This is a genomic window from Micromonospora sp. NPDC048843, from assembly GCF_040649965.1.
GTDB lineage: Bacteria > Actinomycetota > Actinomycetes > Mycobacteriales > Micromonosporaceae > Micromonospora > Micromonospora hortensis.
This window is the reverse complement of the sequence record NZ_JBEZGJ010000022.1, coordinates 1-56,856: the sequence shown is the minus strand read 5'-3', so window position 1 is coordinate 56,856 and position 56,856 is coordinate 1. Positions and strand designations below refer to the sequence as shown.

The 56,856-nt window shown below is 71.2% G+C and carries 51 protein-coding genes and 1 pseudogene (1 of these 52 only partly in view); 20 read left to right on the top strand and 32 right to left on the bottom strand.

What is annotated here, in order from left to right; all coding sequences use genetic code 11:
• Positions 1-120, bottom strand: partial view of an ATP-dependent DNA helicase UvrD2 gene (locus AB0C20_RS08285; protein ID WP_357187989.1) — the 5' end (the start) only. Its footprint begins 2,046 nt before the window's first position; 120 of the gene's 2,166 nt are visible here — the first part of the coding sequence; it begins with the start codon at positions 118-120; its stop codon lies beyond the left edge, outside the window.
• 92 nt (positions 121-212) lie between these two features.
• On the opposite strand from AB0C20_RS08285, the gene AB0C20_RS08280 reads away from it, so the two are divergent.
• Positions 213-455 (top strand): mycoredoxin, encoded by a 243-nt coding sequence (locus tag AB0C20_RS08280; protein WP_030337579.1) that lies wholly within the window; start codon positions 213-215, stop codon positions 453-455.
• Here the strand turns inward: AB0C20_RS08280 and AB0C20_RS08275 are convergent.
• Entirely contained in the window at positions 445-1,812 is a 1,368-nt protein-coding gene (locus tag AB0C20_RS08275) for an MFS transporter (protein WP_357187991.1), read from the bottom strand. The two genes, AB0C20_RS08280 and AB0C20_RS08275, sit on opposite strands and share 11 nt — an antisense overlap.
• 214 nt (positions 1,813-2,026) lie before the next feature.
• Here AB0C20_RS08275 and AB0C20_RS08270 point away from each other — a divergent pair, with 214 nt between their 5' ends.
• The 3 genes from AB0C20_RS08270 to AB0C20_RS08260 all read left to right on the top strand — a co-directional run bounded on the left by AB0C20_RS08270 (position 2,027) and on the right by AB0C20_RS08260 (position 3,810).
• Complete coding sequence (locus tag AB0C20_RS08270) at positions 2,027-3,007, top strand: helix-turn-helix transcriptional regulator (protein WP_357187993.1); 981 nt, start codon at positions 2,027-2,029, stop codon at positions 3,005-3,007.
• A 74-nt stretch (positions 3,008-3,081) separates the two neighbouring features.
• Positions 3,082-3,321 carry a DUF397 domain-containing protein gene (locus AB0C20_RS08265; protein WP_112583698.1) on the top strand — a complete coding sequence of 80 codons (240 nt, stop codon included), beginning with the start codon at positions 3,082-3,084 and terminating at the stop codon, positions 3,319-3,321.
• A gap of 213 nt (positions 3,322-3,534) precedes the next feature.
• Entirely contained in the window at positions 3,535-3,810 is a 276-nt protein-coding gene (locus AB0C20_RS08260) for a hypothetical protein (RefSeq protein ID WP_091406149.1), read from the top strand.
• Between the two features lie 127 nt (positions 3,811-3,937).
• Here AB0C20_RS08260 and nudC read toward each other — a convergent pair whose 3' ends face one another.
• The 4 genes from nudC to AB0C20_RS08240 all read right to left on the bottom strand — a co-directional run bounded on the left by nudC (position 3,938) and on the right by AB0C20_RS08240 (position 8,800).
• On the bottom strand, positions 3,938-4,897 hold the full coding sequence (nudC, locus tag AB0C20_RS08255) for an NAD(+) diphosphatase (RefSeq protein WP_357187996.1): 960 nt from the start codon (positions 4,895-4,897) through the stop codon (positions 3,938-3,940).
• Positions 4,898-4,964: 67 nt separating this feature from the next.
• A complete protein-coding gene (locus AB0C20_RS08250) occupies positions 4,965-6,308 on the bottom strand; it encodes a pitrilysin family protein (protein ID WP_357187998.1) in 1,344 nt (447 codons plus the stop codon).
• Between the two features lie 55 nt (positions 6,309-6,363).
• A complete protein-coding gene (locus tag AB0C20_RS08245; RefSeq protein ID WP_112600950.1) occupies positions 6,364-7,674 on the bottom strand; it encodes a pitrilysin family protein in 1,311 nt (436 codons plus the stop codon).
• 10 nt (positions 7,675-7,684) lie between these two features.
• Positions 7,685-8,800 carry an LLM class flavin-dependent oxidoreductase gene (locus AB0C20_RS08240; protein WP_357188001.1) on the bottom strand — a complete coding sequence of 372 codons (1,116 nt, stop codon included), beginning with the start codon at positions 8,798-8,800 and terminating at the stop codon, positions 7,685-7,687.
• Positions 8,801-8,973: 173 nt separating this feature from the next.
• On the opposite strand from AB0C20_RS08240, the gene AB0C20_RS08235 reads away from it, so the two are divergent.
• From AB0C20_RS08235 to AB0C20_RS08220, 4 genes are read left to right on the top strand one after another with little or no spacing between them, the layout of a single operon-like run.
• Positions 8,974-10,038 carry an ABC transporter substrate-binding protein gene (locus tag AB0C20_RS08235; RefSeq protein ID WP_357188003.1) on the top strand — a complete coding sequence of 355 codons (1,065 nt, stop codon included), beginning with the start codon at positions 8,974-8,976 and terminating at the stop codon, positions 10,036-10,038.
• Positions 10,035-10,814, top strand: coding sequence for an ABC transporter ATP-binding protein (locus tag AB0C20_RS08230; protein WP_112698544.1), 780 nt, complete (start codon positions 10,035-10,037; stop codon positions 10,812-10,814). Before AB0C20_RS08235 ends, AB0C20_RS08230 begins: the two co-directional genes overlap by 4 nt.
• Positions 10,804-11,688: an ABC transporter permease gene (locus AB0C20_RS08225; protein WP_145789226.1), complete on the top strand. Its 885-nt coding sequence runs from the start codon at positions 10,804-10,806 to the stop codon at positions 11,686-11,688. The genes AB0C20_RS08230 and AB0C20_RS08225 overlap by 11 nt, the downstream gene beginning before the upstream one ends.
• Before the next feature lies 1 nt (position 11,689).
• Positions 11,690-12,127 carry an Rrf2 family transcriptional regulator gene (locus AB0C20_RS08220; RefSeq protein ID WP_357188005.1) on the top strand — a complete coding sequence of 146 codons (438 nt, stop codon included), beginning with the start codon at positions 11,690-11,692 and terminating at the stop codon, positions 12,125-12,127.
• Positions 12,128-12,234: 107 nt separating this feature from the next.
• Here AB0C20_RS08220 and AB0C20_RS08215 read toward each other — a convergent pair whose 3' ends face one another.
• The 7 genes from AB0C20_RS08215 to AB0C20_RS08185 form a co-directional block, all read right to left on the bottom strand.
• The gene (locus AB0C20_RS08215) at positions 12,235-12,435 is read right to left on the bottom strand and encodes a hypothetical protein (protein WP_238687469.1); all 201 of its coding nucleotides are present in this window, start codon (positions 12,433-12,435) and stop codon (positions 12,235-12,237) included.
• A gap of 245 nt (positions 12,436-12,680) precedes the next feature.
• Complete coding sequence (locus AB0C20_RS08210; protein WP_357188009.1) at positions 12,681-13,994, bottom strand: DEAD/DEAH box helicase; 1,314 nt, start codon at positions 13,992-13,994, stop codon at positions 12,681-12,683.
• 223 nt (positions 13,995-14,217) lie between these two features.
• Positions 14,218-14,421 carry a cold-shock protein gene (locus AB0C20_RS08205; RefSeq protein ID WP_007464836.1) on the bottom strand — a complete coding sequence of 68 codons (204 nt, stop codon included), beginning with the start codon at positions 14,419-14,421 and terminating at the stop codon, positions 14,218-14,220.
• Positions 14,422-14,647: 226 nt separating this feature from the next.
• Positions 14,648-18,121, bottom strand: a complete 3,474-nt coding sequence (locus AB0C20_RS08200; protein WP_357567637.1) for a UvrD-helicase domain-containing protein — start codon at positions 18,119-18,121, stop codon at positions 14,648-14,650.
• Between the two features lie 81 nt (positions 18,122-18,202).
• Entirely contained in the window at positions 18,203-21,751 is a 3,549-nt protein-coding gene (locus AB0C20_RS08195; RefSeq protein ID WP_357567636.1) for an ATP-dependent DNA helicase, read from the bottom strand.
• A 206-nt stretch (positions 21,752-21,957) separates the two neighbouring features.
• Complete coding sequence (locus tag AB0C20_RS08190) at positions 21,958-22,503, bottom strand: TIGR00730 family Rossman fold protein (RefSeq protein ID WP_357188015.1); 546 nt, start codon at positions 22,501-22,503, stop codon at positions 21,958-21,960.
• Complete coding sequence (locus AB0C20_RS08185; RefSeq protein WP_357188017.1) at positions 22,503-23,357, bottom strand: TIGR00730 family Rossman fold protein; 855 nt, start codon at positions 23,355-23,357, stop codon at positions 22,503-22,505. The genes AB0C20_RS08190 and AB0C20_RS08185 overlap by 1 nt, the downstream gene beginning before the upstream one ends.
• Positions 23,358-23,511: 154 nt before the next feature.
• Between AB0C20_RS08185 and AB0C20_RS08180 the strand changes: the two genes are divergently transcribed.
• Positions 23,512-23,670 carry a hypothetical protein gene (locus tag AB0C20_RS08180; RefSeq protein ID WP_357188019.1) on the top strand — a complete coding sequence of 53 codons (159 nt, stop codon included), beginning with the start codon at positions 23,512-23,514 and terminating at the stop codon, positions 23,668-23,670.
• Between the two features lie 50 nt (positions 23,671-23,720).
• Here AB0C20_RS08180 and dapE read toward each other — a convergent pair whose 3' ends face one another.
• Positions 23,721-24,794, bottom strand: a complete 1,074-nt coding sequence (gene dapE, locus AB0C20_RS08175; RefSeq protein WP_357188021.1) for a succinyl-diaminopimelate desuccinylase — start codon at positions 24,792-24,794, stop codon at positions 23,721-23,723.
• Positions 24,795-24,872: 78 nt separating this feature from the next.
• Between dapE and dapD the strand changes: the two genes are divergently transcribed.
• Positions 24,873-25,832 (top strand): 2,3,4,5-tetrahydropyridine-2,6-dicarboxylate N-succinyltransferase, encoded by a 960-nt coding sequence (gene dapD / locus AB0C20_RS08170; protein ID WP_357188023.1) that lies wholly within the window; start codon positions 24,873-24,875, stop codon positions 25,830-25,832.
• A gap of 51 nt (positions 25,833-25,883) precedes the next feature.
• Here the strand turns inward: dapD and AB0C20_RS08165 are convergent, their stop codons facing one another.
• On the bottom strand, positions 25,884-29,303 hold the full coding sequence (locus AB0C20_RS08165; protein ID WP_357567635.1) for a S8 family serine peptidase: 3,420 nt from the start codon (positions 29,301-29,303) through the stop codon (positions 25,884-25,886).
• A gap of 76 nt (positions 29,304-29,379) precedes the next feature.
• On the opposite strand from AB0C20_RS08165, the gene AB0C20_RS08160 reads away from it, so the two are divergent.
• Entirely contained in the window at positions 29,380-29,937 is a 558-nt protein-coding gene (locus tag AB0C20_RS08160; RefSeq protein ID WP_354943066.1) for a sugar O-acetyltransferase, read from the top strand.
• Here AB0C20_RS08160 and AB0C20_RS08155 read toward each other — a convergent pair.
• The 5 genes from AB0C20_RS08155 to fdxA are packed head-to-tail and all read right to left on the bottom strand — an operon-like array spanning position 29,934 to position 33,710.
• On the bottom strand, positions 29,934-30,581 hold the full coding sequence (locus tag AB0C20_RS08155; protein WP_357567634.1) for a nucleoside/nucleotide kinase family protein: 648 nt from the start codon (positions 30,579-30,581) through the stop codon (positions 29,934-29,936). The genes AB0C20_RS08160 and AB0C20_RS08155 overlap by 4 nt on opposite strands.
• Entirely contained in the window at positions 30,581-31,231 is a 651-nt protein-coding gene (locus AB0C20_RS08150; RefSeq protein WP_357567633.1) for an SIMPL domain-containing protein, read from the bottom strand. The genes AB0C20_RS08155 and AB0C20_RS08150 overlap by 1 nt, the downstream gene beginning before the upstream one ends.
• A gap of 10 nt (positions 31,232-31,241) precedes the next feature.
• Complete coding sequence (locus AB0C20_RS08145; protein WP_357188032.1) at positions 31,242-32,261, bottom strand: prephenate dehydrogenase/arogenate dehydrogenase family protein; 1,020 nt, start codon at positions 32,259-32,261, stop codon at positions 31,242-31,244.
• Positions 32,262-32,283: 22 nt separating this feature from the next.
• Positions 32,284-33,387, bottom strand: a complete 1,104-nt coding sequence (dapC, locus tag AB0C20_RS08140) for a succinyldiaminopimelate transaminase (RefSeq protein ID WP_357188073.1) — start codon at positions 33,385-33,387, stop codon at positions 32,284-32,286.
• Positions 33,384-33,710: a ferredoxin gene (fdxA, locus tag AB0C20_RS08135; RefSeq protein ID WP_030490464.1), complete on the bottom strand. Its 327-nt coding sequence runs from the start codon at positions 33,708-33,710 to the stop codon at positions 33,384-33,386. Before fdxA ends, dapC begins: the two co-directional genes overlap by 4 nt.
• Positions 33,711-33,789: 79 nt before the next feature.
• On the opposite strand from fdxA, the gene AB0C20_RS08130 reads away from it, so the two are divergent.
• Positions 33,790-34,761: a GNAT family N-acetyltransferase gene (locus AB0C20_RS08130; protein ID WP_357567632.1), complete on the top strand. Its 972-nt coding sequence runs from the start codon at positions 33,790-33,792 to the stop codon at positions 34,759-34,761.
• Positions 34,762-34,805: 44 nt separating this feature from the next.
• On the opposite strand, the gene AB0C20_RS08125 is transcribed toward AB0C20_RS08130, so the two are convergent.
• The 3 genes from AB0C20_RS08125 to mshB all read right to left on the bottom strand — a co-directional run bounded on the left by AB0C20_RS08125 (position 34,806) and on the right by mshB (position 36,767).
• Complete coding sequence (locus tag AB0C20_RS08125) at positions 34,806-35,270, bottom strand: hypothetical protein (RefSeq protein ID WP_357188036.1); 465 nt, start codon at positions 35,268-35,270, stop codon at positions 34,806-34,808.
• Positions 35,271-35,385: 115 nt separating this feature from the next.
• Positions 35,386-35,823 (bottom strand): hypothetical protein, encoded by a 438-nt coding sequence (locus AB0C20_RS08120; RefSeq protein WP_357567631.1) that lies wholly within the window; start codon positions 35,821-35,823, stop codon positions 35,386-35,388.
• A gap of 17 nt (positions 35,824-35,840) precedes the next feature.
• Positions 35,841-36,767, bottom strand: coding sequence for an N-acetyl-1-D-myo-inositol-2-amino-2-deoxy-alpha-D-glucopyranoside deacetylase (gene mshB, locus AB0C20_RS08115; protein ID WP_357567630.1), 927 nt, complete (start codon positions 36,765-36,767; stop codon positions 35,841-35,843).
• A gap of 87 nt (positions 36,768-36,854) precedes the next feature.
• Between mshB and AB0C20_RS08110 the strand changes: the two genes are divergently transcribed.
• The 3 genes and pseudogenes from AB0C20_RS08110 to AB0C20_RS08100 all read left to right on the top strand — a co-directional run.
• A complete protein-coding gene (locus AB0C20_RS08110) occupies positions 36,855-38,999 on the top strand; it encodes a prolyl oligopeptidase family serine peptidase (protein WP_357567629.1) in 2,145 nt (714 codons plus the stop codon).
• Between the two features lie 127 nt (positions 39,000-39,126).
• Positions 39,127-40,047 (top strand): alpha/beta hydrolase, encoded by a 921-nt coding sequence (locus tag AB0C20_RS08105; protein WP_357188044.1) that lies wholly within the window; start codon positions 39,127-39,129, stop codon positions 40,045-40,047.
• A 28-nt stretch (positions 40,048-40,075) separates the two neighbouring features.
• Positions 40,076-40,234, top strand: a pseudogene (locus AB0C20_RS08100) (DUF1737 domain-containing protein); the annotation flags it as partial.
• A gap of 88 nt (positions 40,235-40,322) precedes the next feature.
• Here AB0C20_RS08100 and AB0C20_RS08095 read toward each other — a convergent pair.
• The 9 genes from AB0C20_RS08095 to AB0C20_RS08055 all read right to left on the bottom strand — a co-directional run bounded on the left by AB0C20_RS08095 (position 40,323) and on the right by AB0C20_RS08055 (position 49,282).
• On the bottom strand, positions 40,323-40,736 hold the full coding sequence (locus tag AB0C20_RS08095) for a nuclear transport factor 2 family protein (protein WP_357567628.1): 414 nt from the start codon (positions 40,734-40,736) through the stop codon (positions 40,323-40,325).
• An 857-nt stretch (positions 40,737-41,593) separates the two neighbouring features.
• Complete coding sequence (locus AB0C20_RS08090; protein ID WP_357188048.1) at positions 41,594-41,791, bottom strand: hypothetical protein; 198 nt, start codon at positions 41,789-41,791, stop codon at positions 41,594-41,596.
• 76 nt (positions 41,792-41,867) lie between these two features.
• Complete coding sequence (locus tag AB0C20_RS08085) at positions 41,868-42,098, bottom strand: hypothetical protein (protein WP_357188051.1); 231 nt, start codon at positions 42,096-42,098, stop codon at positions 41,868-41,870.
• A gap of 73 nt (positions 42,099-42,171) precedes the next feature.
• Positions 42,172-43,125, bottom strand: a complete 954-nt coding sequence (gene pip / locus AB0C20_RS08080; RefSeq protein WP_357188053.1) for a prolyl aminopeptidase — start codon at positions 43,123-43,125, stop codon at positions 42,172-42,174.
• A gap of 63 nt (positions 43,126-43,188) precedes the next feature.
• Positions 43,189-44,931, bottom strand: a complete 1,743-nt coding sequence (locus AB0C20_RS08075; protein WP_357188055.1) for an ABC transporter substrate-binding protein — start codon at positions 44,929-44,931, stop codon at positions 43,189-43,191.
• A 155-nt stretch (positions 44,932-45,086) separates the two neighbouring features.
• Positions 45,087-46,073 (bottom strand): ABC transporter permease, encoded by a 987-nt coding sequence (locus AB0C20_RS08070; protein WP_328652225.1) that lies wholly within the window; start codon positions 46,071-46,073, stop codon positions 45,087-45,089.
• A gap of 11 nt (positions 46,074-46,084) precedes the next feature.
• Positions 46,085-47,092, bottom strand: coding sequence for an ABC transporter permease (locus tag AB0C20_RS08065; protein ID WP_357567627.1), 1,008 nt, complete (start codon positions 47,090-47,092; stop codon positions 46,085-46,087).
• Entirely contained in the window at positions 47,089-48,171 is a 1,083-nt protein-coding gene (locus AB0C20_RS08060) for a dipeptide ABC transporter ATP-binding protein (RefSeq protein ID WP_357188060.1), read from the bottom strand. The genes AB0C20_RS08065 and AB0C20_RS08060 overlap by 4 nt, the downstream gene beginning before the upstream one ends.
• A gap of 55 nt (positions 48,172-48,226) precedes the next feature.
• Entirely contained in the window at positions 48,227-49,282 is a 1,056-nt protein-coding gene (locus AB0C20_RS08055; protein ID WP_357567638.1) for an ABC transporter ATP-binding protein, read from the bottom strand.
• A gap of 542 nt (positions 49,283-49,824) precedes the next feature.
• Between AB0C20_RS08055 and AB0C20_RS08050 the strand changes: the two genes are divergently transcribed.
• The 5 genes from AB0C20_RS08050 to AB0C20_RS08030 all read left to right on the top strand — a co-directional run.
• Positions 49,825-51,261, top strand: a complete 1,437-nt coding sequence (locus tag AB0C20_RS08050) for a TldD/PmbA family protein (RefSeq protein ID WP_357188062.1) — start codon at positions 49,825-49,827, stop codon at positions 51,259-51,261.
• Between the two features lie 58 nt (positions 51,262-51,319).
• Positions 51,320-52,726 (top strand): metallopeptidase TldD-related protein, encoded by a 1,407-nt coding sequence (locus AB0C20_RS08045; RefSeq protein ID WP_357567626.1) that lies wholly within the window; start codon positions 51,320-51,322, stop codon positions 52,724-52,726.
• A gap of 245 nt (positions 52,727-52,971) precedes the next feature.
• The gene (locus tag AB0C20_RS08040; protein ID WP_112583731.1) at positions 52,972-53,778 is read left to right on the top strand and encodes a hypothetical protein; all 807 of its coding nucleotides are present in this window, start codon (positions 52,972-52,974) and stop codon (positions 53,776-53,778) included.
• Between the two features lie 12 nt (positions 53,779-53,790).
• Positions 53,791-55,719, top strand: coding sequence for a fumarate reductase/succinate dehydrogenase flavoprotein subunit (locus AB0C20_RS08035; protein ID WP_357567625.1), 1,929 nt, complete (start codon positions 53,791-53,793; stop codon positions 55,717-55,719).
• On the top strand, positions 55,716-56,856 hold a 1,141-nt coding region (locus AB0C20_RS08030; protein WP_357567624.1), incomplete at its 3' end, for a succinate dehydrogenase/fumarate reductase iron-sulfur subunit. The genes AB0C20_RS08035 and AB0C20_RS08030, both read left to right, overlap by 4 nt.

Here is a 56,856-nt window from a genome sequence, read left to right as displayed (position 1 = left end):
GGTCTTGCCGGTGCCGGCGCCGGCAAGGATGCAGACCGGGCCGGCAGGTGCGGTCACGGCGGAGCGCTGCTCCGGGTCCAGCCCGGCGAGCACCTGTTCCGACCCTGAGTGAACCACCACAACCAGGAATCATCTCAGCTCCTCCCAGCGTTGCAGCGAACAGCCTCGGCTTGATCCGCAAGCCGCGGCCGGAGGAGTTGGAGGATCCGAGGATGCTGACGATGTATTCCACCCCCTGGTGCGGCTACTGCCACCGGCTGAAGTCGCAGCTCGACCGGGAGGGCATCGGGTACGAGGTGGTCGACATCGAGCAGGACCCGAAGGCCGCGGAGTTCGTGATGAGCGTCAACGGCGGCAACCAGACGGTGCCGACGCTGCGCTTCGCGGACGGCAGTGCCCTGACGAATCCCTCGATCACCCAGGTGAAGCAGCACCTGGAGACGCTCAACGCCTGATCTTCCGGTTCATTCTCGGTGTGCGGCCGCCCCACCCGGGGCGGCCGCTCGTCGTGTTCGGGAACGAATGGCCACGGTCGGTGGGTGTCGGAAGCCCGGGTCGGTCGGCGTCCTCGGCCGGACGGCGAGGTGCCGGGAGCGTCGGGCGGCGGGTGGGCGTCGGCGGGCGGGCCCCGGCCGGCGCGCTCAGGTGCCGGCCCCGCCACAGGTAGCTGCCGGCGGCCAGGGTGGCCACCCCGACCAGCGCAAACAGCAGCCGGTAGTCCAGAAACCCGACCAGCAGGGCACCCGCCCCGATGGAGACCGCCTGCGGCCCGCTGACCACCGCCTGGGTGGCTGCGGCGACCCGGCCGACCAGCGAAGGCGGCGTGCGGCGCTGGATCAGCGTGTGCAGACCCACCATCGTCAGTGGGAGCGAGACCCCGGCCAGCAGCACCGCCGCGACGCCGAGCCGCAGATCGGGGAACGCGAGCGCGAGCGCGGCCGGAGAGAAGAAGGCGACCCCGGCGGCCAGCGTACCGACCTCTCCGAGCCGGCGGACCAGCGTCGGTGAGCAGAGTCCACCGAGCAACCCACCGACGCCCTGCACTGTGACCAGCACCCCCACGAACGTGGCATCCCGGTTCAACCCCTGGTCGACGTAGGCGAAGATGAGCGACTCGCTGAAGCCCATCACCAGTGACCCGAGCCCGTAGCCGAGCAGGGCCCGTCGCAGGGCCGGTTCGCCGGCCAGGTGCCGCAGACCGGCGCCCAGTTCGGCCGGCCACCGCAGCCGTACGGCGGGTGGCAGCTGTTGCGGAGTGGGCAGCGCGGTGACCACCGCCGCCGCGGTCAGAAATCCGACCATGCCGATGCCGGCCAGCGCCCACCCCCCGAGCGCCGCGTAGAGCGCCGCGCCCACCAGCGGGCCGACCAGGCGGATCCCCTGACGTACGGTCTGCAGCACGCCGTTCGCGTCGGCCAGCAGCTCGACCGGCACCATCTCGCGGATGAGCCCACTGAGCGCCGCGCCGAGCGTGATGGACGAGAGTCCATACAGGGCGGCCACCAGATAGACGACCCAGACGTCGCCCGCGTCGCGGACGGTGAACAACGGGGCGAGCAGGGCCGCGGTCAGCACGTTCGCGGCCACGAAGAACGGTCGGCGCGGGTAGCGGTCGACGACCCAGCCGACCAGCGGCGCCAGCGTCATCGGCGCGATGACAGCGAAGATCGTGGCACCGGCCAACCCGTTCGAGCCAGTCAGATCCTTGACCCAGATGGCGAGTGCGAGCAGCAGGATCGACTCGGCGGTCATGCTGGCCAGCAGGCCGCCGAAGAGCAGGCGGAAGTCGGGTCGGCGCAGGATCGTGCGCATGGGTCCCTCCGGCGGGATGGCGTGCCCGGGTGGGCGAGGTCGACGGGGCGCCACCGCGGGTCCGTCGTCATCCGGCATTCCCGTGGTGCGATTTTCGCAAGACACGCCCTCGCCGGAACCTCCGACACCGGTCGCGCCGTCCATACTGACCGTGGGGGGCGAATTTCATACAGTTACCGTCGCGTCTGCGGCGGTCGACGGGAAAGAGGACACTGTGCCTCCTGCCGCACCCAGCCCGATCCTGCGTCGTCGCCGGTTGGGCGTCGAGCTGCGCCGCCTACGTGAGGCCGCGGGCCTCACCGGCGATCAGGTCATCGAGCGTATCGGTTGGGCCTCCGCGTCCAAACTGTCCCGCTTGGAGAACGGCCGCAGCCGACCGGACCCGCAGGACGTCGGCGACCTGCTCGACCTCTACGGCGCCGACCAGGCGCTGCACGACGAGTTGCTGGGCATCACCAACGAGGCCGGCGACATGCGCGGCTGGTTGAAGAACTTCCCCGTGATGACGCAGCAACAGCGCGGCTGGGCCGAGTTGGAGGCGGGCTGCGCGGAGATCTCCGAGTACAACCCGGTCCTGGTGCCGGGCCTGTTGCAGACCCCCGGGTACGCCCAACTCCGCATCATGTCGGCCCGTCAGGTTAACGCGGGCGCGGGCGAGCCGGAGCCTGGCGACGAGCCGGAGACCGAGGTGCAGGCGCGGCTGGCCCGCCAGTCGCTGCTGACCCGCGAGCCGCACGCTCCCCGCTACACAGCAGTGTTGGAGGAGGCGGCTCTCGGCCGCCGGGCCGGGCCACCGGAGGTGCTGCACGAGCAGCTGCTCCAGCTCTGCGAGTTGGCGCTGCTACCCAACGTGGCCCTGCACGTGCTCCCCCGGGATACCCAGATCGGCAATTGGTACCTTCCGCCGACCGCCTTCTCGGTCTATCGGTTCGCCGATCCCCTCGATCCGGAGACATTGGCCATCGAAGGTGGCTTCACCGACGTCATGTCGACCGAGTCAATCACCCTAAATAGCTATAAAGTGGTGTTCGAGTGGCTATGCACGGCGGCACTTAACGCCTCGGACACCCTCTCCTGGCTGATCGAGGCGACGGGACGGCTGACCGAGGCGACGCCCCCATCCACAGTGGCGTTCGGGCCGGCAACGGCGCCGACCCAACGCCGCCGGGATTCGGGGCGACTGACGGACCGGTGATCCACGGGGGACCCTCCGTCGGTACGTGCGGCACCACTCGTCCCATCGGATCGCTGCACATCAGGAGCAGAGCCATGAACGAAATCCGCAACACGCCGTCCGTCTCCGCCCACTCGTTGGCGGACGCCCCGTGGCGTACCAGCACACGCAGCCAGACCTCCAACTGCGTGGAGGTCGCCCCACTGGCCACCGGCCCGTCGGCGGTCGCCCTGCGCGACAGCAAGGACCGGGGCGGCCCGGTCCTGCTGTTCAACCGCGCGGGATGGCTCGGTTTCATCACCGGGGCGAAGAAGGGCCAGTTCGATCTGAACTGATCCGGTGACTGGTACGGGGCCGTCGGCGCACTGCCGGCGGCCCCGTCGCTTTGCGACCCGGCGACCCCGCTGAGCAGCCATCCGCCGATCGGACGAGGCTCGAAACCGATAGGCGCGTTTCAGTTGCTGGGACGAACACGGGGCGTAACATGGCCCTCGAGTACGTGGAACTTCCACACTGGCTCATCCGTCGCGGTTCATCCGGAGACCCTCATGCGGTTCCTGATCGTTCGCACCGACATCCGCGCCGTCGCTGACGGGGACATCGCCGCCGCCTGGGCGGACGGCCACCGACTTCGCGACGAGACGACCACGCCCGAGCCGCGCCGGCAGATCGTGCACGCCGAGGACCGGGACGCCGCGCTGCTGCTGGCCCGGGCCCTGGCCACCGTCGGCGCGGTCCGCGCCGGCAAGCAACGGGTCAAGGTCCTCCCGCTGATCGAGTCGCGGCCCGCCTTCCGACACAGACCGGGCCGCACCGGCACCTGATTTCACAGGTCGTCCGTCGTGGTCGGACCGGCTCCCCCGCCGCGTAACTCGCACCCGCCGACCACGACGGCCCGTGTTCCCGGCCCGTGACCGCCGCGGCAACGGCGGCCACGGGTCGGGACCGTGCTCAGCGGTCGGCGTCCACCCAGCCGTCCAGCCAGCGGTGGATGAGGAACAGCGCTATCGACGACGGAGGCGGCAGGATCAGCCGGGCCCCGTCGCCCACGTCCACCGTCTGCCCGGCCAACGCCGCCCCGATCTCCCGGCGGGAGAACCACCTGGCGTACGCGATCTCGGACGGGTCGACCCGCACCGGCTCGGTCGGGTTCGCCGTGGCCAGGAAGCCCAGCATCAGCGAGCCGGGGAACGGCCAGGCCTGGCTGCCCACGTACCCGATGCGCTCGACCCCGATGCCCACCTCCTCGCGGACCTCGCGCAGCACGGCCGCCTCCGCCGACTCCCCTGGCTCCACGTAGCCGGCCAGGCAGGAGTAGCGGCGACCACCCGGGGTGCCCTGCCAGCCGGCATTGTTGCCGAGTAGGCAGCGGCCGTCCGGGCCGTCCACGCCGTCATGGACGAGCACGATCATCGCCGGGTCGGTACGCGGCCAGATCCGCCCACCGTTGCGGTCCACCCGGGACCAACCCGCCTCGTCCATAGCGGTCGGCGCGCCGGTGCTCGTCGAGTAACCGTGCCGGGTGTGCCAGTTGACCAGCGCCAACGCGGTGGTGAAGATGCCGGCCTCGCGGTCGGCGAGCAGGTGACCCACCTCCCGGAGGTGGACCGCCCGGGTCCCCGGGATCGCCGGCAGAGGCGCGTCGACAGCGAAGACCGGCACCCCGTCCGGCTCGACACCCAGGAACATCGCCATCGACTCCGACCCGGCGGGCACGTCAGCCGACCCGAACAGCACCAATGTCGGAGGCGACGTCTCGGTGCGGGCCAGCGTCCGACCCTCGTCGGTCGAGTCGAGCAGCAGCACCCGGGCGCGCAACCACGCCTCGGTCAACCACTGCGAGTCACCCCGCCGGTGCGCGGCCCGATCCAGCGTGGACCGCGCCAGAGGCGGCGCCGCCTCCCCGCTCACGCCGCCGCTCCGCTACTGAGCCCCATGGTTCGCCCACCCCGCTCGCTCACGCCAGCGCTCCGCCCACTCACGCCTTCTGCTCGGTGTGAACAGTGGTCAGCGTGGCCAGCCCCGGAGTGATCCGCTCCGCGTCGCCGAGCACCACTATCGCCGCCCGAGCCGGGGCCAGATAGCGGGCCGCCGCCTGCGCGACGTCGTCGATGCTCGCCTTCGCCAACCTCGCCGCGTACTCGGCGAGAAAGTCCAGGCGCAGACCGTTGCCGGCGTACGCGCTGGTCAACGCCGCCAACCCGGCCTGGGTGGACATGCCGAGCTGGAGGGTGCCCAGGGCGTACTGCCGGGCCTGCTCCAACTCCTCTGGCTTCGGCGGCAGCGACGCCAACCGACCCAGCTCGTACGTCGTCTCCAGCAGCGCCGGGCCGGTGACCTCGGTGGCCACGTCGGCGCCGGCGACCAGCACCGACCCGGCGACGGAGTGCTCGATCACCGAGTGCGGGCCGTACGTGTAGCCCTTGTCCTCGCGGATGTTCTCCACCCACCGGGAGGAGAAGTAGCCGCCGAAGATCAGGTTGGCCAGTTGCAGCGGGGCGTGGTCCGGGTCGGTGCGCGACACCGCCGGCAGCGCGATCCGCAGCGAGGACTGCACCGAGCCCGGCCGGTCGACCAGCAGCAGCGGCCCCGGCTCCAACGGCGGGGTCGCCGGCAACTCGGCCACCCGCCCGGCACCCGACCAGCCGCCGAGCGCCCGCTCGGCCGCGTCCAGTGCCTTCTCCGGCTGTACGTCACCGACCAGCACCAACTGCGCGCCGGTCGGGTGGACCCGCTCCGAGTGCAGGGTGCGCAGCGCCGCCGGTCGGACGGCACGGATCTGGCCGGGCTCCGGCGTCTGCGTCGCGTACGGGTGCCGGCCGTAGATCCGCTTGAGCAGCGCCTCCCGGGCCAGGTGCGAAGGCTGGCTCTGCGCCACCTGGATCCGGTCGACCAGTCGGTCCCGTTCGGTGGCCACCTCGTCACCGGGGTAGCTGGCGCCGGTCAGCACCTCGGCCAGCAGCTCCAGCATCCGGTCCAGACCGGTGACCAGGCCGGCGCCGGAGAGCATCAGCCGGTCCGGGTCGACGCCCGCGGACAGCCCGCCGCCCACCTTCTGCAACTCGGCGGCGATCTGCACGCTGGTCATCGACTCGGTGCCGGAGAGCATCGTCTGCGAGAGCATCGCGCCGCGGGCCAGGTGGACCCGGCCGAACGGCACCCAGAGCCGCAGTTCGACGAGGGGTACGGCGGGCCGGCGTACGGCGATCACTGTGAGCCCGTTGCGCAGCGTGCGCTCGGCCTGCTTGGGCACCTTGAGCTTGCGGGTCGGCCCGAGCGGCGGCAGCGTACGCGGGCCGGCAGGAGAAGTAGCGATACTCACTGTGTCACCTTCGTTCGCGACTGTGGGGCTCGCAAAACCGGCTCGCTCCTCGCGCTCACCGAACGCCTCCGGCGATGACCTCGATGGCAGCCCGGCGCTCCGGGCGCACTGTGGCCGCGGCGGCCCGGACCTGCTCCTCGGTGACCTCGCCGACCAGCCGGGGCAGTTCGTTGAGCAGACCCGGTTCACCGCGTTGCTGCTCCAGCACTGCCATCCGCAGCGCCCGACCGAGCACCGCGTCGGTGTCCCGCAGCAGGTGGGTCGCCATCCGGGCCTGGGTGCGGGCCAGTTCACCGTCGGTCAGCCCGTCGGTGGCCAGCCGGTCCAGTTCCTCGTCGATGGTGCGCAGCACCTTGTCCACATCACCACCGGGCGGCAGGTGCGCCTGCAACAGCAGCGCTGTGGGGTCGCGGACGTCGAACGGGTCGCCCATGAAACCGAGGTATCCGCCGAGGCTGGTCACCGTACGGTCCCGCTGCACCAGTCGCTCGACCAGCCGCGACGCGTCGCCGTCGGTGAGCACCTCGGCCAGCACCACGTACGGCAGGTAGCCGGCGAAGTCGGTGACCGGGTCGGGCACGCGCCAGGCGCCGGCCACCGCCGGCAGCGGCGCCAGGGCATCGGTGTACGAGGTGCGCCGCTCGGCGCTCAGGTCGGGCTCGGTGAAGTCGGGCCGTTGCGGTGCCGGTCGGGCCGGCACGTCGCCGAAGTGCCGGGTGACCAGCTCGGTCGCCTCGGCCACGTCGATGTCGCCGCTGACGGCCAGCACGGCGTTGCCGCTGGCGTAGTAGCGGCGGAAGAAGTCCGCGGCGTCGGCGACGGTCGCCGACTCCAGGTCGTCGAAGGAGCCGTAGCCGTCGTGGGCGTTCGGGAAGGTGTCGAACATGACCGGCGGCAGAGTGAGCCAGGGGAAGCCGCCGTACGGACGGTTGAGGACGTTGACCCGGATCTCCTCCTTGACCACGTCGACCTGGTTGCGCAGGTTCTCCTCGGTCAGCCGGGGCCCACGCATCCGGTCCGCCTCCAGGAACAGCGCGCGCTCCAGCGCGTTGCTCGGCAGCGTCTCGAAGTAGTCGGTGTAGTCCAGGTGGGTGGAACCGTTGAAGGTGCCACCCGCGCCCTGCACGTGCCGGAAGTGGGCCAGCTTCTCCAGGTTCTCCGAGCCCTGGAACATCAGGTGCTCGAAGAGGTGGGCGAAGCCGGTACGCCCCTCCGGTTCCGAGCGGATGCCGACGTCGTAGACCACCGCCACCCCGATCACCGGGGCACTGCGATCGGGGGTGAGCACCACCCGCAGGCCGTTGTCGAGGGTGAACCGCTCGACCGGATACTTCGTCGCTGGAATTCTGGATCTCCGCGCCGCCACGGAGTCGACCCTAGCGCGTCGACACCTCCGCCACCCGCGACCTTCCCGGAGCCGCCGCGACCGGGGCTGTCACCAGGGGCAGCACCTCGGCGCCGACCCGCTCGGCCTCCTCGCGGTGCGGCCAGCCGGAGAGGATGAACTCGTCGACGCCGAGCGCGGCGTACTCGTCGATTCGAGCCGCGACCTCGGCGTAGCTGCCGACCAGCGCGGTGCCGGCGCCCTCGCGGACCAGGCCGACGCCGGCCCAGAGGTTCGGTGCGACGGTGAGCCCGTCGGTGCGGCCGGCGTTCAGCGCGGCCATCCGGGCCTGACCCACCGAGTCCATCCGGCGGAACCGGGCCTGGGCGGCGGTGATCCGCTCCGGGCTCATCCCGGCCAGCAGCCGGTCCGCCTCGGCCCACGCCTGCGCGCTGGTCGGACGGGCGATGACGTGCAGCCGGAGGCCAGTGCGCACTGTGCGGCAGTGCTCGGCGGCGAGCGCCCGGACCCGGGCGACCCGGGCCGCTATCGACGTCGGTGGTTCACCCCACATCAGGTACACGTCGGCCTGGCGGGCGGCCACCGTCTCGGCAGCCGGGGACGCGCCGCCGAAGTAGACCGGCGGCGGCGCGGCCAGCGGGGTGGCCAGGCCGCCGCCGTCGACCCGGTAGTGCTTCCCGGCGTAGTCGAACGGCCCGCCGGCCCAGGCACGGCGAAGCACCTCGACGAACTCGCCGGTGCGCGCGTAGCGGTCGTCGTGCCCGAGGAAGTCGCCGTACGCCCGCTGCTCGGCCGGGTCGCCCCCGGTCACGATGTTGAGCGAGAGCCGGCCACCCGAGACGGCCTGGAACGCCTCGGCCTGCTGGGCGATCAGGGTGGGCAGCGCGAAACCGGCCCGGACCGCGACCAGCATGCCGAGCCGCTCGGTGTGCTGGGCGACCGCCGCGCAGACGATCCACGGGTCGGGGCAGCCGGCGCCCACCGGGGTGAGAACGGCGGTGAACCCGTTGGTCTCGGCGGCCCGGCCAACCTCGGCCAGGTAGGCCACCGTCGCGGCCCGGTCGTGCCTCGCCGCGCCCGCGGTGACTGTGGCGGCACCGACCTGGTCGCCGTCGCCGGAGGTGGGCAGGAACCAGTGGAAGGTCATCGCGAAGTCGCCTCTCTGCCGGTGACCGAATGCCGATTACCCTAGCAAGCTGGTAGGAAATACCGACATAACTGAGACGCGCCATCCCGTCATGTGGATGGGTCTTGACGCTGACCGCAGCCTGGCCCACTCTTCCTACCAACTAAGTAGGAATACTGCGGATTGGATGGACGATGAGACGGCTCCCCCTGCGTCGGTTGGTCACCCTGGCCACCCTCACCGTGGTCGGCGCGGCGACCCTGGGCAGCACCGCCGCGTGCGGCGACGACAGCGAGGGCGCGGGCGGCAGCTCCGGCCCGGTGACGCTGCGCCTCGGCTACTTCCCCAACATCACCCACGCGCCGGCGGTCGTCGGCGTGGAGAAGGGCATCTTCGCGGAGAAGCTCGGCACCAACGTCAAGCTGGACCCGAAGACCTTCAACGCCGGCCCGGCCGCCATCGAGGCGGTCTTCTCCGGCGCGCTGGACGCCACCTACATCGGTCCGAACCCGACAGTGAACGCCTTCTCCAAGTCCAAGGGTGAGGCAGTCCGGGTCATCTCCGGCGCGGCGTCCGGCGGCGTGGCACTCGTGGTCAAGCCCGGCATCACCGGGGCGCAGGACCTGAAGGGCAAGAAGATCGCCACCCCGCAGCTGGGCAACACCCAGGACGTGGCGATCCGGTACTGGCTCAAGCAGCAGGGCCTCACCACCACCAAGGAGGGTGGAGGCGACGTCAAGATCGTTCCGCAGGAGAATTCCCAGACCATCGAGACGTTCAACAGCGGCGCGATCGACGGCGCCTGGGTGCCCGAGCCGTTCGTCTCCCGCCTGATCAACGCCGGCGGCAAGGTGCTCGTCGACGAGCGTGACCTGTGGCCGGACAAGAAGTTCGTCATCACCAACCTGCTGGTGAGCACCAAGTTCCTCAAGGCGCACCCGGACGTGGTGCAGAGGCTGGTCGACGGTCAGGTGGCCGCCAACGAGTTCGTCAACACCAAGCCGGACGAGGCGCAGCAGGCCATCTCCGACGCGATCGGCAAGATCACCGGTAAGCCACTGGACCTGAAGCTGATCAAGCAGGCGTGGCCGACGTTGGAGTTCACGAACGACCCGATCTCGTCCTCCCTGAAGGCCGGCCTCGACCACGCCGTCGACGTGGACCTGACCGAGCCGGTCGACCTCAAGGGCCTGTACGAGCTCAAGTACCTCAACAACGCGCTCAAGGCGCAGGGCAAGCCCGAGGTCGTCCAGCCATGACGTCGACAACGACGACGCCGCAGAGCGCGACCACAGCGGTCGCGCTCTCCGGCGTGACCAAGGTGTACGGGCGCGGGGCGAACGCCGTCCTGGCCCTGGACGGTGTCTCGCTGAACGTCGCACCGGGCGAGTTCGTCTGCCTGGTCGGCGCGTCCGGCTGCGGCAAGAGCACCCTGCTCAACCTGGTGGCCGGGCTGGACCGGGTCAGTGGTGGACAGATCACCCTGGCCGGCGACGCCAACCCGGGCCTGATGTTCCAGGAGCCTGCGCTCTTTCCGTGGCTGACCGTCGACGCCAACGTGGAAGTGCCCCTCAAGCTGCGTCGGCTCCCCCGGGCCCAACGCCGGGAGCGGGTCGCCGAGCTGCTGCGGACGGTGCACCTTGCCGACTTCGGTCGCAAGCGCCCGCACGAGCTCTCCGGCGGAATGCGGCAGCGGGTCGCGCTCGCCCGCACGTTGGCCCTGGACACTCCGGTGCTGCTGATGGACGAGCCGTTCGGCGCGCTGGACGCGATGACCCGGGACATCCTGCACGACGAGCTGGAACGGATCTGGTCCGAGCGCAAACTCTCGGTGCTCTTCGTGACGCACAACGTCCGCGAGGCGGCCCGGCTGGCCGACCGGATCATCCTGCTCTCCAGCCGACCCGGCCGGATCATCTACTCCACCGAGGTGAACATCCCGCGCCCTCGCCGGATCGACTCCCCCGAGGTCGCCGCCATCGCCGCAGAGGTCACCGAGCGGCTCCGTACGGAGGTGGGCCGCCATGGCCAGTGACACCCTCACCAGTTCGGCACGTACCGACGCCGAGATCACCGGCCTCGACGCGCTGGAGATCGCCGGCCGGGACAAAGAGGTCTCCCGGGGCGCCCGGATCTGGGCGGCCACCTGGCCAAAGCTGGCAGCGCTGGCCATCGCCATCGGGATCTGGCAGGCAGTGGTGTGGACCGGCTGGAAGGACCCGTGGGCCCTGCCTGGCCCGGGGCCGGTCTTCGCCGACCTCGCCGACTACTTCCTGAGTTCGGCGCTCTGGGACGGGCTGGCGACCACGGCACGGCGTGCGGTGATCGGCTTTGCCGCCGCAGTGGCCGTCGGGCTGCTGCTCGGCCTCGGCGTCTCTCGGTCGAAGGTGCTCCGGGCCGCCATCGGGTCCATGATCACGGCGCTGCAGACGATGCCGTCGATTGCCTGGTTCCCCCTGGCGATCCTGCTGTTCGAACTCAGCGAACAGGCGATCTTCTTCGTGGTGGTGCTCGGCGCAGCGCCGTCCATCGCCAACGGTGTCATCCATGGCGTGGACTACGTCCCGCCGCTGCTGCAGCGTGCCGGTCGCAACCTGGGTGCCCGGGGTCTGAACCTGTACCGGTACGTGATCGCGCCAGCCGCCCTGCCCGCGATCGTCGCCGGCCTCAAGCAGGGCTGGGCCTTCGCGTGGCGCAGTCTGATGGCCGGTGAATTGCTCGTGGTCATCGCCGCGCGAACGTCGATCGGCGCTCAGCTCACCTACGCCAGGGATTTCTCGGACGCGGAACGGCTGATGGCCATCATGATCGTCATCCTGGTCGTCGGGCTTCTCGTAGACACCGCGTTCGGTGCCGCGGACAAGGCGATCCGGCGCCGCTGGGGCGTACTGGACCAGGCTGGTCAGTAACGTGTTCGTCTCCGCGCGCAGCGACTACGCGCTCCGGGCGATGCTCGCCGTCGCCGCCGCCAGTGGTGGCGGCGACGGCGACCGGGTCGGCGAGTTGGTGAAGGCGGCCAGCCTGGCCGAGGTGCAGGACATTCCGCTCAGTTTCCTCCAGGGCATCCTGCTCGACCTGCGCCGGGCCGGTCTGCTGCACAGCCATCGCGGCGCCGACGGTGGGTACGCGCTGACCCGCCCAGCCGACGAGATCACCGTCGGAGACGTGCTGCGTGCGGTCGGCGGCTCGCTCACCACGGTGCGCGGTCTGCCGGCCGAGCGGGCCGGCTATCACGGAGTGGCCGCCGGGCTCACCGACGTCTGGCTGGCGGTGCACGGGGCGATCGCCACTGTGGTCGACAGCACCACCCTGGCCGACCTGCTCACCCACGCCCCCACCACATCTTGAGCGGCGACGGTGATGTGGCCGGGCCGGTGCCCCGCCGACCCGACCACATCTCGCACCGATCCTGACCGGGCCTGCCCCTCCGCCGGCACCGATAGGACGGTCGCTGCTCAGCCCACGTGTGCGGTCGCCGGGGCGAGGCCCGGGTCGCCAGGGCTGTGCAACTCCACCAGACCGGCGGGAGCGTTACCCGCCGGGGTGGCATGCCAGGGCGCGAAGGCCGCGACCATGGCGAGCAACAACCCGGCGAGCGCGACCGCGACCACCAGGATCAGTTCACGCAGTGCGCCCGAGCCGGCTTCGCCCGCCATGGTCACCCCTCCCCTGCCGGGCCCCCCGCCCGACATCCCCCGTCGGTCAGCCTCGACCACGACCGGCCGGGGCGCAGTCGGCCAGCCGACCCAGCGGAGGCTGATTACCGACTCAGCAGAGCGGGCCACCCGGCGCGGCCGGCTGACCGGTCGGGCCGCACGGACAGCCGACCGGCCCGGAACTCCGCGCAGACAAAACCGACCCGACCCGCCGAAGCGGGACGGGTCGGTCGACGCGCAGAAGGTCAGACGGTACGGGGACGACGCGGCCGACGGGACCGGCCCGACGCGCGGTGCGCCGGACGGGCGCCACCATCGGCGGCCGAGCCAGCGGAGGTACGGGCCCGAGAGACGGGCGCCGGCGGAGCGACGATGGTCACCGGCACACCGGACGGCTCGCGGGCGCCGGTCACCCGGGCCAGCGCTCCGTCACCCGCGCGCACCTGGACCGACTCGGGCCGGATACCGGCGGTGGCCATCAGCCGGGACACGTCCCGGCGCTGCTCCGGCAGGACAAGGGTGACCACGGAACCGGACTCGCCGGCCCGGGCGGTACGGCCGCCCCGGTGCAGGTAGTCCTTCGCCTCGGTCGGCGGGTCCACGTTGACCACCATGTCCAGACCGTCCACGTGGATGCCACGGGCCGCCACGTCGGTGGCGACCAGGGCGGTCACCTGACCGTTGCGGAACTGCTCCAGGATCCGGGTGCGCTGCGGCTGGGACTTGCCGCCGTGCAGCGCTGCCGCGCGTACGCCCTTGGAGAGCAGTTGGCGGGCCAGCCGGTCGGCGCGGTGCTTGGTGCCCATGAACAGGATGGTGCGGCCCTCACGGGCGGCGATCCGGGTCAACGCGTCGGGCTTGTCCGCAGCGTCGACGTGCAGCACGTGGTGGGTCATCGCGGTGACAGTCGCGGTGCCCGGGTCGACCGAGTGGGTGACCGGGTTGCTCAGGAAGCGACGGACCAGCCGGTCCACGCCGCCGTCCAGGGTCGCGGAGAAGAGCATCCGCTGCCCCTGCGGCGCGACCTGCTCCAGCAGCTTGGTGACCTGCGGCAGGAAGCCCATGTCGGCCATCTGGTCGGCCTCGTCGAGCACCGTGATCTCGACCTGGTCGAGCCGGGCGTCGCCACGGTTGATCAGGTCGTGCAGCCGACCGGGGGTGGCGACGACAACCTCGGTGCCGGCGCGCAGGGCGTCCGCCTGCCGCTGCAACGACAGGCCGCCGACCACCGTGGCGCAGCGCAGCCCGACGGCGCGGGCGTACGGGGCCAGCGCGGTGGTGACCTGCTGAGCCAGCTCGCGGGTCGGCACCAGCACCAGGGCCAGCGGGCGGCCCGGGCGCGCCTTACGGCCGGCGGTGCGGGACAGCAGCGGAAGCCCGAAGGCGAGGGTCTTGCCGGAGCCGGTACGACCCCGGCCCAGCACGTCCCGGCCGGCGAGCGAGTCGGGCAGCGTCGCCGACTGGATCGGGAACGGCTCGGTGATGCCCTGCGCGGTCAGCGCGGTGAGCAGCGCCGGCGCCAGACCGGTATGAGCGAAAGAGGGAATAACTGTGGTCATGCGGAAGCCTTCCTCGACGCGGCACGTGTCGAGGGAGGGCGCCGAAGTCGGCGCTGTCACCAGCGGAAAAAGGCCGCCAGGACTCACAAGCACGAACCGAAAGGGAGTACAGGCCGGCCCGCCGCCGGGCCGCCGCCTGCGTAGGCAGGTGGCAGCGGGGCGGGCCGGTCCCGTCACCGTCACACCCGGAGGGCGCGACAGGTAATGCTGACCGATCCGAAGATCAGAGCGGGCGGATGTTCTCCGCCTGCGGGCCCTTCTGGCCCTGGGTCACCTCGAACTCGACCCGCTGGTTCTCGTCCAGGCTCCGGTAGCCGGAGGACTGGATCGCCGAGAAGTGGGCGAAAACGTCGGCGCCGCCGCCGTCGGGGGTGATGAAGCCGAAGCCCTTGTCAGCGTTGAACCACTTCACGGTGCCAATAGCCATGTGTTTCGTCTCCTTGACGGAACGTCGGACACGCACGTGTTGCGTGCCCGAAGAGGAGCGCTCCGCGCGGGGATGCGCGAATCGCCTGTCGCTTCTGGTCGCCCCGCCCGGAGAACTCCGGACACAACAAAGAGCGCCTGGGGCCACAATCCCGCCAGGCGCACACAGAGTCTCTGGTAACCAAAACTGCAACCCGGTCAACCTACCACGGTTTTCCCCGCCATGGTCAATGTTGGGCAGAATCCTCGGGCAACTGGGCGATCATGGCGGTGAGGCCCGTCACATCCAGCAGGTCGGCAGGCCGGACAGTCACCCCATGGCGGACGTAGTGGAACGCCGCGCCCACCCGGTCGACCGGCACGCCGGCCAACTCGGCCCAGGCCAGGCGGTACACCGCCAGCTGCACGGCGGCGACGTCGGCCGCCGGCCCGGAGGGCTGCGCGCCGGTCTTCCAGTCGACCACGTCGAACCGGCCACCCGGCCGGGCGAAGACCGCGTCCATCCGGCCCCGCACCACCACTCCGGCGATCACAGTGGCGAAGGGCACCTCCACCTCCACCGGTGACCGGTCGGCCCACTCGCTGGCCAGGAACCGCTCCTGAAGCTCGACCAGAGCCTCGTCGGGTGCGGCATCGGCGTCGGCCGCGCCGGGCAGCTCGTCCAGGTCCAACAGGCGGTCGGCGCCGAAGCGCTGCTCCAACCAGGCGTGGAAGGCGGTGCCTCGACGGGCGTACGGGTTGGGTTCGGCCGGCACCGGGCGACGCAGCGTACGGGCCAGTGCCGCCGGATCGCGCCGCAGCGCGACCAGCTGAGTGACGCTCAGCGCCCCGGGCAGCGCCACCTCGACCGCACCGGAGAGCCGGGTCAGCTCGGCGCGCTCCGCCAACAGCAGGTCCGCCTCGCGCTGCCAGCGCGCCACCTCCGGATCCACCTCCGGCTCGACCGACTCGGCCTCGATCGACGGCACCGGCCCGGCAAGCACCGGCCCGACCTCCGACCCGACCGGCGACACGGGCCCGACCGGCCCGGCGAGCACCGGCCCGACCGGCCCGGGGAGCACCGCCGCCGGTCCGTCGGCCATCAGGCGACGCACCAGCCCGGCCGCCTCGGCCAACGCCGGCCGGCGACCGCCCAGCGGGTCGGCCGGCCACTCCGCGCGGAGCACCACCTCGGCCGTGGGGTTCGTCGCGTCGGGAGTCGGCTCCGGCGCCCACGCGTCGATCAGGTGCCCCGGCCCGCCGTCGAGGCAGGCGTCGTACACCTCACGCAGGAAGACCGACGGACCTCGCGGTCGCTTCGTGCCCTCTCCCCACCAGTAACCGGAGCAGAGCAGCAGCCGGCGCGGCCGGGTCACCGCCACGTACGTCAGCCGGCGTTCCTCCCGCTCGTCGTGGGCCCGCCACGCGTCGGTGAAGTCGGTCACCGCCCGCGCCACGGCCCGCTGGTCCCCCGCCTCGTCGAGTGCCAACTCGGGCAGCCCGTCGGCGTCACCGCGCAGCGGAAACGGCAGCACGCCCAGCCCACCCAGCCAGTGGTCGGAGTTGCGGACCGGCCCCGGCCACAGCCCACGACTGAGCCCGGCCACCGCGACGACGTCCCACTCCAGGCCCTTGGCGGCGTGCGCGGTGACCACCTGCACCGCGCCTTCCACCACCTCGACCTCGCCCGGCGCCAGACCGCGCTCCTCGTCCTCGGCGGCGGCCAGGTAGGAAAGGAACCCGGACAGGGTCGCGCCGGGCGTCTCCCCGCTGAACCGGGCCGCCACGTCGCCGAGCGCGTCCAGATGCCCTCGGGCCAGGCCCGCGTCGCCGGCGCCGTCCCGGCCGGCCCGCACCGCGACCTCCACGTCCAGGCCGATGGTCCGCTCGATGTCCGCGATCAGGTCCGGCAGCGCCTGGTCCAGCCGGTAGCGCAGCAGCGCCAGTTCCCGGCCGTACGCGCGCAGCCGCGCGAACCCCTCCGCCGAGTACGCCTGCGCCGGCCCGAGGTCGGCCAACGCCTCCACCAGGGTCGCCTCGTCCAACAGGTCGGGGCTGATCTCCGAGGCCTCGTCGGCGGCCACCTGTCGCCGGGCGTTCGCGATCGCCCGCGCTCGCCGGTGCAACGCCACCAGGTCACGTGGCCCGATCCGCCACCGGGCGCCGGTGAGCAACCGCAGCAGCGCGGCGCCATCGGTCGGGTCGGCCAGGACCCGCAGCGTGCACACCACGTCGCGTACCTCGGGGGTGTCCAGCAGGCCGCCCAGCCCGACCACCTCGACCGGTAGGCCCCGCTCACGCAGCGCCGACTCGATCGCCGGGATCTGGCTGCGCACCCGGACCAGCACGGCGGTCGTCGGACGGCGGTCCACCGGGATGTGTTCCGGGGCCGCGCCCGGCATCCCGGCCGCCCCCCGCCAGGCGGCGAGCACGCTGTCGGCGATCCAGTCGGCCTCGTCGGCGTACGTGGGCAGCATCGCGCAGTGCACGGTGCCGCCGGCCGCGCCGCCCGGGCTGCGGTGCGGGATCGGATCCCGGACGGTCAGCGCGGAGCGCAGCTCCGGCACCCGGGCACCCGCCGCCCGCAGCGGGGTGGAGAGCGCGTTCGCCACCCGGAGGATCTCCGGACGGTTGCGCCAACTCGTGGTGAGCCCCAGCGCCGGGGCCGGTTCACCGTTGGCGCGGGCGAACTCGGTGGGGAACCGGTCCAGGGTGCCCGCGCTGGCCCCCCGCCAGCCGTAGATCGACTGGCACGGGTCGCCCACCGCGGTCACCGGGTGCCCGCCACCGAACAGCGCGTTGAGCAACACCACCTGGGCGTGGCTGGTGTCCTGGTACTCGTCGAGCAGCACCACCCGGAAGCGGTCCCGCTCGATCACGCCGACCCCCGGGTGGTTCCGGGCCACCCGGGCCGCCCGGGCGAGCTGGTCGGCGAAGTCCATCGCCTCGAAGTCCTCCTTGCGCCGGGCGTAGGCCCGCACCAGCGGCAACAGGCGCAACCGGGTCTGCTGGAGGGTGAGCGCCTTGCGCACGTCGGCGTACACCCGGCCCGGCCGGGACTGCACCTCGGCGAAGAACCGACCGGTCCAGGCCGCCAGGTCGTCCGGCGCGACGAGATGCTCGTCCAGCTCCCCGGCCAGCGCCAGCACCGCGTCGGTGATGGTGCTCGGCATCCGGTCCACCTCGGACATGTCGCCGTCGTAGTTGCGCACCAGCAGGTCGACCAACTGCCAGCGGGACGCCTCGGTGAGCAGCCGGGTGGACGGCTCGTAGCCGGCCCGCAGCCCGTGCTCGGTGACGATCCGCCCCGCGTACGAGTGGTAGGTGGAGACCGTGGGCTCACCAGCGAGCGGATCGTCCAGCGGATCCCGTCCCTGCCTGCCGACTCGGCGGATCAGCTGGTCGAGCCGGGTCCGTACCCGGTGGGCCAGCTCGCCGGCCGCCTTGCGGGTGAAGGTCAGCCCGAGGATCTGCTCCGGCCGCACGTACGAGTTGGCCACCAGCCAGACCACCCGGGCGGCCATCGTCTCGGTCTTGCCCGACCCGGCGCCCGCGACCACCAGCAGCGGCTCCACCGGGGCTGCGATGATCGCGGCCTGCTCCCGGGTGGGCGCCGGCAACCGCAGCAGCTTGGCCAGCTCCACCGGTGTGTACCTGGGGCCGGAGTCCGCGAGTCGGGGCGTCGGCGCGGGGCCCGCGCCGAACAGGGTGGGTTGACTCACAGTGCCGTCTCAGTTCCCAACACCGGCGCACTCCTCGCCCTCACGGTGCCATCTCAGTTCGTGACTGCGGGGCTCGCACGCTCACTCCTCGCCCTCACCTGTTCGTCGGACGGTGGGCGGCTCGACGACCTGGCGACCCTGCCCGGAGACCGGGCAGCTGGTGCGCACCGGGCAGACCCGGCACTTCGAGTTGGCCACCGCGGCGAACGTGGAGGCTGCCATCGTATCGGCGGTCCGCCGGACCAGCGCCGTCGCCCAACCGGCCGCCGGCCCCTCGCTGGCTGCCGGCTGATTCTGCTCCCTGGCGTCCTTGGCGGAGGTGCCGAGCTGCACCAGCGCCGCACCACCGGACTCGTCACCGAACTCGGCGAACGCCCCCGCCTCCACCGCCGCCTGGTAGGCGCCGAGCTGCGGGTGCTCGGCAAGGTCGGTGCCTGTGACAGCTGTGGACTTGCCGGTCTTCAGGTCGATCACCACGAGCCGCCCGGCCTCGTCGACCTCCAGCCGGTCGACCCGGCCGGCGAGGTCGATGGGCCGGTTCGGGTCGTCCAGGCGGACGGCGAACTCGTGCTCGATGGCGAGCAACCGTCGTGGATTGGTGGCCAGCCAGCGCAGCAGCTTGTCGACCATCGCCTCGGCGCGTTCCCGCTCCGGCCCGGCCATCCACCGGGCCGCCAGCTCGATCGCGTCGAACCGGGCGGCAACGTAGTCGAGCAGCGCGCCCCGGTCGGCGCTGGCGTCCTCGGCGAGCATCGCGGCGGCGTGCACCAGGTTGCCCACCCCCTGCGCGGTGCTGGTCGGGCCGCTGCCGCCGTGCCGTTCCAGCAGCCAGCGCAGGCTGCACCGCAGCGCACTCTCCATTGCCGACGGGGTAACCCGCACCGGGTGGCCGTCGTCGACGAGCGGCCGGTCGTCGGAGAGCACCCGCAACCCCCACCAGTCGTCGGGGTGTGCGCCGGGCACCCCGGCGGCGGCGAGCCGGGCCAGCTCGGCCGCCGCGGCGCGCCGCCGGGCCGCCGGAGCGGCCGGGTCGGTGATGGCGGTACGCAGTTCCGCTACCAACGCCGGCAGGGTGAGCGCCCGGGGTGGGCGGGTCACCGGCAGTGCTCCGGGGCGGTCCGGCTCCTCGTCGCCGGTCTCGCTCGCCGCAGCACCCCGGTTGCCGGCGGAGGGTGCCTCGGTGCGGGGACCGGGCGGCGGGCCGGGCGCTGTCGGCGGGGTCGGTGGCGGCGCGATCGGCGGCGTCGGCGGCGGGGTCGGCGGCGGTGTGCTCGGGCCCAGCTCGTGCAGGAACCGGCTGGGTTGCTCCTCGTGGTCGTCGCCGCCGACGGCGGCAGACGCCACGGCGCTGACCAGCAGCCGGTGCCGGGCCCGGCTGATGGCGACGTGGAAGAGCCGGCGCTCCTCGTCCAGCAACGCCGAGGTCTGACCCACCACGTTCGCCGCTGTCGCCCCGTCGACCGACCGGCCGGCCAGCACGTCGACCAGTCGCTCGGAGCCGAGCAGGCTGCCGCGCAGCCGCAGGTCCGGCCAGATGCCCTCCTGCACGCCGGCCACAGCGACCAGGTCCCATTCCAGGCCCTTCGCGGCGTGCGCGGTGAGCAGGCGTACCGCCGCACCCCGGTCGGCTGTCGGAGCGATGGTGTCGGCCGGCAGGTCCTGGGCGAGCACGTGGTCGAGGAAGACCTCGGCACGCGCGCCGGGCAGCCGATCGGTGAACCGGGCCGCCGCGTCGAAGAGGACCAGCACGGCGTCCAGGTCTCGGTCGGCCGCCTCGGCCCGCCGACGCCGGGCCAGATCGCCCTCGCCGGCCTCCGGACGCCCCTGGTTGATCGCGCCGGCCCACCGCTCGGCGAGACCACTGGCGTGCCAGACGGCCCAGAGCACGTCCTCGGCGGTCGCACCCGGCCGGGCGGCGACCTCGCGTGCGATGGCCAGCAGCCCGGCCACCGCCTGCGCTGGCTCCGCCCAGCGCCGCTCGATGCCGCCCAACTCCTCCGGGTCCTGCAATGCCTCGACGATCAGCTCCCCGGAGGGGCGTCGGTCACCACCGGCCAGGGCGAGCGCGCGCAGGCCCTGCCGCAGCCGCCGCTCGGCCAGCGGGTCGGCCCCGCCGAGCGGCGAGTGCAGCAGCGCGACCGCCGCCTCCTCGTCGAGTCGCTCCGGCTCCAGCGCGCAGCGCAGCAGGAGCAGCAGCGGCGCGACCGCGGGTTGCAGGTGCAGGGGCAGATCCTCACCGTGCACCACTGTGGGTACGCCGGCAGCGTGCAGCGCCCGTCGCAGAGTGGGCAGCTGCAACGCGGTGGACCGCACCAGCACCGCCATCCGTGACCACGGCACGCCGTCGAGCAGGTGGGCCGAGCGCAGCGCGTGGGCCAGCCAGGCGGCCTCGCTGGTCGCCGAGCGGAAGGTGTGCACCTCGACCACGCCGGGCGGCACGTCCGGCAGGGGGTGCAGCCGGCGGTGCGCGGCCGGACCCCGAAGCCGGCGACCCAGCCGGGCGATCGCCGCGAGCAGACCCGGCCCGGCCCGGTACGACGTGGTCAGCAGCACCTGCGCGGCCGGCGCACCGGATGCCGTCCGGAACCGGTGCGGGAACGTCGCCACCCCGGCCGGGTCGGCGCCCCGGAAGGCGTACGTGGAGGAATCCGGGTCGGCGAACGCGACAAGCGACTTGCCACCGCCGGCGATGACCGAGAGCAGCTCCAGTTGGGCGGGGTCGGTGTCGGCCAACTCGTCGAGGTAGACGTACGCGAGCCGACGACGCTCGGCGGCCAGCAACTCCTCGTCGTCGCGCAGCAGCCCGGTGGCCGCCCGGACCAGCTCCGCCGGGTCGTACGCGATGGAGCCCCGGTTGCTGACGTCGCGCAACGCGAGCACTGCGACGTACTCCCGCAGGAAGCGGGCGGCGGCCGGCCAGTCGGCGCGGCCGAGCCTCTCACCCAGCCGAGCCAGGTCGATCGGGCCCACGCCGCGCTCGGCGGCGCGCATGAGCAGGTCGCGCAGTTGCCCGGCGAACGCCCGGGTGCGCAGGGCGGGGCGCAGGTCGGTGGGCCAGCCGACCGGGTCGTCCTCGGGCTCCTCGCCCACCACGTCCAGCAGCTCACGGATGATCAGATCCTGCTCGGGGCCGGTGAGCAGCCGGGGCGACGGTTCGCCCCGCTCGGCGGCGGCGCGGCGGAGCAGCCCGAAGGCGTACGCCGGGAAGGTGCGCACCAGCGGCTCGCGCAGCACCCGGTGGCCGTCCTGCGCGATCCGGGCCTCGATGCGCTGTCGCAGTGCTGTGGCGCCTCGGCGGCCGAAGGTCAGCACCAGGATCCGTTCGGGATCGGCCCCCTCGGCCACCCGGGCGGCGACCGCCTCGACCAGCGTGCTGGTCTTGCCGGTGCCCGGGCCGCCGAGCACGAGCATGGGCCCGTCGGTGTGCCCGACCACCTCGGCCTGCACCGGGTCGGCCCGCCAGCCATCGCCGAAGGTCAGCTCGGGCCCGGCCACGCGATCGGGCCCAACCGACCTGCCGACACCGCCCCCGGACGTGCCGCCGCTGGCGGGCACGGAAGCGCTGTCAGGCGTCGACCCGTCCCCCCGCGCCGGCCTCCCGGGCCGCCGCACCAACCGGTACGCCTGCATCAGCTCATCCCATCAGACCCGTACGACACCACCCAATCCCCACCCGCTCCCCCCTCACCCCAACATCCACCCCCGTCGATCATGAAGTTAGCGGCGCGACACGCCGAGAGAGACGTCGCTAACTTCATGATCACCGCGAGCGGGGCCGGGACCGGGCCGGGACGCGGCGGGGCGGGGTGGGGTGGGGTGGGGTGGGGTGGGTCAGGTCAGGTCAGGTGGGATTCCAGGACGTCGAGGGCCTCGCTGACGGTGGTGGTGACAGTCAGGAGGTCGCGGCCGGCGGGCTTGAGGAAGGTCTGGTCGGCCAGCGCGTCGAGCCAGTCCAGCAGGGGGCGGTAGAACCCGTCGGTGTCGATCAGCACCATCGGCTTGGTGTGCAGGGCGAGTGTGGCGGTGGTCCAGACCTCGAACAGCTCGTCCAGCGTGCCCAAGCCGCCGGGCAGGGTGAGGAAGGCGTCCGATTTGTCGATCATCAGGGTCTTGCGGCTGGCCATCGAGTCGGTCACCAGCAGTTCGTCCGAGGCCAGGTCGGCGACCTCCAGGTCGACCAGCGACTGCGGGATCACGCCGACGGTGCGCCCACCGGCGGATCGGGCGCCGTCCGCCAGCGCGCCCATCATGCCGACGCAGCCACCACCGCTGACCAGCGTGTGCCCGCGCCGGGCCAGCTCCGCGCCGGTCTCGGCGGCCAGGTCCAACCAGCGCTGATCGAGGGTACGAGAGGAGGCACAGAAGACGCAGATCGCCGCCATCAGTCGTGATCCCGAGCCTGCTCGGCGGCGGCCTGCTGGTCTGCGCCGGTGCGCGCGACAGCCTCCTCGCGGACCGCCTCCTGCTCGGCGGAGAGAGCGGCCTCCGATTCGACGATGTACCGGACCGCCTCGTTGACGTCGTCGGTGAGGCAGATCAGATCCAGGTCGACCGGCCCGATCTTGCCGGTGGCGGCCATCGTGCCGCGCAGCCAGTCCAGCAGGCCCTGCCAGTAGGCGACGCCCATGAGCACCACCGGGAACCGGGTGACCTTGCCGGTCTGCACCAGGGTGAGCGCCTCGAACAACTCGTCCATGGTGCCGAACCCGCCGGGCAGCACGACGAACGCCTGGGCGTACTTGACGAACATCGTCTTGCGGGCGAAGAAGTAGCGGAAGTCGATGGCCAGGTCGACCCAGTCGTTGATGCCCTGCTCGAACGGAAGCTCGATGCCGAGCCCGACGGAGAGCCCACCGGCCTCGCTGGCGCCCCGGTTGGCGGCCTCCATCACGCCGGGCCCACCTCCGGTGATGACCGCGTAGCCGGCTCGGGCCAGTGCACCGCCCAACTGCTCGGCCAACTGGCACTCGGCGCTGTCCGGCGCGCTGCGCGCGGAGCCGAAGACGCTGACCGCTGACGGCACGTCGGCGAGGGTGTCGAAACCCTCGACGAACTCGGCGAGGATGCGCAGCGCGCGCCAGGCGTCCTTGGTCTTCCAGTCACCCCGCCCCCGTGAATCCAGCAGTCGCTGGTCGGCGGTGCTGCTCGGGATCGCCCCTCTGCGCAGGGTGACCGCACCGCGATGCCGCTCCTGTCCCGGACCGCGACCGGCCTCCCGCCCGTTGCTCTGGCTCATGGGGCAACCGTAGTGGAGCAGCACCGGCCGGGTGCGCGGGGCGGGGACGCCGAGAAATTGTTCGGGATCAAGGGCAACTATTCGGCGCTCCCGTACGTCTTACTATTCACATACCGGGTATGCCCCGGCGCGCGCCTTCGGGGGAGGAGACAGCGTGATCAGTAACAGCGAGATGATCCGGATCCGTCGCCAGATGCAGCGACGGATCCGAGACGTGGTGGCCGAACGCCGCCGCATCCGCCAGCAGAACCCCATCCCCACCCCCTCCGGGACCGATCAAGAGGTTTGCGTCGCCGACAACGGGCCAGGCTGACGCAAACCTCTTGATCACCGGAACGACCGGACGCGACGGGGCGACCAGGGTCAGGCCGGGGCCAGCCAGCGGTGCAGGGTCGCCGCGCCGTCGCGGATCTTGCTGATCTCGACGTGCTCGTCGGGGTGGTGGGCGAGGTTCGGGTCGCCCGGGCCGAAGTTCAGCGCGGGAATGCCCATCGCCGCGAACCGGGCCACGTCCGTCCAGCCCAGCTTGCCGATCGGCGCGGCGCCGACCGCCGCCAGGAACTCCTTCGCGGGGGCCGCGTCAAGCCCGGGCGCGGCACCGGCAGCCGTGTCGGTGACTGTCAACGCGAAGCCGGCGAACACCTCGCGCAGGTGCGCCTCCGCCTCGGCCGGGGTGCGGTCCGGGGCGAACCGGTAGTTGACCTCGACCTCACAGAGATCGGGAACCACGTTGCCGGCCACCCCACCGTTGATCCGCACCGCGTTCATGCCCTCGCGGTAGTCGCAGCCGTCGATGGTGACTCGGCGCGCCTCGTACGTCTGGAGGCGTCGCAGCACCTCCCCGGCGGCGTGGATGGCGTTGACCCCGTGCCAGGAGCGCGCCGAGTGGGCGCGTACGCCGGTCGTGGTGACCACCGAGCGCATGGTGCCCTGGCAGCCCGCCTCGACGATGCCGTACGTCGGCTCCAGCAGCACCGCGAAGTCCGCCTGCAACCACTCGGGGAACGCCTGGGCGACGAGGTTGAGCCCGTTGTACCGGGACTCGATCTCCTCGGCCTCGTAGAAGAAGTACGTCACGTCGTAGCGCGGCTCGGGCAGCGTCACCGCCAGGTGCAGCGCGTACGCGGTGCCGGACTTCATGTCGGAGGTGCCGCAGCCGTACATCAGGTCGCCGCGCATCGTCGACGGAAAGTTGTTGTTCAACGGCACCGTGTCGAGGTGCCCGGCCAGCACGACACGCTGCGACCGACCGAGGTCGGTACGCGCCATCACCGTGTTGCCGTGCCGGTGCGTGGTCAGGTGCGGTACGCCCCGCAGCACCTCTTCGACACAGTCGGCGATCGCCTTCTCGTTGAGGGACACGGACTCTATGTCGACCAGAGCGCGGGTCAGCTGCACCGGATCGGCGAGGACCTCGGGGGTCAGCGGGTTCTCCATGGTTCGCACGGTACCTTCAGGTCTGTCAGCGCGAGGAGCGAGCCGAGGTCAGCCCGGCCGTGACCGAGAGGTGTAACAGTGACGTCCGCAGATTCCGCCTGGGGCATCGGCCTGGCTACGGTCACCGCAGACGAACAGGTGCTCGATACCTGGTACCCGACCGGCAAGCTGGGCCTGGGCGAGCTGCCGCTGGTCGCCGGCGAGGACAAGGCGGACGTGCTCGACCTGCCGCCGGCCGCGCTCGGTGACCGGTCCCTGCCTGGCCTGCGTACCGTGCAGGTAGTGACCGTGATCGGTTCGTTGGACGACCCGATCAAGGACGCGTCCGACGCGTACCTCCGGTTGCACCTGCTCTCGCACCGCCTGGTGCGACCCAACCAGCTCAACCTGGACGGCATCTTCGGCAAGCTGGCCAACGTGGCCTGGACGTCCGCCGGGCCGTGCCCCCCGGAGCGGGTGGACGAGCTGCGGGTGATCGAGCGGGCCGCCGGCCGGCACCTGGCGGTGTACGGGGTCGACAAGTTCCCCCGGATGACCGACTACGTGGTGCCCGCCGGTGTGCGGATCGCCGACGCCGACCGGGTCCGCCTCGGCGCCCACCTGGCCGCCGGCACCACTGTGATGCACGAGGGCTTCGTGAACTTCAACGCCGGCACCGTCGGCACCTCGATGGTCGAGGGGCGGATCGTGCAGGGCGTGCTGGTCGGCGACGGTTCCGACATCGGCGGCGGGGCCTCCATCATGGGCACCCTCTCCGGCGGCGGCACCGACAAGATCAGCATTGGTGAGCGGAGCCTGGTCGGCGCGAACGCCGGCGTCGGGATCTCGCTCGGAGACGACTGCGTGGTCGAGGCCGGCTGCTACATCACCGCCGCGTCGAAGATCACGCTTCCCGACGGCCGGGTGGTCAAGGGCCGGGAGCTGTCCGGCGTCGACGGCCTGCTGTTCTGGCGCAACTCGGTCACCGGCGCGCTGGAGGCCCGGCCGCGCACCGGCCGGGGCATCGAGCTGAACGCCGCCCTGCACGCCAACGACTGACGGCCCCGCCGGGTCCGCGGCGCTCGGCCGCGGACCCGGACGGGGTACGCCTCAGCGCAACCGGTACGCCTGGATGATCCGTTGGGTCACCGTGTTGCCGGCGGTGTCCCGCGCGGTGGCCCGCAGCGACACGTGGCCGGCACCGGCCGGATGCCGCAACACTGCCGACCAGCCGTCGGCCGAGGTGCGGACCAGCTTCGCCTTGCCCCAGGTCTTTCCGCCGTCGTACGAGACGTCGACGGTGAGCTTCTCCACCCGGGTGGCCGGCGAGCCGGGCTGCCGCTGCACCCGTACCGGTACGACGAAGCCCTGACCGGCCGGAGCGCTGTTGTCGACCCGCAGCGGCGGCGCGAAGCGCACCGCCGACAGCGGCAGTCGGGCCGGCGTCTCACCGGCGACGTGCCTCGACCGGAAGGTCCAGCTGGACTCCACCTCGGTGCTCAGATCGGTGAAGCTTCGCTTCGACGACGTGACGAGCCGGTAGTCCGCCGCACCCGGTGGCACCGCGAACTCCCCGTAGCCGGCGTACTCGCTCTCGCCGACCAGCTTGCCGTTGCGCCAGAGCTTGGTGTGCTCACTGTCGCTCAGCGAGAAGCCCGGGTGCCCGGCCGCGTCGCTGAAGATCGGCACGTCGACCAGGATGGTGTCGCCGACCCGGGTGACGCTCTGCTGCGGCCAGCGCGGGTTCGGGAAGGACGGTCCGTACGGAGCCTGGTTCCAGATCTCCTGGACCGTCCGCCCGGCCCGGTACGCGGTGGAGGTGGAGACGAGCGCTGCCTTCGGGGTCAACCACCCTTCCTCGTCCACAGTTCCGAAGAGGATTTCGGATTCCCACTTCACGCCCTTGGTGTTGTAGTACTCGACCCGCTGGCCGGGCACGACGGTGGGCAGGATCACGGCCGAGTAGCCGACGTTGTACTCCAACTCGGGGAGCACGATCCGCTCGGCCTTCATGCCCGGGTAGCCACCGCGGAACTGGTGCACGACGGTGGCCAGGTCCCGTCGGGCGTAGTCGCGGACGAACCCGGTGGGCATTCGGCCCGGGATCGCCTCGGCCAGCGCGTACAGGTACGGACTGTTGGCCGAGTCCGGCGTGGTCCAGTTGCTGCTGACGGTGGCGACGAACTTGTCGGCGGAGACCGGCTTGCCGAGCTGACCGCTGGTCAGGCCGGTGAACGTCTCCGCCCAGAGCCCGACGCCGTACCCGCTGCCGTCGTCGGCGGTGAAGTTGGCGCTGAGGTCGATCAGTTGCGGGACGGCGGTCCGGTCCGGCACCGTCGTCCGTACCGGCTTGGCCCGGCGAGCGTCCACGACGATTCGGGTGTCCTGATCGACAGTCAGTTCGGGCTGTGCCAGCAGGGACATCCCGCGCTGCTCATCCTCCGGGCCGGGCTCGAAGACGAGGCCGGTCAGGCCGTAGTGCCCCTTGGGCACCCGCACTGTGGCCACCCCGTCGGAACTGGCGACGTCCCAGAAGCTGTAGGTGTCCAGCCCGACCAGGGACGTCCAGTGGTCCGCCGTGCGAGCGCCGGCCCGGTTCAGGTGCTCCACTGTGAGCGTGTAGCTCTCGACCTCCCGGTGCACCGCCAGTGGAGTGACAGCGACCGCCGCACCGGAGCGGGCCACGATCCGACCGGTCCAGTAACCGTCGGCCTCGCCGAGCCGGGTGTCAGTGGTGACGGTAGTGGCGGCCGTGCCGCCCGCCGGCACTGTGAGTTGGCTGGCACCCAGCACGAACAGGCCGGCCGGTAGCGCCCGACCGCCGGGGCCCGCGCCCTCGATGCTCAGGTCCACTGTGACCGGGGCCGGGCCGTCGTTGCGCCAGGTCACCGTACGGGTGATCGGGGCGTCGTCGGCGTGCGGCCAGAGCGTACGCCCGAACGAGACGCTCACCGGGTCGGTGGTGATCTGCTGGGTGATCGCGTGTGCCACGTCGACCCGCCCGGCACCCTGCTGGTAGGCGGTCTGGTCCGGGTGCGGCTTGGCGGCGGCCATCAGGGTGGCCTTGAGCCGGTCGGCCCGCCATCCCGGGTGCTGCTGGGCCAGCAGCGCGGCCGACCCGGCCACGTGCGGGGTCGCCATCGAGGTGCCGGAGAGCGTGACGTAGCGGTCCCCCACCGGATCGCCGATGACGCCGGTGGCGGACCGCGCGGCGACGATGTCGACGCCGGGCGCGGTGATGTCCGGCTTCAGCGCGTCGTCGCCGACTCGCGGTCCCCGGCTGGAGAATTCGGCCAGCTCGTCGTCGCGGTCCACAGCGCCCACGGCGAGCGCGGCGTCAGCGGAGGCCGGGGAGCCGACCGAACCGTCCGAGCCGTCGTTGCCGGCGGCGATGACGAACAGGGTGCCGGTCTGGGCGGTGAGGGTCTGCACGGCCTCCTCGACCGGGTCGACCTCCGGGGTGTCCCAGCCGCCGAGGCTCAGGTTGACCACTGCGGCCTTCTTCTCCACAGCGGCCCACTGCATCCCGGCGAGGATCGCCGAATCGGTGCAGCCCGCGTCCTCACAGACCTTGCCGTCCAGCAGCGTCGCGTCCGGCGCCACACCCCGGTACTTGCCACCGGAGGCGGCGCCGCTGCCCGCGATGGTCGAGGCCACGTGGGTGCCGTGGCCGACAGTGTCCCGAGCGTCGGCGACCTCGGTGAAGTTGCGCGCCTCGGCCACCTTGCCGGCCAGGTCCGGGTGGGTGGCGTCGACGCCGGTGTCCAGCACCGCGACGGACACCCCCGTACCGGTGAACCCGGCCGCCCAGGCGGCGGGCGCGCCGATCTGCGGCACGCTGTGGTCGAGGGTCACCCGTCGATGACCGTCCAGCCAGATCCGCTCGACGCCCCCCGCCGCGTCGAGCCGGGCCCCAGCGGGACCGGTGGCGACCGTCTCCCACACCGCGCCGAGGGAGGACTTGTCGCTGTTCAGGGCGGCACCGCGAATCAACGGCAGGTCGCGGGTCAGCCGCGTGCCGGGCAGAGCGGCCGAGGCACGCTTGGCGGTACCCGTCGAGCCGTACTCCACCAGCAGCGGCAGGGTGTTGCGGTTGGCGTCGTCGTAACCTGCCTCGACCAGCCCGGTGACGTCGAAGAGTCGCCGGTCCACCCGACCGGAGCGCAGCAACGGCACCGCGTCCGTCGGCGTCACGGTGAGGCGGCCGCGCTCGCGCTGGACCAGGAATTGCACGTCCTCGCGGCCGGCGCCGGGCCGGACCGAGGCACCGGACGCGGTGACGGTGACCCGGTCACCGGTGATCAGCGTGACAGTGGTCGAGCGGTTGGTCGGGTGTCCACCCGGAGTGGACTGTTGGTCGGTGTCGCCCGGTGGGGCGGGCACGGCGGCCGTGGCTGAGGCGGGAGCCGGCGCGGAGAGCGCCAGCGCGAACACGAGGCCAAGAGCGGCCAATTTTCTTCCCTGGTGCAACGGATCCTCCTCGTCAAGCGTCTTGATGGATGGAGTCACATTGACAACCCAGAATTGCATACCGGGTATGTAAAATGAAGGCCAAAAAATGACGGACCCGCCACGAGCCGACGAACCGGGCCGGCATGATCGGGCGGTGACCTCCATGAAGGACAAGATGCTCGCCGGTGAGCCATACATCGCCGACGATCCCGAGATCATCGCCGACCTGGACCGGGCCGCCCGACTGATGGAGCGCTTCAACACCAGTCCCGCGGCCGATCCGCAGGCCCGGATCGCGGCCCTGCGTGATCTCCTCGGCGAACTGGGCGAGGACACCTGGATCCGCCCACCGTTCTACTGCGACTACGGCTGGCAGATCCGGATCGGCCCGCGCAGCTTCGTCAACTACAACGCTGTCTTCCTCGACGTCGCTCGGATCACCCTCGGCGCGGACGTCCAGGTCGGCCCTAACGTGCAGCTACTCACCCCGACGCATCCGGTCGAGCCCGGCCCGCGACGGGACAAGTGGGAGGCGGCCAAGCCGATCACCATTGGCGACAACGTGTGGCTCGGCGGTGGCGCGATCGTGCTGGCCGGCGTGACGATCGGCGCGGACACCGTCGTCGGCGCGGGCGCTGTCGTCACCCGGGACCTGCCCGCCAACGTGGTGGCCGTCGGCAACCCGGCCCGGCCGGTCCGCGAACTCGGCTAGACCGTCGGCGGATCCGACAGGCGGACCACCAGGTCGGCCCGGTCGGCGGTGGGGGTGATCAGGGCGGCGTTCGACTCGTCGCTGCCCAGCGCCCACGCCCGTGCCTGCTCCGGAGACCGACCGAACGCCTCGTGCCGGGCGGTCAGCCGGCGGTGCCGCACCTCGGCGTCCAGGTCGAGAAACCACGCCTCGTGCAGCAGCGGTCGGATCTCCTGCCAGGGGAAGTCCGGCAACAGCAGGTAGTTGCCCTCGGTCACCACCAGCCGGACCGACGGCGCCACCTCGATCGCGCCGGCCACCGGCTCCTCGAGCTCCCGGCGGAACTCCGGCGCGAAGACCGACGTCGGCTCCAACCGGCGCAACCGGCGCAGCAGCGAGACGTACCCATTGGCGTCGAAGGTGTCCACCGCGCCCTTGCGGTCGGCGCGACCCAGGCGGACCAGTTGCGACTGCGCCAGGTGAAAGCCGTCCATCGGCACCAGGCAGGCGGCCGACCCGATCTCGGCGACGATCCGCTCCGCCAGGGTGGACTTCCCGGCGCCCGGTGCGCCGGCGATGCCGAGCAGTTGTCGCGGGCCGGCCTCGGCGAGCACCAACGCCCGCGCCACCAACTCGTCGGCGGACAGCACCCGGGCCTGCGGCATCAGCCCAGAACCGGGTCGCTGATGGTGAACCGCGCCTGCACCGCCGCCTGCACGGTCTGCGGCTGCGGGTCCAGCTCGAGCTCCGGCGGACCACCGCCCGCGCCAGCGCTACCGGCGAAGGCCGCACGAGCGAACATCGGCCGGTCGGCGGGGCCCGCGTCGGCCAGCTCGATCAACGAGGTGACCCGGGCGCCCAGCGCCTCCGCGTACTCCCGGGCCCGCAGCAGCGCGTCGCTGATCGCGGCGTGCCGGGCCGCACGATGGGCGGGGCTGTCCGGACGAAGCTCCCACCACGGGCCGGCCACCTCGACCTGGTCCTGGTCGGCGAGCCGGAGCATCAGCTCACCCAGCGTGGTGAAGTCGGTGACAGTGACGGTGGTGGTGACGCTGCCGTGCCAGGCGACCACCCGCTCACCCGAGCGCCGGGTCTCCGGCCGCACCCGCAGGTCGCCGGTCTCCCGCCGCGCCACCGCCGGCCCGGAGCCGTCCAGCAGCACCCGGACCGCCGCGGCCCGCTCGGCCAACCGGGTCAGCGTCGCCTCCCGGTCCCGGTCGCGGGCTGTCGCGGTGACCGCGAACCGGGCCAGCTCGGGCGGCACCTCCCGGTACGCCTCGCCGCGCACCTGCACCACCGGACCGTCCATCGCCATGCCCCTCAGCCTAGTCAGCGACGGGGCGCCGCGCCGCGTAGGAGACGCTGTCCGCGTCGACGTGCAGGCCGGTCAGGTAGCCGCCGGCCACGCCCAGCTCGCGCAACCAGGACACCTCTGCGGCGTGGTCACCACCGGCCGGGAACTGCCTGTCGTACGCGTCGAACCGCCGATCGCGCAGCGCCACCCGGGAGGCCCGCGCCTCGTCGTAGCGCGCGATGAGCCCCGGGGCGTCATCGGCGCGCAGAGCGGCGGTCAGATCGTCCAGGAACGCGGTGACCTCGGCCAGCTCACGCAGCACCCGATCCCGGTTGCCGAGCAGCATGTTGGCGGTCCGATCGGCCGGGGTCCCGGCGACCCGGGTGCCGTCGGAGAAGCTGCCGGCGGCGAGCGCGAGGATCGCGTCGCGCAGTGGTGCGCGCTGCACGGCGCCGGCCAGCGCGCCGGCGAGCAGGTGCGGCACGTGTGAGGCGAGCGCGGCAGCCGAGTCGTGCTCCGGGGCGGACATCGGCACCACCCGGGCCTCGAAGACCTCCACCAGCAGCTCGGCCAGCCAACGGAAGGCGGTGGTGGCCGTTCCGGGCGCCGGACACAGCACCCAGGCCGCGCCGGTGAGCAGGTCGGCTCGCGCGGCCGTCAAGCCCGCCCGGTCGGTGCCCGCCATCGGGTGGCCGGGCACGAACCGGTGCGTCAGCCCCTGCGCGGCGGCGAACGCCGCCACCTGCTCCTTGGTGCTACCGACGTCGGTCAGCACACAACGCTCACCGGTCATCGCCGCCACCTCGACCAGCGTCGCCGGCAGGGTCGGCAGCGGCCCGCACAGGAAGACCACGTCCCGGTCGGTCACCGCCTCGACCAGGCGGTCCGGCGCGGGTACGCCCACCCGGCGGGTCTCCCGCCGGGTGGCCTCGTCCGGGTCCCACCCGACCACGTCGATGCCGGCGGCGACCATTCGCAGCAGCACCGAGCCGCCGATCAGGCCGGTGCCGACGACCGCCGCCCGGACCCGTGCCCCTGGCCTGTCCACCATGCTCGACCGCCCGGAGCCGCGATCAGGCGAGACGTGCCGCGACGCCGGCGATGTGCTCGTCGGACTCGGTCAGGGCGACCCGGACATGCTGCCCGGCCGTCGGGCCGTAGAAGACGCCGGCGGCGACCAGGATGCCACGTCGGGCCAGCCAGTCGACCGTCTGCCAGCAGTCCTCACCCCTGGTCAGCCAGAGGTACAGGCCAGCCTCGGAGTGCTCGACGGTGAACCCGGCACCGGTGAACGCCGCGGTGAGAACCTCCCGCCGAACGCGGTAACGCTCCCGCTGCTCCTCGGCGTGTCGCTCGTCCTCCAGGGCGGCCACCATGGCCGCCTGCACGGGCGCGGGCACGATCATGCCCGCGTGCTTGCGGACCTTGAGCAGCTCGGCGACGAGCGCCGGGTCACCGGCGACGAAGCCAGCCCGGTAGCCGGCGAGGTTGGACCGCTTGGAAAGCGAGTGCACGGCCAGCACCCCGGCATAGCTGCCCCCGCTGACCTGCGGAGACAACACCGAGACCGGGTCGGCCGACCAGCCCAGCGGCAGGTAGCACTCGTCGCTCGCGACAACAGCGCCACGTTCGCGGGCCCAGTCGACCACCTTGCGCAGGTGCGCCGCGGGCAACACCCGGCCGGTCGGGTTGCCGGGCGAGTTGACCCAGACCAACCGCACCCGCGGGGTCGGCCCGAGCGAGGTGAGCGAGTCGGTGCGAACGACTGTGGCACCGGCCAGCCGGGCGCCATCCTCGTAGGTGGGGTACGCGATCGACGGCACCACCACCACGTCACCCGGGCCGATGCCGAGCAGCGTGGGCAGCCAGGCCACCAGCTCCTTCGAGCCGATGGTCGGCAGCACGCCGAGACCGTCGACGCCAGCGCCACAGGCTCGGGACACCCACGCCGCGATGGCGGCCCGCAGCGCCGGGGTGCCAGCGGTCAGCGGGTAACCGGGAGCATCGGACGCGTCAGACAACGCCCGCCGGATCACCTCGGGCACCGGGTCGACCGGCGTACCCATGGAGAGGTTGATCAGACCCTCCGGATGCGCCGCGGCCAACGTGGCCGCGGCGTCCAGGGTGTCCCAGGTGAACTCGGGCAGCCGCGACGAGACCGGCGCGGGCCGGTTCAGTGGCCCTCGCCGCGCGGCGGCTGCGCGGCGACGAAGGTGGCGTCCTTTTCCACCTTGCCGACCTTCGAGGCGCCACCGGGCGAGCCCAGGTCCTCGAAGAACTCGTAGTTCGCGCCGGTGTAGTCCTTCCACTGCTCCGGGACGTCATCCTCGTAGAAGATCGCCTCCACGGGGCAGACGGGCTCACAGGCACCACAGTCGACGCACTCGTCGGGGTGGATGTAGAGCATCCGATTGCCCTCGTAAATGCAGTCGACCGGGCACTCCTCGATGCATGCCTTGTCGAGCACATCTACGCACGGCTCGGCGATGATGTAGGTCACCGGTCTTCTCCTCCGCAAGACTCGCCGCGATCTCCCGCGACGGTATGAGCCTAGTATCTCGCCGGGGAGGGGGTCGATCGTGCTCCGACAGCAGGATGTGGGACACCGGATCGTGGTCCGCCGGATTGTGGGGATTCGCGAGGGCCGCCCGCAATTTTCCGATGCCCTGGGCGAGCTGGTGGAGCTGAGCGAGACTCATCTCACGCTGGCCACCGCTCAGGGGCCGCTTCGGGTCCCGGTGGCGCAGGTCCACCGCGCCAAGCGCGTTCCGCCGACCCGTCGGCCGACCGCCGCGGCGGTCGTGGCGTTGGAGCGGGCCGCCGACGAGGCGTGGCCGGCACCGACCCGGGGCCGACTCGGTGACTGGCTGCTCCGGTCGGCCGAGGGCTGGACCGGGCGCGCCAACTCGGCGCTGCCGATCGGCGACCCGGACCGACCACTGGCCGCCGCTGTCGACGCGGTGGAGCGCTGGTACGCCGAGCTGGGCCAACCCGCGCTGATCAACACACCGCTGCCCCTCGCCGCTCCGGTCGGCGCCGAGCTGGACTCCCGTGGCTGGGGCACCCGCCCTCCGACGCTGGTGCAGACCGCGCCGCTGCCCCTGTTGGCGTCGACGCCCGCCACCGGCCAGGCCGACGGGTGGGCCAGTGCGGTCGTCGAGCTGACCACCGCGCCCAGCGACGAGTGGCTGGCCATCGCCGCCGGCCGCAAGGGCGGCCTGCCGGACGCCGCCCGGCACGTCCTCACCGCCGTGGACCAGGTCCGCTTCGCCCACGTGTACGCCGACAAGGCCCTGGTGGCCGTTGGCCGTGGCACGGTGACCGGCCAGGGGCGCTGGTTGGGCCTCAGCCTGATCGAGGTGGTACCGGCGGCCCGCCGCCAGGGGTTGGCCCGCCGCGTGATCCACGAACTGGTCAGTTGGGGCGCGTCCAGCGGCGCGACGCACGCGTTCCTCCAGGTCGAGCAGCGCAACGCGGCGGCGGTCGCGCTCTACCAGCGGCTCGGCCTCGTCACCCACCACACCTACCTGACCCGGGTCGCCTCGAACTGACCCGCGAGGCGAGCCCGGCACCGCTTGATCGGGCTGGGCGGTGATCAGCGGCGGACGACGCGGCGGGGCTTGGCGGCCTTGACCTCGGCGTACCGCTTGAGCTGCTGAGAGCGGTAGTCACGGCCGAGCGCGATGAGCACCAGGTAGCCGATCAGCAACCCGGCGCCGGTGGCGAGCAGGTAGAGCCAGATCTGGGCGAAGAACGTCGCCGCGCCGCCGTCGAACGGGTTGTGACCGACCAGCAGGGGCCCGACCAGCACGGTCAGCAGCATCGCCACCGGCACCACGAGGGCCATGTCAGCGGCCCAGCCCGCCAGCGGCCGGCGACGACCCCAGCGGAAGGCGACCACGGCGAGGATCAGCCCGATCACCACGAACATCGCGAGCGACACCCGGTCGGCGGCGGTGTCGTCACCCTCGAAGCCGAACCGGATGATCAGTCGGGCGACCACGTTGACCGCGAAGAGTGCCGCTGCGAGCACCCCGATGTCACGCCACCGCTTGTCCATCGCCGGACCCTCCTGCCATACGCCCCGTCGCGGGGTTCGCATCCCTGGCAGGAATATCTACCACCCTTACCTGGGAGACGTCATCACCCGGCAGCAACCCGAAACCAGCCCGGCGTCAACCGCCGAGCATGGGCGGCTGTGGGGCGAGGATCTGCCGGAAGCCCATCACCGCGAAGGTCATCGCACCGGCCACGATCATGGCCAGCCCCACCCAGTTGTCGCCGGCCAGCAACAGGTCACCCTCGTTGGTCCGGATGGCGGCGACAGCCATCAGCGCGAACCACGGCACCGCCGGCAACGCCACCGCCCAGCGACGGCCGACCGCCTCGTACGCGAACCAGCTCAGCAGGATGTTGGCGCCGATGGTGATCAGCACCGACACGCCGACCAGTTGCCCGCCGACGCGGAGCGTGGCGAGCAGCAGCTCCAGTACGCCCGTCAGCACACCGGCGAGGACCACGACGATCCCACCGACCAGCCGGACGCCCAGGTCCAACAGTCGCGGCGGTGGCCCCGGCGGGGGCGGGGCTTCCTGGTCCTCCACGACCGTCATCGGTGCGGCCGGCACTGTCACCGGAGACCCGCCGCCGCGACCGGGGACCGGTCCGGGGCGGTCTCCGCGGGCAGGCCGGCGAAGAGGTCGTCCTCCCAGCCGTACGGCCCGGTGCCCGGACCCTTCTCACCGACCGCGAGGGTGAAGAACTCCACGCCCATGAACTCGCCACCGAAGTTGCCGGCGATCGAGTAGAGCCACGAGGTGGCCGGGATCTGGGTCGCGTGCGCCCGCATCGCGGCCTCCTTGGCCGTGTGCTGGTCGGTGCCGTCGATCCGGGCGGCGATCTGGGCGTCCGGGGTGCCGAAAGGCAGGTCGGCGATGTCCTCGATACCGCCGAACGGGTTGTCCGACGACTCGGCGAAATGCGTCATTCCGGCTTCCAGGACGCTGAGCGGCATGGCCGTCCAGTAGACCTTGAGCGGGGCGCAGCCCTCGGCGGCAGCCAACTCGACGGCGCGCATTGCCACCCGGTGCGCCTGGATGTGGTCGGGGTGGCCGTAGAAGCCGTTCGGGTCGTACGTGACGAGCACCTGCGGGCGTACCTCTCGCAGGATCTCCACGAGGTGCCCGGCGGCCTCGTCGAGGTCGGCCTGCCAGAAGGCCCTGGGGTGCTCGTTTGTCGCGAGCCCCATCATCCCGGAGTCGCGGTAGCGGCCGGCGCCGCCGAGGAAACGGTGGTCGCCGACGCCGAGCGCGGCGCACGCGGCGGCCAGCTCGGCCACCCGGTACCCGCCGAGCTGGTCGGCCTCGGCGGCGGCGAGCTGCGCCAGCGCGGGCACGTGGATCTCGCCCTCCTCGCCGAGCGTGCAGGTCACCAGCGTGACGTGCGCGCCGTCGGCGGCGTAGTGGGCCATCGTCGAGCCGGTGCCGATCGACTCGTCGTCGGGGTGCGCGTGGACCAGCAGCAGGCGGCGGTCGGGCAGCATCGTCACGACGGTCACTCTAACTGGCGGTTCTCCCCCGGCCGACGCTGACGCGTCCGCCCAGGTCGGCCACATCACCCCCGCTCCCGCTCTACGATTTGGGCTGTGGACTTTCCGGAGCTGGCCGCCCGCACCCGCCGGTTCAGCCACGGCGCGCCACGCGCTGTCTCGGTGGCTGAGGACGGCTCCCGGGTGATCTTCCTGCGCTCCGCCGGGCCCGAGGATCCGGCGGACGCGCTCTGGCTGTTGGACGCGGCCACCGGCGAGGAGCGGCTGGTCGCCGACCCGGCCACCCTGCTCGGCGAGGGCGGGGATGTCCGTTCCCTCTCCCCCGGCGAACGCGCGCTCCGCGAGCGGCTGCGGCTCAGCGCCGCCGGCATCGGCTCGTACGCGTTGGACGCGGCCGGCCGGGTTGCGGTGTTCGCGCTGGCCGGGCGGTTGTTCCGGGCCGATCTGGTGCACGGCGACGTGGTGGAGGTGGCGGCCGTCGGCCCGGTGCTGGACCCACGTCCGGACCCGACCGGACAGCGGCTGGCGTACGTGACGGACGCCGCCGAGGGCGTACGCCGGGGTGAGCTGCGGGTGATCGACCCCGACGGCACCGACACCCTGCTCGCCGGCGAGGACGCCGGGGTGAGTTGGGGGTTGGCCGAGCACATCGCGTCGGAGGAGTTCGGCCGGTTCCGGGGGTACTGGTGGGCGCCGGACGGCCGCTCGGTGCTCGCCGCCCGGGTCGACGAGTCCCGCCTGGAGCGGTGGCACCTGCACGACCCGGCGGAGCCGGCGAGCCCGCCGACCGCCGTCGCGTACCCCCGGGCCGGTGGCCCGAACGCGGAGGTCAGCCTGCACCTGCTGGACCTGGACGACGGCTGGGTCGACGTACATTGGGACCGGGAGACCTACCCGTACCTGACCGGGGTCAGCTGGGGTGAGGGCAGTCCGTTGATCACCGTGCTGCGCCGCTCGCAGCAGCACGGGCTGGTGCTGGCGGTGGACCCGCGCACTGGTGAGACGCAGGTGCACGCCGAGCTGGCCGACCCCCGCTGGGTCGAGCCGATCGCCGGCACCCCCGCGCACCTGCCGGACGGCCGGGTGCTGGTCGGTGGGGAGCTGGCCCACGACGGGTACGACGCCCGGTGTCTCTTCGCGGACGGCACCCTGCTCACCCCACCGTCGCTGTACGTACGACGGGTGGTGGGTCGGCTTCCGGCCGCCACCGGCCCGGCCGACCTGCTGGTGGAGGCGAGCGACGGCGAGCCGAGCGAACGGCACCTGTTCCGGGTCCGCACCACCATCGGTGGTGGGGTTGACGCGCGCCGGCTCACCACCGACTCCGGCTGGTACACCGCCGCGGTGGGCGGGGACGTGCTGGCCGTCGGCGTCGCGTCGCTGGACCACGCCGGAGTGCGCTGGACGGTGCGCCGCGGCGATCAGGAGATCGCCGCGCTGCGCTCGTTCGCCGCCACCCCGCCGTACTCACCGCTGCCACTGCTGGAACGGGTGACCGACCGGCGGCTGCCGGCGGCGGTGCTCTACCCCGACAACCACGTGACGGGTCGGCGGCTGCCGGTGCTGCTGGACATCTACGGCGGCCCGGGGCACCAGGAAGTCGTTGCGGCGCGGGCCGCGTGGCTGGAGCGGCAGTGGTGGGCCGACGCCGGGTTCGCTGTGGTCACCATCGACAACCGGGGTACGCCGGGAGTGGCGCCGTCGTTCGAGAAGGCGATCCACCGGCGGGTCGCCGACGTGATCCTGACCGACCAGATCGACGCGCTCACCGCGCTCGCCGGCAAGCACCCGGACCTCGACCTGGGGCGGGTCGGGGTGCGCGGTTGGTCGTTCGGCGGGTGGCTGGCCGGGCTTGCGGTGCTGCGTCACCCGGAGTTGTTCCGGTGCGGAATCGCGGGTGCCCCGGTGACCGACTGGGCGCTGTACGACACCGCGTACACCGAGCGTTATCTGGGGTTGCCGGAAGACGGCCAGGACATCTACGCGCACCACTCGCTCGTCGAGTTGGCCGCCGAGCCGGTCACCGGCCCGGACCAGGCCCGCCCGTTGCTGCTGGTGCACGGGATGGCCGACGACAACGTGGTGGCCGCGCACACGCTCCGGCTCTCCGCGGCCCTGCTGAGCACCGGCCGACCGCACGCCGTGCTGCCGCTGACCGGGGCCACCCACCTGGCCGCGAACGGCACCGCCGAGCGTCTGCTTCCCCTGGAGCTCGACTTCCTCCGCACCCACCTGCTGTGAGCAGCATTCGATAACTGAGTTCGGCACACCGAGTTCTCTGCCGAATGCCATGCTGACCGAAGCGGCACCCGGCGGCGTGGTTACCCCGGTGATACACCGCTTTCCCTTGTGCTGAAAGGACTCCAGGATGGTTGGCATCGCGCAGAAACCCTCGGTCGCCGCCGTTCAGGAAGGCGAACTTCCGGTCACGCACTTCCGTACGGCGACAGTGAACGGGATCGACATCTTCTACCGCGAAGCCGGACCGGCCGACGGGCCCGCAGTTTTGCTCCTGCACGGATTCCCCACGTCCTCCGCGCAGTTCCGCCACCTGATCCCCCTGCTCGCGGACCGCTACCGGGTGATCGCGCCGGACTTCCCGGGTTTCGGCCACAGCGCCAGCCCGGACCGGTCGACGTTCGACTACACGTTCGCCAACTTCGCCGACCTGATGAACGGCCTGCTCAACCAGCTCGGCGTGGATCGCTACGCGCTCTACTGCTTCGACTACGGAGCACCGACCGGGTTCCGGATGGCTCTCAAGGGGCCCGAGCGGATCAGCGCGCTCATCGTGCAGAACGGCAACGCGTACGAAGAGGGTCTGAGCCCGTTCTGGGATCCGATCAAGGCCTACTGGGCGGAGAAGACCGACGAGCGCCGCCAGGCCATCGCGTTCATCCTCAACTCCGACACGGTGAAGCAGCAGTACACGGCAGGAGTAAAGGACCTCAGCCGGCTCGACCCCGACATGTGGCTGCACGACGACACGCAGCTCGCCCGCCCCGGCAACGCGGACATCCAACTGGATCTGTTCTACGACTACGGCAGCAACGTCACGTTGTACCCGGAATTCCATGCCTTCTTCCGCGACCACCAGCCCCCAACGCTGATCCTCTGGGGCCAGAACGACGCCATCTTCCCGCCCGATGGTGCCCACCCCTATCGGCGCGACCTGACGTCGGCCGAGTTTCACCTGCTCGACACCGGCCACTTCCTGCTGGAAGACAAGCTCGACGTCGCGGCGCCGATGATCCACGATTTCCTGGACCGCTCCATCGGTCGTTCCTGACCGCAGGCACCGCTCGGCCAGCCCGTGGCCCGATGATGCTGAATTCTGCGCCCGCGTGAGCGCGCTTCTCGATCAGGGCTATCGGCTACACGGGTCGCCGGCGCTGACCTTCGACGGCGAACGCGTCATCGCCGCTCAAGCGTTGGTGCTGTCGCGCTCTGTCGGCTCCGAGGGAAGCGCCGGGTAGAGACGCCCTGAAGTTCGACGTCCTCCGTACCCATCTGCCGTGAACCCGCCACGCCCGCGGCACCTGGCCCGCTGCGGCAGGCTGACGATCACCAACGCTCCACGAGGTGTTCCCGGCCCTGGGGCGGGTCGTACGGCTCGGGCCAGTAGTCGGTGATCTTGCTGATCAGCCCATGCTCGGACATCTCAAGCCAGACGCACGCGTCCTGCTGCTCGTCGCCGACGCGAACGTCGAGCAACAGGGCAGCGAGGCGACCATCGGCGATCACCCGTCGCGGCCGCAGGTGCCAGTCGCCGGGATACTCGGTGTTGAACCGTAGGAACGCGTCAGCGCCGCGAATGCGCTCCCGAGTCTGCGGCATCTCATAGACCACGTCATCGGTGAGCAGGGCGGCCAACCCGGACCAGTCGCGGCGCTCCAAAAGATCGACATAGGCGTGGGCGGTCTGCCGGGTCATCGAGGTGTCGTCCACGGCGCGGACCCTAGCCTGCACCAGCGACAATCTCGTGAGCTTGGCGCATCAGCGTCCACGCCGCGTAGTGGGCGCCGCGTACGTCATCGGGGATGTCGCCCGGCGTACCCCATCTCCGCTGATCTCCGGCGACGCCGGAACGTGAATCTTGGACAGTTTCCGTTAGCGTGGAACGGAAACTGTCCAAGATCTCTCGTTCGCGCTGCGGCAAGCCACGGTGATCTTGCGGCCTTCACCAAAAACTCCGGCCAGTCCTTGATCGCGATCAAGCCCGCACGATCGACGCGGCTCGTTCAGATCAACATCAAGGCTCGGGATGTCACGCTGGCTCGATCGGCAGCCACAGTTCGCAGGTCGCGGTACTGAAGTCGTCCGCGCGTTCGAGGATCGCAACCATCGAGGGACCCAGCCGCAGGCGCCGCGTATGGCCGTGATCAAGTCGTCGGCACCTTCGTGCTCTCACCTGGCGATACACGGGCCACGCGATTCGTCCACGACCTGGTTCTCACCGGCTGCTGGTCCCTGGACGGGTGGAGCCCGTGTGTGGCCTGCGAAAGCTGCGGCGCCCTGGTCGCCTCCCGGACGGACGACTGCGGGGTGGCTCAGGAGACGCGCTTCTACCCGTCGGCGGTCGTCCGGGAAACCTGTGACGACGAGTTTGATCGACTCCCGGATCCGTTCGCGTTGATCGCCGACTGGGACAACGCTCCGCCCGACAACAGGCGGTACGGCTGGGTACCCAAGCCAACCGGTCCGCGGCCCCAACTCGTCGCGACCCGGTGGGGCGGCCGAGATGTGAAAGAAGACCTCTATCGAGACGATCCACCAGCCTGAACGTTGGAGCTGAACTCCTCCGTACCCACCTGCCGCGTTGCCTTTGGTGTGACCTACGGCTTGACGTGCGCGTTCACTAACGACGGATACCCGAAGACGCTGGAGATGAAGATCCCGCCCGCCTTGGACCCGTGCACGTTGTAGGCCACGTCGACGAAGAGCGGCACCACCGGCGCGTGCGTGCCGGCCGCCGGAGCCGCACCCTTGCATCCTCGGCTTCGGGCCGCCGCTGGAAACCGCGCAATGCCCACCCGACGCTCGACCAGTCAGCAGGCTGGGCATCACGACCGAGCAGCGACGCGGTGGCCTCGTCAGCCACGTCGGAAGTCAGGGGCGGGTCAGGGACCTCAGCTTGTCGCTGATGTGGATTTGAAGACTGGTCTGCATGTCTTTGTACGGGGTTAGCGAGACCCAGCCCACCGGTCCCCCGCTCGTGCCCTGGCGAGAGCCTTCCGCGACCAACTGGCAGGGCAGGTCGACCTTCTCCAGGTCGGCGAGGAACACGTCGGCCCGAACAATGTCCCGGCCCTCGGCGTCGGGGAAGGTGAAGGTCGTCACGCGGTACAGCAGGACGTAACGCTTGTGCAGCCCGACGTTGAGGATCTTCCGGAGCCGCTGGACCGGGTCATGATCACCTTGGCGCGAGGAACTGGGTGGTGGCTTGAATGAGCAGGCTGCGGGTGCCAGGTTCGGAGCCGCTGTGGCCCGCGCCCTCCACGATGTGGAACTTCGCCTCAGGCCAGACCCGATGCAGGTCCCAGGCTTGGTTCGGCGGCGTCTTGATGTCGTAACGGCCGTTCACGATGACCGTCGGGATGTGTCGAATGCGGTCGACGCCCGCCAGGAGACCTTCCGGCGCGAGGAAGCCGCCGTTGCTGATGTAGTGGTGTGTGATGCGGGCGAACGCCAACAGGCTGGCGTCGTCGATGCCGGGCGGCGTCATCGGCAGCAGGGTGTTGGCCGAGAGCTCCCAGCTCATCCAGGCGCGGGCCGCCGGGCCGTGGACCGCGGGGTCGGGGTCGGTGATGCGGCGGCCATAGGCGCCGACAAGGTCGTCCTGTTCCGCGACGGGGATCGCAGCACGAAAGTCCGCCCACTCGGCGGGAAACAGGTGCGCCGCGCCCGCCGGGGTGAACGCCCATGCCTCGTCTGACCTGCGGACCAACCACACGCCACGGAGCACGAGTTCGGTGACCCGCTCGGGATGGGCCTGCGCGTAGGCCAGGCCGAGGGTGCTTCCCCAACTGCCGCCGAAGACGAGCCAACGCTCGATCCCCAAGTGCTCGCGAAGCCGTTCGATGTCCGCCACCAGGTGCGGGGTGGTGTTGTGTTCCAGTGACGTCTTCGGGTCGCCCGCGAAGGGCCGGCTGCGACCGCAGTTCCGCTGGTCGAACAGCACGACCCGGTAGCCGGACGGGTCGAAGTACCGTCGATTGTCCGGGAGCAGGCCACCGCCGGGGCCGCCGTGCAGAAACACTGCGGGTTTGCCGTCGGGATTACCGCACAGTTCCCAGTAGAGCTCATTACCGTGGCCGACGTTGAGCATCCCGGAGTCGTACGGCTCGATGGGCGGGTACCAGTCCATGAACAGCAGGGTCCCCTCCCGACGACGCTGTCGGAAGGGGACCCTGCTGGTCTGCGGTGAGACTTACGGCTTGACGTGCGCGTTCACGAACGACGGGTAACCGAAGACGCTGGAGATGAAGATCCCGCCCGCCTTGGACCCGTGCACGTTGTAGGCCACGTCGACGAAGAGCGGCACCACCGGCGCGTGCTCCTTCATGATCCGCTCATCGAGCTTGGCCCACTCCGGGCCCTGCTCGGCTGCGGGCAGCGCCGAGATGCGGTCCATCTCGGTGTTGATCGCCGGGTCGTTGAAGTAGGCCTGGTTGCTGTTGCCCTCGGCCTTGATGGTGCGGCCGTCGTAGAGCACTGGCAGGATCGAGGCCCCGCTCGGCCAGTCCGCAGCCCAGTTACCGATGTACAGGTCCCAGGGGTTGTTCTTCTTCTTGATCTCGTCGAGCTTCGCGTCGTCGGAGATGTTCCGCAGCGTGATCTTGAAGCCGGCCCGCTCCAGGTTGGCCTTGAGCTGGGCGCCCTGCTGCTGCTCGGTGGAGTTGTCGGCGACGCCGAGGACCAGCTCCGGAGTCTTTCCGCCGAGCAGCTCCTTGGCCTTTTCGACATTGCCGTTGGCGCCCGCCGGGTACGCGTCGTACGCCTTGTAGCCGATGGTGGCCGGCGGCATCAGCGTGGTCAGCGGCGCGGCGACGGTCTGCCCGCCCATCGCCTTGATGAAGCCCTCGCGGTCGATTGCGTAGTTGAGCGCCTGACGGACCTTCAGGTCGGTGACCCGCTGGTTGTTGATGACCAGCTGGTTGGCGCTCGGGGTCGGGGAGAGGATGCTGCGCGACTTGAGCGTGGCATCCCCGGCCACCTTGGCGACCAGCGAGGCGGGCACTGTGTTGAAGGCGAGCGCGCTCTGGTCGGCGCCGTTGTCGGCGATCACCCGGTTGTTGGCGGCGTCCGCGGTCGGGCCGAAGCTCCAGACGAACTGGTCCGGGTACTGGTGCCGGACCGGGTCGGTGTTCGGGTCCCAGTTGGTGTTGCGGTCCAGGGTGATCTGCACGCCGACCTGGTTCTTGGCGACCTTGTACGGGCCGGACGAGAACGGCTGCTTGTCCAGGTCGACGCCGGTGTCCTTGTCGGCCGGCAGCGGCGCGGTGGTCGGCAGCGAGACCGCGAACGGCAGGTCACAGCGGGGCTTGGCGAACTCGAAGCGCAGCGTCTTGGCGTCCGGCGTGCTCAGGCCGGGCGGGAGCGACGTCTTGTTCTTCTTGAAGTCCCACTTGGTGTCGAACTGCGGGGTGTCGGCCAGCCACTCCTGGATGTAGGTCGGACCGCCGGACAGGTCCGGGTCGAAGGAGCGGGCGATGCCGTACGCGATCTCCTTGGAGGTGATCGGCCGGCCGTCCTCGAACTTCACCCCGTCCTTGACAGTGAATTCCCAGACCTTGCAGTCGTTGTTGACGTTCTTGCCCGGCGTCTCGGCCAGGTCGCCCACCAGGACCAGGCCGCCCTTGCCGTCGTCCTTCCAGGTGGTCAGGTAGCGGGCGAAGAGCGGGTTGGCCATCAGACCGGCGAACGAGTACGTCCGCTGCGGGTCGAGGTGGGAGATCGGCGACTCCCGGATGATGGTGAAGGTGCCACCCTTCGCGGCGCCGCTCACCTCGGCCGCTGGCCCCTGCGAGTCCTTGGGGTCGGTCGCGATGACCCCGGTCTGCTGCCGTTCGGTGTCGACAGTGGTGCCCTCGCCCGTGTTCTTCGAGCACGCACCCAATGCCACAACCAGTGCGATCGCGCCGCCTGCGGCAACCGCCACGCGTGGTCTCATGAAGTACTCCCTCCACCATGTGCCGTGCGATTTCGTCGGGGCGAGAACCGCCGACGTCCCGAGGATCGTAAGGAAGAAAACCTACGAGTTGTGTAACAGTTGTCGATAAATTTCGCCACAGCCCAGCCGCCGGTCACGCGCTGGACATCGCCGGGTCAGCGCAGCCGCACCCGGGGGTCGATGGCCGCGTAGAGCAGGTCCACCAGCACGTTCGCCAGCACCACGAAGACGGCGGCGATCAGCACCGTGGCCATGATGGTGGGCAGGTCGCCCGAGCGCACCGCGTCCACCGCCGTACGCCCCAACCCCTGGATGCCGAACGTCGTCTCGGTGATCACCGTCCCGCCCAGCGCCCCGCCCACGTCCAGCCCCGCGATGGTCACCACCGGGGTGATCGCCGCGCGCAGCGCGTGTCGCCCGTACACCTTCGGTTTGGCCAGGCCCTTGGCCCGCGCGGTCCGGACGAAGTCCTCCGACAGCGTCTCCAGCATCTGCGCCCGCGACAACCGGGCGTAGATGGCCGAGAAGAGGAAGGCCAGCGCCACCCAGGCGAGCACCAACCCGCTGGCCCACTTCGCCGGATTGTCGAAGAGGGAGGTGTAGCTCGGCACCGGCAACAGCCGCAGGTTGTAGACGAACACCAGCAGCAGCACCGCGCCCACGAAGTACAACTGCAACGACGCGCCGGTCAGCGAGAAGCCGATCGCCAGGCGATCCAGCCAGGTGCCCCGCCGCAGCGCGGACACCATGCCGAGCCCCACGCCGAGCAGCAACCACAGGATGGCCGCCGGGATCACGATGCTCAACGTCACCGGCAGCACCCGGGCGATGGTGTCCGAGACGGCCTCGTTGGTGACGTACGACCAGCCCAGACAGGGTGCGTCGCACCGGCCGCCCTGGGCGCTGCCCAGGTCCCGACCGGTCACGATGCCCTTCATGTAGCCGGCGTACTGGCTGATCAGCGGGTCGTTCAGGCCCAGGTCGTCGCGGACCCGCTCCAGCCGCTCCGGGTTGCAGTTCTTCGAGCAGATGCTGCTGACCGGGTCCCGCGGCAGGGCGAAGAACATCAGGAAGGTCAACACGCTCACCGCGAAGAGGGTCAGCGTGGCGGAGAAGAGTCGCTTGAGCAGAAATCGCGCCATGATTTTGACCCCTACCGGGACGACTTCGGGTCGAGCGCGTCCCGCAACGCGTCGCCGAAGAGGTTGAAGGCGAACACCAGCGCGAAGATCGTGATGCCCGGGAAGAACACGTACGCCGGGTCGGTCTGGAGGAAGTCCAGACTGCGGTAGATCATTCGGCCGAAGCTGGGCGTCTCGTCGCTGAGGCCGACACCGATGAACGACAGCGCCGCCTCGCTGGTGATGAACTGCGGCACCGCCAGGGAGAACGACACCAGGATCGGCGCCCAGATGTTCGGCAGCAACTGCCGGAAGAGCATGTGCCCCAGCCCGGCCCCGCTGGCCCGGGCCGCCTCCACGAACTCCCGCTCGCGCAGCGCGATCACCTGCCCGCGGACCAGCCGGGCGGTGCTGGTCCAGCCGAAGATGGCGAAGACGGCGATCAGCACGCCCACCCCGAAGGCGGACGACACCTGCCCCCGCTCACCGTAGAAGCGCAGCGTGATGGTGGGCGTGAGCGCCAGCGCGATGATCAGGAAGGGCATGGCCAGGGTCAGGTCGGTGATCCAGTTGATCACCGCGTCGAGCCAGCCACCGAGGTAGCCGGCGAGCGCGCCCAGCACGATCCCGATCGTCGCGGTGATCAGGGCCGCCGCGAACGCGATGAACAGCGAGGTTCGCAGCCCGTAGATCAGCCGGATGAAGATGTCCCGGCCCAGCCCCGGCTCCAGACCGAACCAGTGCTCGCCGCTGACCCCGCCGGCGTACCCCAGCGGCATGCCGAAGCCGTCCAGCATGTTCTGGAACTGCTCCCGCGGGCCGATCCCGTAGGCCATCTCGATCAGCGGGGCGGCCAACCCCAACAGCAGGAAGAAGATCAGGAGTACGCCGCTGACCATCGCCGTCCGGTCGCGGCGCAGCCGCAGCCAGGCGAGCTGACCGGGTGAGCGTCCGACGACACCCTTGGTCGCGGCTCCGCCCTCGTCGCCACCGGACTCGATCTCAGCGAGCGCCACACCCTCCACCGGGGACAGGCTCACGACGGCACCTCCTCGGTGACCTGGGCAGTCGACTCGGGGCCCGTGCTGACCGCTTCCCCTTCGGGGCCTCTGCTGACCGCTTCCCCTTCGGGGCCCGTGCTGACCGCTTCCCCTTCGGGGAAGTGACACGCGGTGGCCTGCCGACCACCGTCGCGCGGGATCAGCGCCGGCTCCTCGGTGGCGCAGATGTCCTGCGCCTTCCAGCACCGCGTGCGGAACCGACAACCCGAGGGCGGGTCCAGCGGGGTGGGCACGTCACCGGTCAGCCGGATCCGACCCGCCGGGCCGAGTTGGGTGACGTCCGGGATCGCCGAGAGCAACGCCCGGGTGTACGGGTGCTGCGGGCGCTCGTAGATGTCCGACCGGTCGCCGATCTCCACGATCCGACCCAGGTACATGACAGCGACCCGCTGGCAGAAGTGCCTGACCACTGCCAGGTCGTGCGCGATGAACACGAAGGCCAGGCCAAGCTCGCGTTGCAGGTCACGCAGCAGGTTGACGACCTGCGCCTGGATCGAGACGTCCAGCGCGCTCACCGGCTCGTCCGCGACGATCAGCTTCGGCCGCAGGGCCAGCGCGCGGGCGATGCCGATGCGCTGACGCTGACCACCGGAGAACTCGTGCGGGTACCGGTTGTAGTGCTCCGGGTTCAGCCCGACCAGTTCCAGCAACTCCTGCACCCGGGCCTTGATCCCACCCGGCGGCTTGATCCCGTTGACCTGTAGCGGCATCGCGACGATCCGGCCCACCGTGTGCCGAGGGTTCAGCGAGGCGTACGGGTCCTGGAAGATGATCTGAAGTTCCTGGCGCAGCGGGCGCAGCTCGCGGCGGCCGGCGTGCGTGATGTCCCGCCCGTCGAACTCGATGCTGCCGCTCGTCGGCTCCAGCAGCCGCACCAGCATCCGACCTGTGGTGGTCTTGCCGCAGCCCGACTCCCCCACCAGGCCGAGCGTCTCGCCGGGGCGCACGTCGAAGTCGAGCCCGTCCACCGCCCGCACCAGGCCGGTGGCACGCAGCCCCTGGCGTACCGGGAAGTGCTTGCTCAGGCCGCGTACCCGCAGCAGTGGTTCATCGGTCATCTCCACGGTCCTCCGTTCGGGACTGCGGTACTCCGCTGCGCTGCGTTCCTCGCCCTCACACAGCCACCCCCACTCGTGCGACGTCCTCGGCGTAGAACGTGGCCCGCTCCTCGGCGCTCAGGTGACAGGCGACCAGGTGGCCATCAGCCCCGGCGGCGCGCAGCTCGGGCACCTCCGTGCGGGAGCGGCTGCCGGGGTTGTCCGCGTACCGGCAGCGGGGGTGGAACGCGCAGCCCGACGGCAGGTTGATCAGGCTGGGCGGGTTGCCGGGAATGGGCACCAGGTCCGCGTCCGCGTCGCCGTGCAGCGACGGCACGCTGGAGAGCAACCCCCAGGTGTACGGATGCTGCGGCGCCCGGAGCACCTGCTCGACGCTGCCCCGCTCGACGGCCCGCCCGCCGTACATGACCAGCACGTCGTCGGCGACCTGGCCGACCACGCCGAGGTCGTGGGTGATCAGGATGATCGCGGAGTGGAACTCGGCTTGCAGGTCGGCGAGCAGGTCCAGGATCTGCGCCTGCACCGTGACGTCCAACGCGGTGGTCGGCTCGTCGGCGATCAGCAGCGCCGGGTCGTTGACCAGGGACATCGCGATCATCGCCCGCTGGCGCATGCCGCCGGAGAATTCGTGCGGGTACTGGTCGAAGCGGCGCGCCGGCTGCGGAATGCCGACCCGGTCCAGCATGTCGACCGCCCGCTGACGGGCCTCGCGCCGGTTGGCCTTCGGGTGGTGCACCCGGTACGCCTCGGCGATCTGCCGGCCCACCGTGTAGTACGGGTGCAGCGCCGACAGTGGATCCTGGAAGATCATCGCCATGTCCCGGCCACGCAGTCGGCGTACCTCATCGTCCGCGAGGCCGACCACCTGCCGGCCACCCACGGAGATCTCCCCGCTGACGGTGGTCCGTTTCGGATCGTGCAGGCCGAGAATCGCCAGCGAGGTGACGCTCTTGCCGGAGCCAGACTCACCGACGATGCCCAGGGTGCGGCCCCGCTCAACGGCGAAGGACACCCCGTCGACAGCGCGCACCACGCCGTCCTCGGTGTCGAACCGGACCCGCAGATCACGCACCCGCAGGTAGGCATCCTGGTCGGAGCGCTGTGCCGGCACGGCGGGACGGTCGTCCGGGTCCCCGGACGGCGAGGGTTCCGAGCTGTCCACGGCCACCTCCCTCAGTGACGAAGAGAACTTACAGCAAAGTCCCGAGGGTGAAAATAAGCTACAAAGCCGGCACGTGTCAGCGGGCCCGAGCGTAACGAGTCGGCATCGGCGGCGCACCCCCGTCACCTCGCCATCCACGCCCGTTCATGTCGCGCACCGCGCACCGCGCACCGCGCCAAGATCTCCGCAACTTCCCCGATGTTGCTGCCTCCGACACGCGAGGAGACAGCAACGTCTCCGATATTGCGCGGATCTTGACGACGAACACCGCCCCGGAGAGTAGGAGTGGGGTTTGGTGCGCCCACCGCCGCCAAGGTCACGCTCGAACCAGGATCTAGTGGCATCGCCGACGCGCCGACACCACTACAACCAGGATGGTGCGCGATCTTGTGGTTCCGAAGCGGCGGGGCGACGGATCCGGTGTGGGGCACCATTCGGCCGGAGGATCTGCTGGCCTGACGGGTGTCGGTCGGCTGGCCTAGGGTCGGTCCATGACCGAGTTCGACGCGGCCACCGCCGCCGTCCAGGCCGCCCTCGACGCGGGCGCCCGGTACGCCGACGCCCGGGTGATGCACCGCCGCTACGAGTCCATGACCGCGCGCAACGGTGACGTGGAGGAGCTGACCCAGGACGAGAGCATCGGGCTCGGGGTCCGAGCGTTGGTCGGGGCGAGTTGGGGCTTCCACGCCGTACCCGATCTGTCGGACGCCGCCGCCCGCGACGCCGGCCGGCGCGCGACGCGGACCGCCATGGCGAGCGCGCGGGTGCCGGGCCCCTCGGTCGACCTGGTTCCGGTCCAGGCAGCAACCGCGAGCTGGGTCTCCGGCTGCCAGATCGACCCGCTCGGGGTGCCCCTGTCAAATAAGGGCGATCTGCTTGTCGACGCGACCCGCACGATGGCCGAGCACGGCGCGGACCTGGCCGAGGGCCTGTATCAGATCTGGGACACCGCGAAGTGGTTCGTCTCCAGTGAGGGCCACCGGATCGACCAGCGGATCCGCGAGTGCGGCGGTGGCATCTCCGCCACCTCGATCGGTGACGGAGAGACGCAGCGCCGGTCCTGGCCGAGCTACCGCGGCCAGTACGGCACCACAGGGTGGGAGCTGGTCGAGTCGCTGGATCTGGCCGCGCACGCCGCTCAGATCGCCGAGGAGTCCCGGGCGCTGCTCACCGCGCCGCTCTGCCCCGCCGGCGAGACGGATCTGATCCTCGGCGGCGAGCAGATGGCCCTGCAGATCCACGAGTCGGTCGGGCACGCCATCGAACTGGACCGGATCCTCGGCTGGGAGGCGGCGTTCGCCGGCACGTCCTGGCTGGACCTGGCCCAACTCGGCTCGCTGCGTTACGGCTCGGAGCTGATGAACATCACCATCGACCCGACGATCCCGGGGGCGCTGGGCAGCTTCGGTTTCGACGACGAGGGCTCCCCGGCGGTCAAGCGGGACGCGGTCCGCGACGGTCGCTGGGTGGGTGTGCTCGCCGGCCGGGATTCCGCCGCGATGGCCAGCCTGGACTACGGCGGCAGCGTACGGGCCGACGGGTGGGCCAGGCTGCCGATGGTGCGGATGACGAACGTCGGCCTGGAACCCGGCCCGCACACACTGGAGGAGATCATCGCGGCCACCGACGACGGCGTGTTGATGGACCTCAACCGGTCCTGGTCGATCGATGACAAGCGGCTCAACTTCCAGTTCGGCTGCGAGGTCGGCTGGGAGATCAAGAAGGGGCGGCGGGGGCGGATGCTGCGCAACCCCACGTACACCGGGATCGGCCCGCTGTTCTGGCGTTCGATGGACATGCTCTCCAGCGAGACGGTCTCCTGGGGGACGCCCAACTGCGGCAAGGGCCAACCCGGCCAGGTCGGGCACACCGGCCACCCGGCCGCGCCGGCCCGGTTCCGCAACGTCCGCGTCGGGGTGTCAGCGTGAGCGCGAGGAGCGAGCCGGGCTTGCGAGCCCCGCAGTCGCGAACGAAAGGCGGCGCAGCGTGAGCGCGAGGAGCGAGGTCGAGCTGGCGGGGCAGGTCGTGGAGCTGGTTCGGCGTCTTGGCGGGCCGGCCGCGCAGGCCGAGGCGGTGGTGACGCGGGCGGACCTGGCGCTGACCCGGTTCGCCAACTCGGGCATCCACCAGAACGTCTCCGAGTCGACCGTCGGGGTCCGGCTGCGGGTGCACGTCGACGGTCGGACGGCTGCCGGTGGCGGCAGCGTGGTCACCGCCGACGGGTTGTCCGCTCTGGTGGAGCGCACCCTGGCCGCGGCGCGGCTCTGCCCGCCCGACGCGGGTTGGCCGGGGCTGGCCCCGCCCATGCCCACGCCGGACGCGCCGCCCATCGACGAGGCCACCGCGCACGCCGAGCCGGATCAGCGGGCCGATCGGGTGGGGGCGTTCGTGGCCGCCGCCGGGGGCCTCAGCACCGCCGGATACTGCCGCACCGCGCACCGCTCGTCGGCGTTCGCCAACTCGGCCGGGCACTCGGCGTACGGTCGCTCGGTGGAGGCGGCGATGGACGGCATCGCCCGCCGCGACGGCGCGGACGGGGTGGCCCGGCGCAGCGCCGACCGGCTGTCCGACCTCGACGGCGCCGAGTTGGGCGCGCAGGCGGCCGCGAAGGCGCAGGCGGCGGCCGATCCGGTCGAGCTGCCTCCGGGGCACTACGAGGTGGTGTTCGAGCCGGCCGCCGTGGCGGACCTCCTGCAGAACCTGTCCTTCTTCGGCTTCAACGGCAAGCGGTACGCCGAGCGGCAGTCGTTCGCCGAGCCGGGCGCGGCCCAGTTCGACACGGCTGTGACTCTGGTGGACGACCCGCTGGGCGGGTCCGGGTTGCCGTTCGACGCGGAGGGCACCGGCCGAGGGCCGCTGACGCTGGTCGAGGCGGGCACCACCCGGGCGGTGGCGCACGATCGCCGGACCGCCGCCGAGGCGGGCGCGGAGTCCACCGGGCACGCGGTCGCGGGGGCTGGCACCTGGGGCCCGATGCCACGCAACCTGCGGCTGACCGGCGCGGTGGCGGGTCCGGCCAGTGCGGTGGGCCGGAGCACCAGCGGCGCGGCTGCCGGGGCGGTCGTCGACGCGGACACCGCCGCGTTGGTGGCCGGCGTACGCCGAGGGCTGCTGGTCACCGACCTCTGGTACACCCGGGTGCTCGACCCGAAGAGCCTCGTCGTCACCGGGTTGACCCGCAACGGCGTCTGGCTGATCGAGGACGGCACTGTCGTCCGGGCGGTGCGTGACCTGCGGTTCACCGAGTCGTACCCGCGGGCGCTCGGGCCGGGGGCGGTGCTCGGGCTGGGGGCGCGGGCGGTGCGCCAACCGGACCGGGTGGACGGTGCCTGGTGGGCGGCGCCGTCGCTGCGGCTGGCGTCCTGGCACTTCACCGGAGGAGCCTCCGGCTGACGTTCCCGACCGCGGGCGCCAAACCGGCGCGTCGAGGGCTTTTCCGCAGGCCAGACACACGGACCACTCCCTTGCGCGGACGGCTCGCGGAGATCGGCGTAACGTGTGTCACTTAGCTGCGTCGGTCGATCCGGCGTGGTCGTTGGTGTGCGCATGACGTGGCAGCGGGTGCGGGTTCGCCGGTCCGCGTGCCGACCGGAGAGAGACCAGCCCGCCCGTACGGGCCCGTCGAGGAGACGACTCGAATGACTTCAACGGCAACGAGGCCGAGGGGGGCGCGGGCGCGCGCCGCCATCGCGGCGAAGACGTTGCGTACCGACCGATGGTGGTTCGCCCCGCTGATCACCGTGATCGGGCTCAGCGCCTGGGTCGCGTACGCGACGGTCCGGGTCTTCATGCACAAGTGGTACTGGGTGGACCAGTTCCACTACCTGACCCCGTTCTACTCCCCGTGTGTGACCGACCGGTGTGTCGAGGAAGCCTCGCACTTCGGCCGGTTCCTACCCGGCTGGTGGATCATCCCGGACGCCGCGCTGACCCTGCCGTTCCTGCTGCTGTTCCGGCTCACCTGCTACTACTACCGCAAGGCGTACTACCGGTCGTTCTGGCTGTCGCCGCCGGCCTGCGCCGTCCCGGACGGGCACAAGGAGTACGGCGGTGAGACCCGCTTCCCGCTGCTCGGGCAGAACCTGCACCGCTACTTCTTCTACGCCGCCGCGATCATCTCGCTGATCAACACCTGGGACGCGATCCTCGCCTTCCACTCGCCCAAGGGCTTCGGCTTCGGGCTGGGCAACATCATCCTGCTGCTCAACGTGGTGATGCTCTGGGCGTACACGATCTCCTGCCACTCCTGCCGGCACATCATCGGCGGCCGGCTCAAGCACTTCTCCAAGCACCCGGTGCGATACAAGGCCTGGACGTTCGTCTCGGCGTTGAACGTCCGGCACATGCAGCTCGCCTGGATCACCCTCGGCACCCTTGCGCTGGCCGACTTCTACATCATGGCGCTCGCGGCCGGCTGGTTCTCCGACCTGCGGTTCATCAACTAAAGGGCCCCTGACATGACCACAACCACTCGCATCGAACGACACCACTACGACGTCGTCGTCATCGGGGCCGGCGGCGCCGGTCTGCGCGCGGCGATCGAGGCCCGGCTGGCCGGCAAGAAGACCGCGATCATCTCCAAGTCGCTGTTCGGCAAGGCGCACACGGTGATGGCCGAGGGCGGCGCGGCCGCCGCGATGGGCAATGTGAACAGCCGGGACAACTGGCAGGTGCACTTCCGCGACACCATGCGCGGCGGCAAGTTCCTCAACAACTTCCGGATGGCCGAGCTGCACGCGAAGGAGTCGCCGCAGCGGATCTGGGAGCTGGAGACGTACGGTGCGCTCTTCGACCGCACCAAGGACGGCAAGATCTCGCAGCGCAACTTCGGTGGCCACGAGTACCCGCGCCTGGCGCACGTGGGCGACCGGACCGGCCTGGAGCTGATCCGCACCCTCCAGCAGAAGATCGTCTCGCTCCAGCAGGAGGATCAGCGGGAGTTCGGCTCGTACGACGCCCGGATCAGGGTGTTCTCCGAGACGACAATTACCGAGCTGCTGCTCGACGGTGACCGGGTGGCCGGCGCGTTCGGCTACTACCGCGAGTCGGGCGAGTTCATCCTCTTCGAGGCGCCGGCGGTCGTGTTGGCCACCGGCGGCGTCGGGCGCTCCTACAAGGTCACCTCGAACTCCTGGGAGTACACCGGGGACGGGCACGCGTTGGCGCTGCGCGCCGGGGCGACGCTGATCAACATGGAGTTCCTCCAGTTCCACCCGACCGGCATGGTCTGGCCGCCCTCGGTGAAGGGCATCCTGGTCACCGAGTCGGTGCGTGGTGACGGCGGCGTGCTGAAGAACTCCGAGGGCAAGCGGTTCATGTTCGACTACGTCCCCGACGTCTTCCGCAAGCAGTACGCGGAGACCGAGGACGAGGCGGACCGCTGGTACACCGACCCGGACAACAACCGGCGTCCACCGGAGCTGCTGCCCCGCGACGAGGTGGCCCGCGCGATCAACAGCGAGGTCAAGGCCGGCCGGGGCTCCCCCGCCGGTGGCGTCTTCCTGGACATCGCGAGCCGACGTTCGGCCGACGAGATCCGCCGCCGGCTGCCGTCGATGTACCACCAGTTCAAGGAGCTGGCCGACGTCGACATCACGGCCGAGCCGATGGAGGTCGGCCCGACCTGCCACTACGTGATGGGCGGCGTCGAGGTTGACCCGGATTCGGGTGCCGCCTTTGGCCACGTACGCGGGCTGTTCGCCGCCGGTGAGGTCTCCGGTGGCATGCACGGCTCCAACCGACTCGGTGGTAACTCCCTGTCCGACCTGCTGGTCTTCGGCAAGCGGGCGGGCGGGCACGCGGCCAGCTACGCGGACGGGCTGACCGCCCGGCCGAAGGTGGCAGTGAACGAGGTCGAGGCGGCCGTGGAGACCGCCCTCGCGCCGCTGCAACGGGACACCGGCGAGAACCCGTACACCCTTCAGCAGGACCTCCAGGCGGTCATGGGTGACCTGGTGGGCATCATCCGCCGGGAGGGTGAGCTGGCCGACGCGCTGGTCCGGCTCGCCGAGCTGCGTGAGCGGGTGGCCAAGGTGAGCGCGGCCGGCGGCCGACGCTACAACCCGGGCTGGCACCTGGCCCTGGACCTGCGCAACATGCTTGTGGTCTCGGAGTGCACAGCGAAGGCGGCGCTGGAGCGGCAGGAGTCGCGCGGCGGGCACACCCGGGAGGACTACCCGGCGATGGAGCCGAAGTGGCGGCAGGTCAACCTGGTCTGCGCGCTGGACGGCGACACAGTGCAGCTGACCCGCAAGCCGCTGCCGAAGATGCGGCCGGAGCTGATCGGCCTGTTCGACCGGGCCGAGCTGGCCAAGTACCTCACCGACGAGGAGATCGCCGACTTCGACGCCCTCGTTGCCGACGCTGGAGAGGCGGACAACCGATGAGCGGGAAGCGTCAGTTCCGGATCTGGCGGGGCGACGAGAGCGGCGGTGACCTCCAGGACTACATGGTGGAGGTGAACGAGGGCGAGGTCGTCCTCGACGTCATCCACCGCCTTCAGGCCACCGACGCGCCCGACCTGGCCTGCCGGTGGAACTGCAAGGCCGGCAAGTGCGGCTCCTGCTCCATGGAGATCAACGGCAAGCCGCGGCTTGGTTGCATGACGCGGATGTCGACCTTCGGCGACGACGAGACGGTCACTGTCACCCCGCTGCGCACCTTCCCGGTCATCCGGGACCTGGTCACCGACGTCTCGTTCAACTACGAGAAGGCACGGGAGACCCCGGCGTTCGCCCCTCCCGCGGACGTGGCCCCGGGTGACTACCGGATGCAGCAGGTCGACGTGGAGCGCTCGCAGGAGTTCCGCAAGTGCATCGAGTGCTTCCTGTGCCAGACGGTCTGCCACGTGATCCGCGATCACGAGGAGAACAAGCAGGCGTTCTCCGGCCCGCGGTACTTCATCCGGGCGGCCGAGCTGGACATGCACCCGCTGGATGCCCGGACCGACCGCAAGGAGTACGCGCAGGCCGAACAGGGCCTCGGCTTCTGCAACATCACCAAGTGCTGCACCGAGGTTTGCCCCGAGCACATCAAGATCACTGACAACGGGATCATCCCCATGAAGGAACGGGTCGTCGACCGCAGGTACGATCCCCTTGTGTGGCTTGGTAGCAAGATCTTCCGTCGGGGCGAGACGCCCCAGACCAGCGTGACCACCGCCCGTCAGGGCTCGGCGACGCCGGGCTCCGCCCGGGGTGGGGTGCACTCGCACGCGGGTGGCTCCCACGATTCGCGGGCTGAGGCGCAGGCGCAGAGCGGCGTCAACTGGCACCGGGAGGTGCCCCACCCGACCGCTCCGGCGGTCGACGACCGGGGCAAGCTGCCGCTGACCGAGCTCACCTTCGACCGGGCCGCCGCGCCGTCGCCGTTCGGTGACGACGTGACATTCCCGCTGCCTCCGGAGCACCTCAACTTCGCTCACCCGGAGCAGGACACCGCCACCCAGGTGAAGGCCAAGGTCAGCGAGCACAGCGGGGCCGTGAAGGAGAAGCTGGGCGAGGTGGCCAGCGAGCTGCGCGAGC

What these genes read in the sequence shown, in the direction of transcription:
- AB0C20_RS08280 (WP_030337579.1), top strand. Translation starts at nt 213, where the DNA reads ATGCTGACGATGTATTCCACCCCCTGGTGCGGCTACTGCCACCGGCTG.
- AB0C20_RS08275 (WP_357187991.1), bottom strand. Translation starts at nt 1,812, where the DNA reads ATGCGCACGATCCTGCGCCGACCCGACTTCCGCCTGCTCTTCGGCGGC.
- AB0C20_RS08265 (WP_112583698.1), top strand. Translation starts at nt 3,082, where the DNA reads ATGAACGAAATCCGCAACACGCCGTCCGTCTCCGCCCACTCGTTGGCG.
- AB0C20_RS08260 (WP_091406149.1), top strand. Translation starts at nt 3,535, where the DNA reads ATGCGGTTCCTGATCGTTCGCACCGACATCCGCGCCGTCGCTGACGGG.
- AB0C20_RS08240 (WP_357188001.1), bottom strand. Translation starts at nt 8,800, where the DNA reads ATGACCTTCCACTGGTTCCTGCCCACCTCCGGCGACGGCGACCAGGTC.
- AB0C20_RS08235 (WP_357188003.1), top strand. Translation starts at nt 8,974, where the DNA reads ATGAGACGGCTCCCCCTGCGTCGGTTGGTCACCCTGGCCACCCTCACC.
- AB0C20_RS08230 (WP_112698544.1), top strand. Translation starts at nt 10,035, where the DNA reads ATGACGTCGACAACGACGACGCCGCAGAGCGCGACCACAGCGGTCGCG.
- AB0C20_RS08225 (WP_145789226.1), top strand. Translation starts at nt 10,804, where the DNA reads ATGGCCAGTGACACCCTCACCAGTTCGGCACGTACCGACGCCGAGATC.
- AB0C20_RS08215 (WP_238687469.1), bottom strand. Translation starts at nt 12,435, where the DNA reads ATGGCGGGCGAAGCCGGCTCGGGCGCACTGCGTGAACTGATCCTGGTG.
- AB0C20_RS08210 (WP_357188009.1), bottom strand. Translation starts at nt 13,994, where the DNA reads ATGACCACAGTTATTCCCTCTTTCGCTCATACCGGTCTGGCGCCGGCG.
- AB0C20_RS08205 (WP_007464836.1), bottom strand. Translation starts at nt 14,421, where the DNA reads ATGGCTATTGGCACCGTGAAGTGGTTCAACGCTGACAAGGGCTTCGGC.
- AB0C20_RS08195 (WP_357567636.1), bottom strand. Translation starts at nt 21,751, where the DNA reads ATGCAGGCGTACCGGTTGGTGCGGCGGCCCGGGAGGCCGGCGCGGGGG.
- AB0C20_RS08190 (WP_357188015.1), bottom strand. Translation starts at nt 22,503, where the DNA reads ATGGCGGCGATCTGCGTCTTCTGTGCCTCCTCTCGTACCCTCGATCAG.
- AB0C20_RS08185 (WP_357188017.1), bottom strand. Translation starts at nt 23,357, where the DNA reads ATGAGCCAGAGCAACGGGCGGGAGGCCGGTCGCGGTCCGGGACAGGAG.
- dapE (WP_357188021.1), bottom strand. Translation starts at nt 24,794, where the DNA reads ATGGAGAACCCGCTGACCCCCGAGGTCCTCGCCGATCCGGTGCAGCTG.
- AB0C20_RS08165 (WP_357567635.1), bottom strand. Translation starts at nt 29,303, where the DNA reads ATGCAATTCTGGGTTGTCAATGTGACTCCATCCATCAAGACGCTTGAC.
- AB0C20_RS08155 (WP_357567634.1), bottom strand. Translation starts at nt 30,581, where the DNA reads ATGCCGCAGGCCCGGGTGCTGTCCGCCGACGAGTTGGTGGCGCGGGCG.
- AB0C20_RS08150 (WP_357567633.1), bottom strand. Translation starts at nt 31,231, where the DNA reads ATGGCGATGGACGGTCCGGTGGTGCAGGTGCGCGGCGAGGCGTACCGG.
- AB0C20_RS08145 (WP_357188032.1), bottom strand. Translation starts at nt 32,261, where the DNA reads ATGGTGGACAGGCCAGGGGCACGGGTCCGGGCGGCGGTCGTCGGCACC.
- AB0C20_RS08125 (WP_357188036.1), bottom strand. Translation starts at nt 35,270, where the DNA reads ATGGACAAGCGGTGGCGTGACATCGGGGTGCTCGCAGCGGCACTCTTC.
- AB0C20_RS08120 (WP_357567631.1), bottom strand. Translation starts at nt 35,823, where the DNA reads ATGACGGTCGTGGAGGACCAGGAAGCCCCGCCCCCGCCGGGGCCACCG.
- AB0C20_RS08105 (WP_357188044.1), top strand. Translation starts at nt 39,127, where the DNA reads ATGGTTGGCATCGCGCAGAAACCCTCGGTCGCCGCCGTTCAGGAAGGC.
- pip (WP_357188053.1), bottom strand. Translation starts at nt 43,125, where the DNA reads ATGGACTGGTACCCGCCCATCGAGCCGTACGACTCCGGGATGCTCAAC.
- AB0C20_RS08075 (WP_357188055.1), bottom strand. Translation starts at nt 44,931, where the DNA reads ATGAGACCACGCGTGGCGGTTGCCGCAGGCGGCGCGATCGCACTGGTT.
- AB0C20_RS08070 (WP_328652225.1), bottom strand. Translation starts at nt 46,073, where the DNA reads ATGGCGCGATTTCTGCTCAAGCGACTCTTCTCCGCCACGCTGACCCTC.
- AB0C20_RS08060 (WP_357188060.1), bottom strand. Translation starts at nt 48,171, where the DNA reads ATGACCGATGAACCACTGCTGCGGGTACGCGGCCTGAGCAAGCACTTC.
- AB0C20_RS08050 (WP_357188062.1), top strand. Translation starts at nt 49,825, where the DNA reads ATGACCGAGTTCGACGCGGCCACCGCCGCCGTCCAGGCCGCCCTCGAC.
- AB0C20_RS08040 (WP_112583731.1), top strand. Translation starts at nt 52,972, where the DNA reads ATGACTTCAACGGCAACGAGGCCGAGGGGGGCGCGGGCGCGCGCCGCC.
- AB0C20_RS08035 (WP_357567625.1), top strand. Translation starts at nt 53,791, where the DNA reads ATGACCACAACCACTCGCATCGAACGACACCACTACGACGTCGTCGTC.